52 protein-coding genes and 3 riboswitches (1 of these 55 running past the window's edge) are annotated in these 57,671 nt (G+C 36.9%); of the genes, 38 read left to right on the forward strand and 14 right to left on the reverse strand.

Annotation, left to right across the window (positions count from 1 at the left end; genetic code table 11):
* Window positions 1–532: 532 nt before the first annotated feature.
* Window positions 533–634: riboswitch (purine riboswitch) on the forward strand.
* Between the two features lie 110 nt (window positions 635–744).
* The 12 genes from purE to purD all read left to right on the forward strand — a co-directional run bounded on the left by purE (window position 745) and on the right by purD (window position 13,798).
* Complete coding sequence (purE, locus tag MKX31_RS00010) at window positions 745–1,230, forward strand: 5-(carboxyamino)imidazole ribonucleotide mutase (protein WP_000839368.1); 486 nt, start codon at window positions 745–747, stop codon at window positions 1,228–1,230.
* Entirely contained in the window at window positions 1,227–2,378 is a 1,152-nt protein-coding gene (gene purK, locus MKX31_RS00015) for a 5-(carboxyamino)imidazole ribonucleotide synthase (protein ID WP_064473487.1), read from the forward strand. Before purE ends, purK begins: the two co-directional genes overlap by 4 nt.
* Window positions 2,375–3,682, forward strand: coding sequence for an adenylosuccinate lyase (gene purB / locus MKX31_RS00020; protein WP_064477167.1), 1,308 nt, complete (start codon window positions 2,375–2,377; stop codon window positions 3,680–3,682). Before purK ends, purB begins: the two co-directional genes overlap by 4 nt.
* An 88-nt stretch (window positions 3,683–3,770) precedes the next feature.
* Window positions 3,771–4,490 (forward strand): phosphoribosylaminoimidazolesuccinocarboxamide synthase, encoded by a 720-nt coding sequence (purC, locus tag MKX31_RS00025; protein ID WP_064477168.1) that lies wholly within the window; start codon window positions 3,771–3,773, stop codon window positions 4,488–4,490.
* Entirely contained in the window at window positions 4,483–4,737 is a 255-nt protein-coding gene (gene purS / locus MKX31_RS00030) for a phosphoribosylformylglycinamidine synthase subunit PurS (protein WP_000278821.1), read from the forward strand. Before purC ends, purS begins: the two co-directional genes overlap by 8 nt.
* Window positions 4,734–5,417 (forward strand): phosphoribosylformylglycinamidine synthase subunit PurQ, encoded by a 684-nt coding sequence (gene purQ / locus MKX31_RS00035; RefSeq protein WP_000666772.1) that lies wholly within the window; start codon window positions 4,734–4,736, stop codon window positions 5,415–5,417. Before purS ends, purQ begins: the two co-directional genes overlap by 4 nt.
* A complete protein-coding gene (gene purL, locus MKX31_RS00040) occupies window positions 5,401–7,620 on the forward strand; it encodes a phosphoribosylformylglycinamidine synthase II (protein ID WP_064477169.1) in 2,220 nt (739 codons plus the stop codon). The genes purQ and purL overlap by 17 nt, the downstream gene beginning before the upstream one ends.
* Window positions 7,605–9,020, forward strand: a complete 1,416-nt coding sequence (gene purF, locus MKX31_RS00045; protein WP_000879030.1) for an amidophosphoribosyltransferase — start codon at window positions 7,605–7,607, stop codon at window positions 9,018–9,020. The genes purL and purF overlap by 16 nt, the downstream gene beginning before the upstream one ends.
* Before the next feature lie 101 nt (window positions 9,021–9,121).
* A complete protein-coding gene (gene purM, locus MKX31_RS00050; RefSeq protein WP_064477170.1) occupies window positions 9,122–10,162 on the forward strand; it encodes a phosphoribosylformylglycinamidine cyclo-ligase in 1,041 nt (346 codons plus the stop codon).
* A complete protein-coding gene (purN, locus tag MKX31_RS00055) occupies window positions 10,159–10,746 on the forward strand; it encodes a phosphoribosylglycinamide formyltransferase (protein ID WP_064477171.1) in 588 nt (195 codons plus the stop codon). The genes purM and purN overlap by 4 nt, the downstream gene beginning before the upstream one ends.
* A 24-nt stretch (window positions 10,747–10,770) precedes the next feature.
* Complete coding sequence (purH, locus tag MKX31_RS00060; RefSeq protein ID WP_064477172.1) at window positions 10,771–12,306, forward strand: bifunctional phosphoribosylaminoimidazolecarboxamide formyltransferase/IMP cyclohydrolase; 1,536 nt, start codon at window positions 10,771–10,773, stop codon at window positions 12,304–12,306.
* A 220-nt stretch (window positions 12,307–12,526) separates the two neighbouring features.
* Window positions 12,527–13,798, forward strand: coding sequence for a phosphoribosylamine--glycine ligase (gene purD, locus MKX31_RS00065; protein ID WP_340979667.1), 1,272 nt, complete (start codon window positions 12,527–12,529; stop codon window positions 13,796–13,798).
* A gap of 36 nt (window positions 13,799–13,834) precedes the next feature.
* On the opposite strand, the gene MKX31_RS00070 is transcribed toward purD, so the two are convergent.
* The 3 genes from MKX31_RS00070 to MKX31_RS00080 form a co-directional block, all read right to left on the reverse strand.
* Entirely contained in the window at window positions 13,835–13,999 is a 165-nt protein-coding gene (locus tag MKX31_RS00070; protein WP_001085171.1) for a toxin-antitoxin system HicB family antitoxin, read from the reverse strand.
* A 16-nt stretch (window positions 14,000–14,015) separates the two neighbouring features.
* Window positions 14,016–14,861 carry an SPFH domain-containing protein gene (locus MKX31_RS00075; RefSeq protein WP_000660682.1) on the reverse strand — a complete coding sequence of 282 codons (846 nt, stop codon included), beginning with the start codon at window positions 14,859–14,861 and terminating at the stop codon, window positions 14,016–14,018.
* Window positions 14,862–15,080: 219 nt separating this feature from the next.
* Window positions 15,081–15,458 (reverse strand): YgaP family membrane protein, encoded by a 378-nt coding sequence (locus tag MKX31_RS00080; protein WP_088046897.1) that lies wholly within the window; start codon window positions 15,456–15,458, stop codon window positions 15,081–15,083.
* Between the two features lie 336 nt (window positions 15,459–15,794).
* On the opposite strand from MKX31_RS00080, the gene MKX31_RS00085 reads away from it, so the two are divergent.
* From MKX31_RS00085 to MKX31_RS00115, 7 genes are all read left to right on the forward strand, one after another.
* Window positions 15,795–16,484, forward strand: a complete 690-nt coding sequence (locus MKX31_RS00085) for a heptaprenylglyceryl phosphate synthase (protein WP_000272087.1) — start codon at window positions 15,795–15,797, stop codon at window positions 16,482–16,484.
* Between the two features lie 12 nt (window positions 16,485–16,496).
* The gene (gene pcrA / locus MKX31_RS00090) at window positions 16,497–18,746 is read left to right on the forward strand and encodes a DNA helicase PcrA (RefSeq protein WP_142289308.1); all 2,250 of its coding nucleotides are present in this window, start codon (window positions 16,497–16,499) and stop codon (window positions 18,744–18,746) included.
* Window positions 18,747–18,761: 15 nt separating this feature from the next.
* Window positions 18,762–20,771 carry an NAD-dependent DNA ligase LigA gene (gene ligA, locus MKX31_RS00095; protein ID WP_064477174.1) on the forward strand — a complete coding sequence of 670 codons (2,010 nt, stop codon included), beginning with the start codon at window positions 18,762–18,764 and terminating at the stop codon, window positions 20,769–20,771.
* Window positions 20,772–20,787: 16 nt separating this feature from the next.
* Entirely contained in the window at window positions 20,788–21,990 is a 1,203-nt protein-coding gene (locus tag MKX31_RS00100) for a CamS family sex pheromone protein (RefSeq protein WP_064477175.1), read from the forward strand.
* A gap of 96 nt (window positions 21,991–22,086) precedes the next feature.
* The gene (locus MKX31_RS00105; RefSeq protein ID WP_064477176.1) at window positions 22,087–22,857 is read left to right on the forward strand and encodes a TSUP family transporter; all 771 of its coding nucleotides are present in this window, start codon (window positions 22,087–22,089) and stop codon (window positions 22,855–22,857) included.
* A gap of 152 nt (window positions 22,858–23,009) precedes the next feature.
* The gene (gene pruA, locus MKX31_RS00110) at window positions 23,010–24,557 is read left to right on the forward strand and encodes an L-glutamate gamma-semialdehyde dehydrogenase (RefSeq protein WP_000259557.1); all 1,548 of its coding nucleotides are present in this window, start codon (window positions 23,010–23,012) and stop codon (window positions 24,555–24,557) included.
* A 176-nt stretch (window positions 24,558–24,733) separates the two neighbouring features.
* Window positions 24,734–24,883 (forward strand): hypothetical protein, encoded by a 150-nt coding sequence (locus MKX31_RS00115; protein WP_000521652.1) that lies wholly within the window; start codon window positions 24,734–24,736, stop codon window positions 24,881–24,883.
* A 232-nt stretch (window positions 24,884–25,115) separates the two neighbouring features.
* Here MKX31_RS00115 and MKX31_RS00120 read toward each other — a convergent pair whose 3' ends face one another.
* Complete coding sequence (locus MKX31_RS00120; RefSeq protein ID WP_064477275.1) at window positions 25,116–25,679, reverse strand: cysteine hydrolase family protein; 564 nt, start codon at window positions 25,677–25,679, stop codon at window positions 25,116–25,118.
* 239 nt (window positions 25,680–25,918) lie between these two features.
* A riboswitch (SAM riboswitch) is annotated at window positions 25,919–26,023 on the forward strand.
* 123 nt (window positions 26,024–26,146) lie between these two features.
* Here MKX31_RS00120 and MKX31_RS00125 point away from each other — a divergent pair.
* From MKX31_RS00125 to MKX31_RS00135, 3 genes are read left to right on the forward strand one after another with little or no spacing between them, the layout of a single operon-like run.
* On the forward strand, window positions 26,147–27,166 hold the full coding sequence (locus MKX31_RS00125) for a methionine ABC transporter ATP-binding protein (RefSeq protein ID WP_064477177.1): 1,020 nt from the start codon (window positions 26,147–26,149) through the stop codon (window positions 27,164–27,166).
* On the forward strand, window positions 27,156–27,821 hold the full coding sequence (locus MKX31_RS00130) for a methionine ABC transporter permease (protein WP_001261880.1): 666 nt from the start codon (window positions 27,156–27,158) through the stop codon (window positions 27,819–27,821). The genes MKX31_RS00125 and MKX31_RS00130 overlap by 11 nt, the downstream gene beginning before the upstream one ends.
* Window positions 27,822–27,851: 30 nt before the next feature.
* A complete protein-coding gene (locus MKX31_RS00135; RefSeq protein WP_098102438.1) occupies window positions 27,852–28,706 on the forward strand; it encodes a MetQ/NlpA family ABC transporter substrate-binding protein in 855 nt (284 codons plus the stop codon).
* Window positions 28,707–28,873: 167 nt separating this feature from the next.
* Here the strand turns inward: MKX31_RS00135 and MKX31_RS00140 are convergent, their stop codons facing one another.
* The 4 genes from MKX31_RS00140 to MKX31_RS00155 form a co-directional block, all read right to left on the reverse strand.
* Window positions 28,874–29,344 carry an HXXEE domain-containing protein gene (locus MKX31_RS00140; RefSeq protein WP_081257440.1) on the reverse strand — a complete coding sequence of 157 codons (471 nt, stop codon included), beginning with the start codon at window positions 29,342–29,344 and terminating at the stop codon, window positions 28,874–28,876.
* A 58-nt stretch (window positions 29,345–29,402) separates the two neighbouring features.
* Window positions 29,403–29,594, reverse strand: coding sequence for a DUF3926 domain-containing protein (locus MKX31_RS00145; protein WP_088046900.1), 192 nt, complete (start codon window positions 29,592–29,594; stop codon window positions 29,403–29,405).
* Window positions 29,587–30,768 carry an ArsA family ATPase gene (locus MKX31_RS00150; protein ID WP_081257452.1) on the reverse strand — a complete coding sequence of 394 codons (1,182 nt, stop codon included), beginning with the start codon at window positions 30,766–30,768 and terminating at the stop codon, window positions 29,587–29,589. Before MKX31_RS00150 ends, MKX31_RS00145 begins: the two co-directional genes overlap by 8 nt.
* Before the next feature lie 75 nt (window positions 30,769–30,843).
* The gene (locus MKX31_RS00155) at window positions 30,844–31,326 is read right to left on the reverse strand and encodes a MarR family winged helix-turn-helix transcriptional regulator (protein ID WP_000942477.1); all 483 of its coding nucleotides are present in this window, start codon (window positions 31,324–31,326) and stop codon (window positions 30,844–30,846) included.
* Between the two features lie 231 nt (window positions 31,327–31,557).
* On the opposite strand from MKX31_RS00155, the gene MKX31_RS00160 reads away from it, so the two are divergent.
* The 10 genes from MKX31_RS00160 to MKX31_RS00205 all read left to right on the forward strand — a co-directional run bounded on the left by MKX31_RS00160 (window position 31,558) and on the right by MKX31_RS00205 (window position 42,214).
* Window positions 31,558–31,794: a YiaA/YiaB family inner membrane protein gene (locus MKX31_RS00160; protein WP_001254393.1), complete on the forward strand. Its 237-nt coding sequence runs from the start codon at window positions 31,558–31,560 to the stop codon at window positions 31,792–31,794.
* A gap of 141 nt (window positions 31,795–31,935) precedes the next feature.
* Window positions 31,936–32,226 (forward strand): Asp-tRNA(Asn)/Glu-tRNA(Gln) amidotransferase subunit GatC, encoded by a 291-nt coding sequence (gatC, locus tag MKX31_RS00165; RefSeq protein ID WP_000086999.1) that lies wholly within the window; start codon window positions 31,936–31,938, stop codon window positions 32,224–32,226.
* A gap of 15 nt (window positions 32,227–32,241) precedes the next feature.
* Entirely contained in the window at window positions 32,242–33,699 is a 1,458-nt protein-coding gene (gene gatA, locus MKX31_RS00170) for an Asp-tRNA(Asn)/Glu-tRNA(Gln) amidotransferase subunit GatA (RefSeq protein ID WP_000051449.1), read from the forward strand.
* Between the two features lie 14 nt (window positions 33,700–33,713).
* Window positions 33,714–35,141: an Asp-tRNA(Asn)/Glu-tRNA(Gln) amidotransferase subunit GatB gene (gatB, locus tag MKX31_RS00175; protein WP_046958896.1), complete on the forward strand. Its 1,428-nt coding sequence runs from the start codon at window positions 33,714–33,716 to the stop codon at window positions 35,139–35,141.
* Between the two features lie 469 nt (window positions 35,142–35,610).
* Entirely contained in the window at window positions 35,611–36,516 is a 906-nt protein-coding gene (locus MKX31_RS00180) for a diacylglycerol kinase (RefSeq protein WP_088046902.1), read from the forward strand.
* Window positions 36,517–36,653: 137 nt separating this feature from the next.
* Window positions 36,654–37,397 carry an HAD family hydrolase gene (locus MKX31_RS00185; RefSeq protein ID WP_088046903.1) on the forward strand — a complete coding sequence of 248 codons (744 nt, stop codon included), beginning with the start codon at window positions 36,654–36,656 and terminating at the stop codon, window positions 37,395–37,397.
* 154 nt (window positions 37,398–37,551) lie between these two features.
* Complete coding sequence (gabT, locus tag MKX31_RS00190; RefSeq protein ID WP_088046904.1) at window positions 37,552–38,916, forward strand: 4-aminobutyrate--2-oxoglutarate transaminase; 1,365 nt, start codon at window positions 37,552–37,554, stop codon at window positions 38,914–38,916.
* Window positions 38,917–39,031: 115 nt separating this feature from the next.
* The gene (locus MKX31_RS00195) at window positions 39,032–40,399 is read left to right on the forward strand and encodes a sigma-54 interaction domain-containing protein (RefSeq protein ID WP_088046905.1); all 1,368 of its coding nucleotides are present in this window, start codon (window positions 39,032–39,034) and stop codon (window positions 40,397–40,399) included.
* The gene (gene gabD / locus MKX31_RS00200; protein WP_088046906.1) at window positions 40,392–41,843 is read left to right on the forward strand and encodes an NADP-dependent succinate-semialdehyde dehydrogenase; all 1,452 of its coding nucleotides are present in this window, start codon (window positions 40,392–40,394) and stop codon (window positions 41,841–41,843) included. Before MKX31_RS00195 ends, gabD begins: the two co-directional genes overlap by 8 nt.
* A gap of 47 nt (window positions 41,844–41,890) precedes the next feature.
* Entirely contained in the window at window positions 41,891–42,214 is a 324-nt protein-coding gene (locus tag MKX31_RS00205; protein WP_000263262.1) for a DMT family transporter, read from the forward strand.
* A 40-nt stretch (window positions 42,215–42,254) separates the two neighbouring features.
* Here MKX31_RS00205 and MKX31_RS00210 read toward each other — a convergent pair whose 3' ends face one another.
* The 4 genes from MKX31_RS00210 to MKX31_RS00225 all read right to left on the reverse strand — a co-directional run bounded on the left by MKX31_RS00210 (window position 42,255) and on the right by MKX31_RS00225 (window position 47,568).
* The gene (locus MKX31_RS00210; RefSeq protein WP_064477184.1) at window positions 42,255–43,484 is read right to left on the reverse strand and encodes an aminopeptidase; all 1,230 of its coding nucleotides are present in this window, start codon (window positions 43,482–43,484) and stop codon (window positions 42,255–42,257) included.
* Between the two features lie 116 nt (window positions 43,485–43,600).
* Window positions 43,601–44,683, reverse strand: coding sequence for a polysaccharide deacetylase family protein (locus MKX31_RS00215; protein ID WP_064477185.1), 1,083 nt, complete (start codon window positions 44,681–44,683; stop codon window positions 43,601–43,603).
* 306 nt (window positions 44,684–44,989) lie between these two features.
* Window positions 44,990–46,093, reverse strand: a complete 1,104-nt coding sequence (locus MKX31_RS00220) for a polysaccharide deacetylase family protein (RefSeq protein ID WP_340979672.1) — start codon at window positions 46,091–46,093, stop codon at window positions 44,990–44,992.
* Between the two features lie 278 nt (window positions 46,094–46,371).
* Window positions 46,372–47,568, reverse strand: coding sequence for a NupC/NupG family nucleoside CNT transporter (locus MKX31_RS00225; protein ID WP_001200511.1), 1,197 nt, complete (start codon window positions 47,566–47,568; stop codon window positions 46,372–46,374).
* A gap of 202 nt (window positions 47,569–47,770) precedes the next feature.
* Window positions 47,771–47,872, reverse strand: a riboswitch (purine riboswitch).
* 121 nt (window positions 47,873–47,993) lie between these two features.
* Here MKX31_RS00225 and rlmD point away from each other — a divergent pair.
* The 5 genes from rlmD to MKX31_RS00250 all read left to right on the forward strand — a co-directional run bounded on the left by rlmD (window position 47,994) and on the right by MKX31_RS00250 (window position 54,471).
* Window positions 47,994–49,370, forward strand: a complete 1,377-nt coding sequence (rlmD, locus tag MKX31_RS00230) for a 23S rRNA (uracil(1939)-C(5))-methyltransferase RlmD (RefSeq protein ID WP_088046907.1) — start codon at window positions 47,994–47,996, stop codon at window positions 49,368–49,370.
* Window positions 49,371–49,466: 96 nt separating this feature from the next.
* Window positions 49,467–50,456, forward strand: a complete 990-nt coding sequence (locus MKX31_RS00235; RefSeq protein ID WP_088046908.1) for a tRNA dihydrouridine synthase — start codon at window positions 49,467–49,469, stop codon at window positions 50,454–50,456.
* A 182-nt stretch (window positions 50,457–50,638) separates the two neighbouring features.
* Window positions 50,639–52,654 carry a GAF domain-containing sensor histidine kinase gene (locus MKX31_RS00240; protein ID WP_340979675.1) on the forward strand — a complete coding sequence of 672 codons (2,016 nt, stop codon included), beginning with the start codon at window positions 50,639–50,641 and terminating at the stop codon, window positions 52,652–52,654.
* 496 nt (window positions 52,655–53,150) lie between these two features.
* The gene (locus MKX31_RS00245; protein WP_064477190.1) at window positions 53,151–53,669 is read left to right on the forward strand and encodes a YehS family protein; all 519 of its coding nucleotides are present in this window, start codon (window positions 53,151–53,153) and stop codon (window positions 53,667–53,669) included.
* Between the two features lie 94 nt (window positions 53,670–53,763).
* Window positions 53,764–54,471, forward strand: a complete 708-nt coding sequence (locus tag MKX31_RS00250; protein ID WP_048560153.1) for a M48 family metallopeptidase — start codon at window positions 53,764–53,766, stop codon at window positions 54,469–54,471.
* A 202-nt stretch (window positions 54,472–54,673) separates the two neighbouring features.
* On the opposite strand, the gene MKX31_RS00255 is transcribed toward MKX31_RS00250, so the two are convergent.
* Both MKX31_RS00255 and MKX31_RS00260 read right to left on the reverse strand, forming a co-directional pair.
* Complete coding sequence (locus MKX31_RS00255) at window positions 54,674–55,369, reverse strand: N-acetyltransferase (RefSeq protein WP_088046910.1); 696 nt, start codon at window positions 55,367–55,369, stop codon at window positions 54,674–54,676.
* Between the two features lie 14 nt (window positions 55,370–55,383).
* Window positions 55,384–56,493, reverse strand: a complete 1,110-nt coding sequence (locus MKX31_RS00260; protein ID WP_064477193.1) for a mandelate racemase/muconate lactonizing enzyme family protein — start codon at window positions 56,491–56,493, stop codon at window positions 55,384–55,386.
* Between the two features lie 92 nt (window positions 56,494–56,585).
* Here MKX31_RS00260 and MKX31_RS00265 point away from each other — a divergent pair, with 92 nt between their 5' ends.
* Window positions 56,586–57,671 carry the 5' portion of a hypothetical protein gene (locus tag MKX31_RS00265; RefSeq protein ID WP_064477194.1) on the forward strand. 186 nt of this gene lie beyond the right edge of the window, so only the first 1,086 of its 1,272 coding nucleotides appear in the window; it begins with the start codon at window positions 56,586–56,588; its stop codon lies off the right edge, out of view.

Here is a 57,671-nt window from a genome sequence, read left to right on the forward strand (position 1 = left end):
AAACCTAAGTCGATTCGACTTAGGTTTTTTTGTGTTTATTTTTATTTATCAAATATCATAATCCATAAATTGAATAACCCTAAAGAAGAAAAAAGAATGAAAATGAAGCTATTTAAAGTAATAGTAATGATTTTTTGTTTTTCAGGTTTTCCAAGTGCTCCTAAAATAATCTCTATGATAGGAAACGTTATTTCTACCACAAGTATATATTTTAAATAATTACAGCAATGACTGCGATAAAAAGGAAGACAATAATGAAAAAAGTGTAGTTCGTCTTTTCATTATTGTCTTCCTTATAAATAAAATGAATATAAATGATATGCTTTATATTAAAGCATACGGAATAAGTATACAAACCGTTATGTGTACAATAGATCTCTAGAAATATATATTCTAATTTCTTATCCTTTTTGCATATAGTTACAATTCTTCTTTTGAATATAACTAAAACACGAACGTTATTGGTGAGTAATAAAAAAACATTCGATTATTTATTGACATTGTTTATGAAATATTGTTAATATAGCCATAGAAACAATAATATATAAGACCTCATATAATCGCGGGGATATGGCCTGCAAGTCTCTACCTAACGACCGTTATTCGTTAGACTATGAGGGAAAGTCACTCGGTATTTTTCTATTCACAAGGGATACGTATGCCTGAGTAGAGCGCTTTCTCTCATAGTAAAAGAGAAACTGTTCTATTTCAGGCTTTTTTTATTTGAATCGGGGGGATTCTAATATGAAATCACTAGTTGGAGTCATAATGGGAAGCACGTCAGACTGGGAAACAATGAAATATGCTTGTGACATTTTAGATGAATTAAATATACCGTATGAGAAAAAAGTTGTATCTGCTCATCGGACTCCGGATTATATGTTTGAATATGCAGAGACGGCTCGTGAACGTGGGTTGAAAGTTATTATTGCTGGAGCTGGTGGAGCAGCGCATTTACCAGGAATGGTTGCAGCGAAGACGAATCTTCCTGTAATCGGAGTTCCAGTTCAATCAAAAGCGTTAAACGGCTTAGATTCATTATTATCCATCGTCCAAATGCCAGGAGGGGTTCCAGTTGCAACTGTTGCAATTGGTAAGGCTGGTTCAACAAATGCTGGTTTACTTGCTGCACAAATACTTGGATCATTCCATGATGATATACATGATGCATTAGAATTGAGAAGAGAAGCAATTAAAAAAGATGTGCGCGAAGGTAGTGAGCTAGTATGACGAGAATCATTTTACCTGGAAAAACAATCGGCATTATTGGAGGCGGCCAGCTAGGAAGAATGATGGCATTGGCAGCTAAGGAGATGGGATATAAAATTGCTGTTTTAGATCCTACAAAAAATTCACCATGTGCACAAGTTGCTGATATTGAAATTGTTGCACCATATGACGATTTAAAAGCAATTCAGCATTTAGCGGAGATCAGTGATGTTGTGACATATGAATTTGAGAATATTGATTATAGATGTTTACAATGGCTTGAAAAACATGCTTACTTACCGCAAGGCAGTCAGTTGTTAAGTAAAACACAAAATCGTTTTACAGAAAAGAATGCGATTGAGAAAGCTGGGCTACCAGTAGCAACGTATAGATTAGTTCAAAATCAAGATCAGCTTACTGAAGCAATCACTGAGTTATCATATCCTTCCGTCTTGAAAACGACGACAGGCGGATATGATGGGAAAGGTCAAGTTGTTTTAAGAAGTGAGGCTGACGTTGATAAAGCACGAGAGCTTGCGAATGCAGCAGAGTGTATTTTAGAGAAATGGGTGCCTTTTGAAAAAGAAGTATCAGTTATTGTGATTCGTAGTGTAAGTGGTGAAACGAAAGTATTTCCGGTAGCGGAAAATATTCATGTAAATAACATTTTGCATGAATCTATCGTTCCAGCTCGCATTACAGAAGAACTTTCTCAAAAAGCAATTGCTTATGCAAAAGTGCTCGCGGATGAACTAGAACTTGTGGGAACACTAGCGGTAGAGATGTTTGCTACAGCTGATGGTGAGATTTACATTAATGAATTAGCACCAAGACCTCACAATTCAGGACACTATACACAGGATGCATGTGAAACGAGTCAATTCGGTCAACATATTCGAGCAATCTGTAATTTACCTCTTGGAGAAACAAATTTGTTAAAACCAGTTGTCATGGTAAACATTTTAGGCGAACATATAGAAGGGGTCCTAAGACAAGTGAATAGATTAACCGGGTGCTATTTACACTTGTATGGAAAAGAAGAAGCAAAAGCGCAGCGAAAAATGGGGCATGTTAATATTTTAAATGATAATATTGAAGTCGCTCTAGAAAAAGCGAAGAGTTTGCATATTTGGGACCATCAAGAACAACTGTTGGAGGGAAAAAAATGATTAGTCGTTATACACGCCCAGAAATGGGTGCAATTTGGACGGAAGAGAACAAATTTAAAGCGTGGTTAGAAGTTGAGATTTTAGCTTGTGAAGCATGGGCTGAGCTTGGCGATATTCCAAAAGAAGATGTTAAAAAAATTCGTGAGCATGCATCATTTGATATTGATCGTATTTATGAAATTGAAAAAGAGACACGTCATGACGTAGTTGCATTTACTCGTGCTGTATCAGAAACACCAACATTAGGTGAGGAACGTAAATGGGTTCATTACGGTTTAACATCTACAGACGTAGTAGATACAGCGTTATCTTACATCTTAAAACAAGCGAATGAAATCATATTAAAAGACTTAGAAAACTTTGTAAGCATTTTAGCTAACAAAGCGAAAGAGCATAAATACACGATCATGATGGGAAGAACACACGGTGTTCATGCAGAACCAACAACATTTGGTTTAAAAATGGGTCTTTGGTATGAAGAAATGAAACGTAACGTAGAGCGTTTCAAACAAGCTGCTGATACAGTTCGCGTTGGTAAATTATCTGGTGCGGTTGGTACATACGCAAATATCGATCCATTTGTAGAAAAGTATGTTTGTGAAAACTTAGGATTAGAAGCAGCACCAATTTCAACACAAACATTGCAACGTGATCGCCATGCTCATTACATGTCAACACTTGCACTAATCGCAACATCTATCGAAAAGATGGCAGTTGAGATTCGTGGTTTACAAAAGAGTGAAACACGTGAAGTTGAAGAGGCTTTTGCAAAAGGCCAAAAAGGTTCTTCTGCAATGCCACATAAACGTAATCCAATCGGATCAGAAAATATGACTGGTTTAGCTCGTGTTATCCGCGGTTATATGATGACAGCGTATGAGAATGTTCCATTATGGCATGAGCGTGATATTTCTCACTCTTCGGCAGAACGCGTAATTTTACCAGATGCTACAATCGCATTAAATTACATGTTAAATCGCTTTGGTAATATCGTTAAAAACTTAACTGTATACCCAGAGAATATGAAACGCAATATGACAAGAACATACGGCTTAATTTATTCTCAGCGTGTAATGCTTACATTAATCGACAAAGGTATGGTACGTGAAGAAGCTTATGATATCGTACAGCCTAAAGCGATGGAAGCGTGGGAAACACAAGTACAATTTAAAGAGCTTGTAGAAGCTGATGAGCGTATTACGAGCAAGTTATCACAAGAAGAAATTAATGAATGTTTCAACTATGAGCATCATATGCAACACGTTGATACAATCTTTGAACGCCTTGGGTTAAACGAAGCGTAAAATTTCATATGGCACAGAATAGAGTCATTCTGTGCCATTCTTTATTAAAAAATTATTCACATTTTTCAAACTACAGGGGGCTTGCGAAATGCAAAAGCTAGAAATGCTGTATGAAGGTAAGGCAAAAAGAATTTATCGTACAGAATCAGCAGATATGGTTTGGGTAGAGTACAAAGATAGTGCGACTGCTTTCAATGGGGAGAAAAAAGAGACGATTACAGGAAAAGGTCGTTTGAACAATGAGATTACAACTTTATTGTTCAGAAAGTTACAAGAAGTAGGAATAAAAACACATTTTGTAGAGAAGTTATCTGAAACAGAGCAACTTGTTAAAAAAGTGAGTATTATTCCTCTAGAAGTTGTCACAAGAAATGTAATTGCAGGAAGTCTTTCAAAACGATTAGGAATGGAAGAGGGAACTGTACTTGCAGAACCAATCGTAGAATTTTACTTCAAAGATGATGATTTAGGAGATCCGCTTGTAACGGAAGATCATATTCGTGTATTAAACGTTGCATCACCAGAGCAAGTAAGCGTATTACGAGATATGGCTCTACAAATCAATCAAGTGTTGATTGATCATTTCGCAAGCTGTCGTGTAAGATTAGTAGATTTTAAATTAGAGTTTGGTGTAACAGATGAAGGGGAAATCATTTTAGCAGATGAAATTTCACCAGATACTTGCCGTTTATGGGATGAAACGAGCAATGAAAAATTTGATAAAGACGTATTCCGTCGTGACCTTGGAAATTTAACAGAAGCTTATGAAGAGATTTTAAAACGTTTAGGGGGAATTTCACATGTATAAAGTTAAGGTATATGTAACGTTAAGAGAAAGCGTATTAGATCCACAAGGAACAGCAGTAAAAGGGGCACTTCATAGTCTTTCGTTCACAGAAGTACAAGACGTTCGAATCGGAAAATATATGGAATTAACAATTGATAAATCAGTATCTGACCTTGACGCAAAGGTAAAAGAAATGTGTGAAAAACTATTAACAAACGTTGTAATGGAAGACTTCCGTTATGAAGTTGAGGAGGTTGTCGCACAGTGAAATTTGCAGTCATAGTATTCCCAGGTTCGAACTGTGATGTCGATATGTTCCATGCAATTAAAGATGAGCTTGGTGAAGAAGTAGATTACGTTTGGCACGATAGAGAGAATTTAGATGAATATGATGCAATTTTACTACCTGGTGGATTCTCTTACGGTGACTATTTACGTTGTGGTGCTATTTCTCGCTTCGCGAATGCAATGAAAGCAGTGCAAAAAGCTGCTGAGCAAGGAAAGCCGATTTTAGGTGTATGTAATGGATTCCAGATTCTTGTTGAATCAGGATTACTACCAGGAGCGTTAATGAGAAACGAAAACTTAAAATTTATGTGCCGAACAGTTCAGCTGCGTGTTGAAAATAATGAAACGATGTTTACATCACAATATGAAAAAGATGAAGTAATCAATATTCCAATCGCGCATGGTGAGGGGAATTACTACTGTGATGAAGAGACTCTTAAACAATTAGAAGAGAATAATCAAATCGCATTCCGTTACGTAGAAAACCCGAATGGAAGCGTTTCAGATATTGCTGGTATTGTAAACGAAAAAGGAAATGTACTTGGTATGATGCCACACCCAGAGCGTGCTGTAGATGAATTACTTGGCGGTGCTGAAGGGTTAAAAGTCTTTCAATCTATCTTAAAACAGTGGAGGGAAACATATGTCGTTAATGCTTGAACCAAATCCAACACAAATTAAAGAAGAGCGCATATATGCGGAAATGGGGCTAACAGACGAAGAGTTTGCCATGGTTGAAAAGATTTTAGGCCGTCTGCCAAATTATACAGAAACAGGATTATTCTCTGTTATGTGGTCTGAACATTGCAGTTATAAAAATTCAAAACCAGTACTTCGAAAATTCCCAACAACAGGTGAGCGCGTTCTGCAAGGACCTGGGGAAGGTGCTGGAATTGTAGATATCGGTGATAATCAAGCGGTTGTATTTAAAATGGAAAGTCATAACCATCCTTCTGCTATTGAACCATATCAAGGAGCAGCAACAGGCGTTGGTGGTATTATCCGTGACGTATTCTCTATGGGAGCACGCCCGGTAGCTCTATTAAACTCACTTCGCTTCGGTGAATTACAGTCACCACGTGTGAAATATTTATTCGAAGAAGTAGTAGCAGGGATTGCAGGATACGGTAACTGTATCGGCATTCCGACTGTTGGCGGCGAAGTACAGTTTGATCCATGTTATGAAGGAAATCCACTTGTAAATGCAATGTGCGTAGGCTTAATTAATCATGAAGATATTAAAAAGGGGCAAGCGCACGGTGCTGGAAATACAGTAATGTACGTAGGAGCATCAACTGGTCGTGACGGTATTCACGGTGCAACATTCGCATCTGAAGAGTTATCTGAAAGCTCAGAAGCGAAGCGTCCAGCAGTTCAAGTAGGAGATCCATTTATGGAGAAACTTCTTATTGAAGCTTGCTTAGAACTTATTCAGTCGGATGCACTTGTTGGAATTCAAGATATGGGTGCAGCTGGTTTAACATCATCTTCTGCAGAAATGGCAAGTAAAGCAGGTATGGGTATTGAAATGTACTTAGATGATGTACCACAACGTGAAACAGGAATGACACCATATGAAATGATGCTATCTGAATCACAAGAACGTATGCTAATCGTTGTGAAAAAGGGTAGAGAGCAAGAAATAGTAGATTTATTTGAGAAGTATGGTCTTGCAGCCGTTACGATGGGGAAAGTAACGGAAGACAAAATGCTTCGCTTATTCCATAAAGGTGAAAAGGTAGCTGAAGTTCCAGCAGATGCTCTTGCAGAAGAAGCACCAATTTATCATAAGCCATCAAAAGAAGCAGCATACTTTGCTGAATTCCAGGCAATGAAAATGGAAACACCAAAAGTAGAAAATTATAAAGAAACGTTATTCGCTCTATTACAACAACCGACCATTGCAAGTAAAGAGTGGGTTTATGATCAATATGATTATCAAGTTCGCACAAGCACAGTTGTTACACCAGGTTCAGATGCAGCAGTTGTACGTGTACGCGGTACAGAAAAAGGATTAGCAATGACGACAGATTGTAACTCTCGCTATATTTATTTAGATCCAGAAGTGGGCGGTAAAATTGCAGTAGCAGAGGCAGCACGTAATATCGTATGTTCTGGGGGAGAGCCACTTGCAATTACAGATTGCTTAAACTTCGGTAATCCAGAAAAACCAGAAATCTTCTGGCAAATTGAGAAATCAGTAGATGGTATGAGTGAAGCTTGTCGTACATTACAAACGCCAGTTATCGGCGGAAACGTATCAATGTATAACGAACGTAGTGGTGAAGCTGTATATCCAACACCGACAGTTGGGATGGTTGGACTTGTAAACGATTTAAAACATGTAACAACACAAGAGTTTAAGCAAGCTGGCGATTTAGTTTATGTAATTGGAGAGACGAAAGCTGAGTTTGGTGGAAGTGAATTACAGAAAATGATTCACGGCAAAATTTTCGGTCAGTCACCAAGCATCGATCTAGATGTAGAATTAAAGCGCCAAAAACAAGTATTAGCAGCAATTCAAGCTGGCCTTGTTCAATCTGCTCATGATGTTGCAGAAGGTGGCTTAGCAGTTGCAATTACTGAAAGTGCAATTGGTGCAAAAGGTTTAGGTGCTACTGTGAAATTAGATGGAGAAGCAACAGCAGCATTATTCGCTGAATCACAATCGCGCTTCGTTATAACTGTAAAACGTGAAAATAAAGAAGCGTTCGAGAAAGCGGTAGAAGCAATTCAAGTTGGAGAAGTGACAAATACAAATGAAGTAACAATTCATAATGAAGAAAATGAAGTATTACTTACAGCAAATGTAGATGAAATGAGAAAGGCTTGGAAAGGGGCAATCCCATGCTTGCTGAAATAAAGGGGTTAAATGAAGAATGTGGCGTTTTCGGAATTTGGGGGCATGAAAATGCAGCACAAGTTTCGTACTACGGATTGCATAGTTTACAGCACCGTGGACAAGAAGGCGCAGGCATCGTTGTAAATAATGGTGAGAAAATCGTCGGTCACAAGGGGTTAGGTTTAATATCGGAAGTATTTTCAAGAGGTGAGCTAGAAGGCTTAAACGGAAAATCAGCAATTGGACACGTACGATATGCGACAGCTGGCGGAAGTGAAGTTGCTAACGTTCAACCATTATTATTCCGCTTTTCCGATCATAGTATGGCATTAGCTCATAACGGAAATTTAATTAATGCAAAGATGCTTCGTCGTGAATTAGAGGCAGAGGGAAGTATTTTCCAAACAAGTTCAGATACAGAGGTACTTTTACATCTCATTAAACGTAGTACGAAAGATTCTTTAATTGAAAGTGTAAAAGAGGCCCTAAATAAAGTGAAAGGTGCGTTTGCATATCTTTTACTAACTGGAAATGAAATGATCGTTGCGCTAGACCCGAATGGATTCCGTCCTCTTTCAATTGGAAAGATGGGAGATGCTTACGTTGTAGCATCAGAAACATGCGCTTTCGATGTAGTAGGTGCAACATACATTCGTGATGTAGAACCAGGTGAATTACTTATCATCAATGATGAAGGAATTCACGTAGATCGTTTTACAAATGAAGTAGATCATGCAATTTGTAGTATGGAGTACATTTACTTTGCACGTCCGGATTCTAATATCGCAGGTATTAACGTCCATGCAGCGCGTAAAAACATGGGAAAACGTTTGGCGGCAGAAGCCCCTATTGAAGCTGATGTTGTTACTGGTGTACCAGACTCTAGTATTTCAGCGGCAATTGGTTATGCGGAGGCGACAGGAATTCCGTATGAGTTAGGATTAATTAAAAATCGTTATGTTGGACGTACGTTTATTCAACCTTCTCAAGAACTGCGTGAGCAAGGGGTTAAGATGAAGCTTTCAGCAGTAAGAGGCGTAGTTGAAGGAAAACGAGTTGTGATGATTGACGATTCTATCGTAAGAGGAACGACGAGTAAACGAATTGTTCGTATGCTTCGCGAGGCTGGAGCGACAGAAGTCCATGTAAGAATTGCTTCACCACCTCTTAAGTATCCATGTTTCTATGGCATTGATATTCAAACGAGAAAAGAATTAATCGCAGCAAATAATTCAATAGAAGAAATCCGTCAAATCATCGGAGCAGATTCTTTAACGTTTTTAAGTGAAGATGGATTAGTAGATGCAATTGGACGTCCATATGAAGGGAAATATGGCGGTCTATGTATGGCGTACTTCAATGGAGATTATCCAACAGCTCTTTATGATTATGAGCAAGAGCTTTTAGAAAGTATGAAATAAGAAGAAAAAAGCTTCTACTTCTTTTGATGTAGAAGCTAGCTTCTTTCTTAAAACGGCCGGCCCTGTATAGGGAGAAATTAAAAGACGAGGTGTAGATAACGATGGCGAATGCATATAAGCAAGCAGGAGTAGATATTGAAGCTGGATATGAAGCGGTATCTCGCATGAAAAAACACGTACAAACAACAATGAGAAAAGAAGTACTAGGCGGTCTAGGCGGTTTTGGAGGTATGTTTGATCTATCAAAATTTGCATTAGAAGAACCTGTATTAGTATCTGGAACAGATGGCGTGGGAACGAAATTGATGCTCGCTTTTATGGCAGATAAACATGACACAATAGGTATTGATGCAGTAGCAATGTGTGTAAATGATATTGTTGTCCAAGGAGCAGAACCGCTTTTCTTCCTTGATTATATTGCTTGTGGTAAAGCTGAACCTAGTAAAATTGAAAACATCGTCAAAGGTATATCAGAGGGCTGTCGCCAAGCTGGTTGTGCATTAATTGGTGGAGAAACAGCTGAAATGCCAGGAATGTATTCTACGGAAGAATACGATTTAGCTGGTTTTACAGTTGGAATTGTTGATAAAAAGAAAATTGTAACAGGTGAAAAAATTGAAGCTGGTCAAGTATTAATTGGCTTAGCATCTAGCGGTATTCATAGTAACGGTTATTCTTTAGTACGAAAAGTATTACTAGAAGATGGAGAACTATCTTTAGATCGCATTTACGGACGCTTAGAACTACCTCTTGGTGAAGAATTATTAAAACCAACGAAAATTTATGTCAAACCTATTTTAGAACTATTGAAGAAATATGAAGTATACGGTATGGCGCATATTACAGGTGGCGGATTCATTGAAAATATTCCACGTATGTTACCAGAAGGAATCGGTGCAGAAATTGAATTAGGATCTTGGAAAATTCAACCGATCTTCAGTTTACTTCAAGAAGTGGGAAAACTAGAAGAGAAAGAAATGTTCAATATTTTTAACATGGGTATTGGTATGGTAGTAGCAGTGAAGGAAGAAGAGGCAAAAGATATTGTTCGTCTTCTTGAAGAGCAAGGAGAAACAGCTCGCATTATTGGACGTACTGTACAAGGGAATGGCGTTACCTTCAATGGGGGCACAGCACTATGAGTAGATTAGCAGTTTTTGCTTCTGGAAGCGGCTCTAACTTTCAATCTCTCATCAATGCGGTGGAAGAAAATAGATTAGACGCAGATATTAGTTTATTAGTATGTGATAAACCAGAAGCACGTGCTGTTGGACGGGCACATTATCATCATATTCCATGTTTCGCTTTTTCAGCGAAAGCATATGAGTCAAAAGAAGCATTTGAAAAAGAAATATTAAAGAAGCTAGAAGAGTATGAAATTGATTATGTTATTTTAGCTGGATATATGCGTTTAGTTGGGCCGACATTACTAGAAGCTTACAGCGGGAAGATTATTAATATTCATCCATCACTATTACCAAGCTTTCCAGGGAAAGATGCTGTTGGTCAAGCGTTAGAAGCAGGTGTGAAAGTAACTGGAGTAACGATTCATTATGTAGATGCAGGTATGGATACGGGACCAATTATTGCGCAAGAAGCAGTAGTTGTTTCTGAAGGGGATACGAGAGAAAGCTTACAAAAGAAAATTCAACAAGTTGAACATAAATTATACGTAAATACAGTGAATCAAATTGTTCAATCTGTGAAAGAACCAACTGTTAACTAACATACAACCAGGGGTGAAGGATAAATGAAAAAGCGTGCATTAGTAAGTGTTTCAGATAAAACAGGAGTAGTGGAATTTGTTAAAGGTTTACTAGAACAAGGGATCGAAGTTATCTCAACAGGTGGTACGAAAAAATTACTAGAAGAAAATGGCTTACAAGTAATTGGTATTTCTGAAGTAACTGGGTTCCCAGAAATTATGGATGGCCGCGTAAAAACATTACATCCAAACATTCATGGTGGTCTATTAGCAGTTCGCGATAATGAAACGCATGTAGCGCAAATGAATGAGTTAGGTATGCAGCCAATTGATTTTGTTGTTGTTAACTTATACCCATTCAAAGAAACAATCGCTAAGCCTGATGTAACATTTGCTGATGCAATTGAAAATATTGATATCGGTGGTCCAACAATGATTCGCTCTGCTGCGAAAAATCATAAATTTGTATCAGTAATTGTAGATCCAGTAGATTACGATGTTGTATTAGCGGAACTGAAAGAGAACGGTGAAGTAAAAGAAGAAACGAAACGTAAATTAGCAGCGAAAGTATTCCGTCATACAGCGGCATATGATGCGTTAATCTCTAACTACTTAACAGAGCAAATGGGTGAAGAAAGTCCAGAAACATTAACAGTGACATTTGAGAAAAAACAAGATTTACGCTATGGAGAAAATCCACATCAAAAAGCAACATTCTATAAAGCGCCATTCGCTGTAACTTCTTCTGTTGCATACGCAGAACAATTACACGGTAAAGAATTATCTTACAACAATATTAACGATGCAGATGCAGCACTTAGTATTGTAAAAGAATTTACAGAGCCAGCAGTAGTAGCGGTAAAACATATGAATCCATGTGGTGTTGGAGTGGGTACTGATATTCATGAAGCATACACACGCGCTTATGAAGCAGATCCAGTATCAATCTTTGGTGGTATTATTGCAGCAAATCGTGAAATTGATAAAGCTACAGCAGAAAAGTTACACGAAATTTTCTTAGAAATCATTATTGCACCTTCTTTCTCAAAAGAAGCTTTAGAAGTATTGCAAAGTAAGAAAAACTTACGTCTACTAACTGTAAATATTGAAAAAGCGACAAGTGCAAGCAAAAAACTAACTTCTGTACAAGGTGGTCTTCTCGTTCAAGAGGAAGATACGTTATCATTAGATGAAAGTACAATTTCAATTCCGACAAAACGTGAACCATCAGAGCAAGAGTGGAAAGATTTAAAACTAGCTTGGAAAGTTGTAAAACATGTGAAATCAAACGCAATTGTTTTAGCGAATGATAACATGACAGTTGGTGTAGGTGCAGGACAGATGAATCGTGTAGGTTCTGCAAAAATCGCAATTATACAAGCTAGTGAAAAAGCACAAGGTAGCGCACTTGCATCTGATGCTTTCTTCCCAATGCCAGATACAGTAGAAGAAGCAGCAAAAGCAGGGATTACAGCAATCATTCAACCAGGCGGATCAATCCGTGACGAAGATTCTATCAAAGTGGCAGATAAGTATGGGATTACGATGGTGTTCACTGGCGTACGTCATTTCAAACACTAGTAGAGGATGTTTAAAAGGTCCGGTCAAGATAACTGTCGCATGTCGTCGTTGCATTGCCAGTGCGGTACTCATGTAGGAAAGCTACATTCCGTGTCCTCCTGTCAAATGCGCCTCGACCTGCTCGGTTCTCTGATCCTCCTTTTTAAACCTTTATTGATATGAAAACAAACTAGGAGCAGAGCTTCTAGTTTGTACTTATTTAAGTATTGGGGGATGAAATATGAATGTTTTAGTAATTGGCCGCGGTGGGCGTGAGCATGCTTTAGCTTGGAAGTTTGCGCAATCTGAAAAGGTGGAAAAGGTATATGTAGCACCGGGTAATGAAGGTATGCGCGATGTTGCAACACCAGTTGATATTGATGAAAATGATTTTGACGCATTAGTTTTATTTGCTAAAGAGAATAAGGTTGAATTAACTTTCGTTGGACCAGAAATTCCGCTTATGAATGGAATTGTTGATCGCTTTAAAGAAGAGGGACTTCGTGTGTTTGGCCCAAATAAAGCGGCTGCTGTTATTGAAGGTAGTAAGGCTTTCACGAAAGAATTGATGAAAAAATATGATATTCCAACTGCAGCATATGAAACTTTTACAGACTATGAAGAAGCAGTACAGTATATTCAAAAAGTTGGTGCGCCAATCGTTATTAAAGCTGACGGCCTAGCTGCTGGTAAAGGTGTAACGGTAGCAATGACGCTTGAAGAGGCATTACAAGCTGTGAAAGAGATGCTACAAGATGTGAAGTTTGGCGAAGCGAGCAAGAAGGTCGTTATTGAAGAGTTTTTAGATGGACAAGAATTTTCATTAATGGCATTTGTAAATGGAACAACTGTGCATCCGATGGTAATTGCTCAAGATCATAAACGAGCTTTTGATGGTGATAAAGGTCCAAATACAGGCGGAATGGGTGCGTATTCTCCAGTACCACAAATTCCGGAATCAGCAGTTCAAGAGGCGATAAAAACAGTATTACATCCAACTGCTAAAGCGATGATTGCAGAAAACCGTTCGTTTACAGGAATTTTATATGCGGGACTTATTTTAACAAATGATGGCCCGAAGGTAATTGAATTTAATGCACGCTTTGGTGATCCTGAAACGGAAGTAGTATTACCTCGCTTAGAAAATGATTTAGTTGATGTATGTAACGCTGTATTAGATGAAAGTGAATTAACGTTACAGTGGTCAGAGGAAGCGGTAATTGGTGTTGTACTTGCTTCAAAAGGATATCCGGAAGCATATAAAAAAGGTGATATTATTAAAGAATTAGATGCACTGAAAGATGTAATTATTTTCCATTCAGGTACAGCGATGAAGCATGGTGACTTTGTAACAAATGGAGGCCGTGTACTATTTGTCGCTTGTAAGGCGGACAGTTTACAAGCAGCGAAAGATAAGGTGTATAAAGAAATCGGCAAAATTGAGAGTGATGGTCTATTTTACCGAAGTGATATAGGATATCGTGCAATTGGTCATGAGATGACGAGAAGCTAATATGTAAAAATCCCGCTGATTTCTCAGCGGGATTTTTTATGCATCTTTATCTTTTTTCAATTTTCCTTTTTGCTTTGCCATTTCTCGAAGTAAATACTCGATGTGTGCATTGACGCTACGAAACTCATCATTCGCCCATTTTTCGATGACTGCGTGTAATTCAGGATCAATACGTAATGGAAAGCTTTTCTTTTTAGCCATAATGATTTACAACCCTTTAGTATAGGCTTCCTGTATTAATAACTGGTTGCGCACCTTTATCTGAAACGATGGCAACTAATAAGTTGTTCACCATATTTGCTTTACGCTCGTCATCTAATTCAAGTACGCCTTCCTCATCTAACATATGGATTGAATCTTTCGCCATCTTCACAGCACCTTCAACAATCTCTTTTCTAGCAGCTAATACTGCTTTTGCTTGTTGACGTTGTAGCATTGCATGGGCAATTTCTGTTGCGTAAGCTAAATGTGTTAAACGAGTTTCTAATACTTCTACGCCAGCGATTTCAAGGCGCGCTTCTAACTCACGTTTTAATTCTTCAGAGATTTCTTCAGTATTTCCGCGTAACGTGATGCAAGTTTCATCTTGGAAATTGTCATAAGGATATTTTGTTGCGACGTGGCGGATTGCTGTTTCACTTTGAATTTCTACAAATCGATCGTAATGTTCAACACCGAACATTGCTTTTGCAGAATCAACTACTTTATATACGATAACGGCTGCAATTTCAATTGGATTTCCCTCAATATCGTTTACTTTTAACTTCTTACTATTAAAGTTTTCAACACGTAACGATACAGTTTGACGGAATGCGAATGGAATTGTTAAAAATAAACCGTTTTGACGAATTGTTCCTAAATAATTACCGAAAAACGTAATAACTTTTGCTTGGTTTGGTTGAACAATACCAATACCTGTAGCAAGAACGGCGGCTAAAATAATAGTTAATGCCGCTCCTATGAAAATTTCTTGTACAAGGAAAAATACACCGATAGCGGCTAAAATTAAAATCCCGATAATACCGAGAAAACCATTTACATAAAAAACTTGTTTTTCTTTCATATGATCGCCTCCTGATATAAAAATGATATCACTTTTATATCATTTTATGCAAGGGCTTTACACTTAATTTTCTGAAATTATTGATTAGGTATCTCTTATGTATATTTTGAGGTTCGAAACAAGAATGTACGTTCTGTTTTATGGTAAAATAAAGAAGACTTAACCGCCCACTGCAGCAGCTAAGTCCCTTTGAGAGCATCTTGCATCGTGACAAATGATTCAAAGCGGTTTTGCCAGGATTATATCTTCAATCGCTGACTCAATCTCTTTGTCAGAAGCGTCAAAACTTCCATTTGACTGTGGTTTGTCGTGCTTGGAAGTTTGATTCACTTCTTCTTTAGCATGTCCCTTTTCAGTAAAATTCATGCTAGGCATTTTAAATGCCCCCATATTCATGTATTTTCCGAATTTCCACATTTCAACAACGGGGCAGAAACGAACAATTCCCTCTGCGATTTTCATTGCACCAATCCATAGCAAGACGTTAGACCAAGTGCACCACGGCTTGCGTACAAGTTTAGCACTACTACAGCCGAAGAGGATAAGTCCGAGTGTAATTCGAATTAGGGCATTTATTGTACCGATGTTTTGCTTCATTAGAAAAACACTCCTTTTTATGAAAGTTGAAATAGATAATACTATTTCTCTTATTAGTATCCCGTGTGATTTTTGGGATATGTAATCCAACATTTGACGTTGAAAAAGATGTTGGAATGTGCGTGTGTGTAAGTAGCTTTTTTTGTTATAATGAAAGAATGCACAAAAGGAAATTCAAAATTAAATCCTCTCGTTTGAAAAACTATGGAAGAGGGAATTCCAAACTTAATTCTCCGTTTTAAACAAATATTTAAGATGAAGTTAAAAAAATCCTGATGAAAATAAACTGTTATTTTGACCAGAAATATATAACTAGAGAAAAGAAAGGGTGTTTTCATGTACGATATTTCCGGGTGGAAACATGTATTTAAGCTTGATCCGAATAAGGAGTTAAGTGACGAACATTTAGAAATGATTTGTGAGTCTGGAACAGATGCTGTTATTGTAGGCGGAAGTGATGGAGTGACAATTGATAATGTACTACACATGCTAGTTAGCATTCGTAGATATGCGGTTCCTTGTGTGTTAGAGGTTTCTGATGTGGAAGCAATTACACCAGGATTTGATTTTTATTATATCCCAAGCGTTTTAAATAGCCGAAAAGTAGAATGGGTAACAGGCGTTCATCATGAGGCTTTGAAAGAATTTGGGGATATTATGGATTGGGACGAAATTTTCATGGAAGGGTATTGTGTTTTAAATCCTGAAGCGAAAGTAGCCCAACTTACAGATGCGAAATGTGATGTAACAGAAGATGATGTGATTGCATACGCGCGTTTAGCAGACAAGTTATTGCGCTTACCAATATTTTACTTAGAATATAGCGGTACGTATGGAGACAGTGAACTTGTTAAAAATGTAAAAGCAGAATTAAAACAAGCGAAGTTATATTATGGCGGCGGTATTTCTAATGCTGAACAAGCGAAGGAAATGGCACAATACGCTGATACAGTAGTTGTTGGAAATATTATTTATGATGATATAAAAGCAGCGTTAAAAACAGTTAAAGCAGTAAAAGGAGAGTAGGTGCAGGCGTATATGAGTAAGACAGATAGGTTATTAAATGGTTTAAATCCGCAGCAACAAAAAGCAGTACAAACAACGAACGGACCACTTCTATTAATGGCAGGTGCAGGTAGTGGTAAAACACGTGTGTTAACACATCGTATTGCGTTTTTACTTGGTGAAAAAGGTGTAGCGCCATGGAATGTACTAGCTATTACCTTTACAAATAAAGCGGCTCGTGAAATGCGCGATCGTATTGATACACTTGTCGGACCAGAAGCAGAAGATATTTGGATTTCTACGTTCCACTCTATGTGTGTACGTATTTTACGACGTGATATCGATCGTATTGGTATTAATCGTAACTTTACAATCTTAGATTCAGGCGATCAGTTAACTGTAGTCAAAAAAATTATGAAAGAGCGCAATATTGATCCGAAGAAATTTGAGCCGCGCTCTATTTTAGCTGGTATTAGTAATGCGAAAAATGAATTGTTATCTGCAGATAAATATGCGAAAAAAATTACAATCGCTGATCCATATGAAAAATTAACGAGCGATGTATATACAGAATATCAAAAACGTCTTCTGAAAAATAACTCATTAGATTTTGATGATTTAATTATGACAACGATTCAGCTATTTGAACGTGTTCCAGAAGTACTAGAGTTTTATCAGCGTAAGTTCCAATATATTCACGTGGATGAGTATCAAGATACGAACAAAGCGCAGTACCTTCTTGTAAAACATTTAGCAGCACGTTTTAAAAATTTATGTGTTGTAGGTGACTCAGATCAGTCTATTTACCGCTGGCGCGGGGCTGACATTTCTAACATTTTGTCATTCGAAAAAGACTATGAGAATGCGCAAGTTATTCTGTTAGAACAAAACTATCGTTCGTCACAAAATATTTTAAATGCAGCGAATGCTGTTATTGAAAAAAATTCAAACCGTAAACCGAAAAAATTATGGACAGACAATCAAGTTGGAAGCAAAATCTCATATTACCGTGCTGCGACGGAAAAAGACGAAGCATATTTTGTTGCGAAAAAAATTCGTGACGATATTCAAATGGGAAAACGAAAATATACTGATTTTGCAGTGTTATATCGTACAAATGCGCAGTCTCGTATGGTCGAGGAGATTTTCCTGAAATCTAATATTCCTTACAAAATTGTCGGCGGTACGAAGTTCTACGATCGTAAAGAGATTAAAGACATTTTGGCGTATTTACGTTTAATTGGGAATCCAGATGATGAGATTAGTTTCGCACGTATTATTAACATGCCAAAGCGCGGAATTGGTGCGACTTCTATCGATAAAATTATTAATTACGGTGTACAAAATGGAATTTCATTAACTGCTGTATTCGATGAGATTGAGCATGTTGGAGTAAGTGCAAAAATTACAAAGGCAGTAAAAGAATTCGCTGGTTTATTACACAACTGGGTAAATATGCAAGAGTATTTATCTGTTACAGAATTGGTAGAAGAAGTTATTGAAAAAACAGGCTATCGCGATATGTTGAAAAACGAGCGTACCTTAGAAGCAGAAGGTCGTTTAGAGAACTTAGATGAGTTTTTATCTGTTACGCAAACATTTGAATCTCAAAGCGAAGATAAGAGCCTTGTTGCATTCTTAACAGACTTAGCGCTTGTTGCTGATATTGATCGTGTCGATGAAGATCCAACTGCTGGTGAGGAAGTTATTTTAATGACGATGCACTCAGCGAAAGGATTAGAGTTCCCAGTTGTCTTTATTGTTGGGTTAGAGGAAGGAATATTCCCGCATACTCGTTCTCTAATGGAAGAAGATGAAATGCAAGAAGAGCGTCGCCTTGCTTATGTAGGTATTACTCGTGCAGAAGAAGAGTTATATTTATCTAATGCACAAATGCGTACTTTATTTGGTAGAACAAGTATGAACGCTGCTTCTCGATTTATTACAGAAATCCCGGCAGAGCTAGTAGAATCGTTAAATGAAACAGCGCCAAAGCGTGAAACTTCGTTTGGTGCAAAAGGCAGAACGACAACTACAAGTAAAATGACAACTACAACCACAACACGCTCTCGTTCAGCTTTCGCGCGTCCTGCAGCTAAGACGACAGGCGGCGAGCAAATTGGCTGGGCAGTAGGTGATAAAGCTTCCCACCAAAAATGGGGAGTCGGTACAGTTGTCAGTGTAAAAGGTGAAGGTGATGCAAAAGAATTAGATATTGCGTTCCCAAGCCCAATTGGTGTTAAACGTTTGTTAGCTAAATTTGCACCTGTGACGAAACAATAGGAAAGGAATGAGGATATGTCAAAAGAGATAGCAAAACAACGTATAGAAGAACTGCGTGATTTGTTAAATACATTTAACTATCAGTATCACGTATTAGACAATCCTTCTGTTTCTGATGCGGAGTATGACCGTAATATGCAGGAGCTTATAAAATTAGAAGCAGAGAATCCAGAGTTTATGAGTGAAGACTCTCCCTCCATTCGCGTTGGGGGAACTGTTCTTGATATATTTGAAAAAGTAACACATAAGTCACCGATGTTAAGTTTAGGAAATGCATTTAACGAAGGAGATTTACGTGATTTCGACCGACGAGTACGCCAAGGAATTGATGATGCGAATGTAAGATATATATGCGAATTAAAAATTGACGGACTTGCTGTTTCACTTCATTATGAAAAAGGACGCTTCATTCAAGGGGCAACACGTGGTGATGGTGTAACAGGTGAAGATATTACCCAAAATTTAAAAACGATTAAAGCGATCCCGCTCCGTTTAAATGAAGAAGTAACGTTAGAAGCACGAGGCGAAGCTTATATGCCGAAGCGTTCATTCGTTAAGTTAAATGAAGAAAAAGAACAAAATGGTGAAGATGTATTTGCGAATCCGCGTAATGCGGCAGCAGGTTCAATACGCCAACTTGATCCGAAAATTGCAGCGAAGCGTAACTTATCTATGTTTGTGTACGGTCTTGCGAATGTAGAAGAAAAAACAATTCCATCACATAGTGAATCGCTTGATTTCTTAGGTGAACTTGGATTCAAAACAAATCCAAATCGTCGTACATGTGAAACAATTGAAGAAGTTATAGCTTATGTAGAAGAATGGCAAGAAAAACGTCCGCATCTTGATTATGAGATCGATGGAATCGTTATAAAAGTAGATGATGTTGCTCTACAAGAAAGTTTAGGAACTACAGCAAAGAGTCCAAGATGGGCGATTGCTTATAAATTCCCGGCTGAAGAAGTTATAACAAGATTAACAGGTATTGAATTAAGTGTTGGTCGCACAGGGGTTGTAACACCGACTGCAGAGCTAGAGGCAGTGCGAGTGGCTGGTACTATCGTTCGTCGTGCCTCTTTACATAACGAAGATTTAATTCGTGAAAAAGACATTCGAATTGGTGACTATGTTGTTGTGAAGAAGGCAGGAGATATTATTCCTGAAGTTGTGAACGTTATTTTTGATAAGCGTACTGGTGAGGAAGAAGAATATCATATGCCGACGCATTGCCCAGCATGTGAGAGTGAACTAGTTCGTTTAGAAGAAGAGGTAGCACTTCGCTGTATAAATCCAACTTGTCCGGCTCAAATTCGAGAAGGATTAATCCATTTCGTTTCAAGAAATGCAATGAATATTGATGGACTTGGAGAGCGTGTCATTACACAACTCTTTGATGCTGATTACATTCGTACATTCGCTGATTTATATTCGTTGACGAAAGAGCAATTATTACAGCTAGAAAGATTCGGTGAAAAATCAGCAACGAATTTAGTACAAGCAATTGAGAATTCTAAAGACAACTCATTAGAGCGATTATTATTTGGTCTTGGTATTCGCCATGTCGGAGCAAAAGCAGCACGTACATTTGCAGAGCATTTTGAAACGATGGATGCGCTTGTGAAAGCAACGGAAGAAGAACTAAAAGCAATTAATGAGATTGGTGAAAAAATGGCTCAATCCGTCGTGACGTATTTTGATAATGAAGACGTATTAGAGTTATTACAACAATTTAAAGAGTATGGCGTGAATATGGCGTACAAAGGTATAAAAATTGCTGATTTACAAAATGTTGAGTCGTACTTCGCAGGAAAAACTGTCGTTTTAACAGGGAAATTAGAAGTTATGGGACGTAGTGAAGCAAAGAAAAAGATTGAGGCATTAGGTGGAAAAGTAACAGGAAGTGTTAGTAAAAGTACGGATTTAGTTGTTGCAGGTGAAGCGGCAGGTTCGAAATTAGCACAAGCAGAGAAGCATAATGTTGAGGTTTGGAATGAAGAGAGGTTCTTACAAGAGCTAAATAAGTAAGAGGTGCAAACTTACCATGAAAAAAATAGCATTAGCGGTATTAAGCCTTGGCCTACTCGTAAGTGGATGTAGTACAGGTGCCGATAAAGATGAAAAAGTGGTTGAGAAATCGGGGAAAGCAAAAGAACAAGCAATCGTTCCGAAGTACTCTATTTCGGATGAATATTATAAGACGACTATTCCATTTGACGCAGGAGCTGCACGTGGTTTAGTTGTACAAGGAGTAAGTAATCGTCTTGATATAGATGAATTTGAAACAGGATTAATGCGTATTGCAAAAGAATCCTTTAGTACGAAAGATCATTTCTTTAAAGGTGGAAGTGCTCTAGATACTCAAAATTTGCAGATGCTTGTTAAAAGAAAGCGTACAGATGCTGAACAAAAGGAACTAGAGGACAAGTTAAAAAAAGATGCAGTTAAATTTCCAAACATTGGGTTAAACCCAGCGTTAGGTGGAGGATCTGAATCATTAGAGGAAAAAAATAAAAAAAATCCAATATATATTTCAAATATTTTAGAGCATGATTATTATGTGAAAAAAGACGAGAAAGATGAGAAAGGTGAGCGCCAAGGCATTGTAGTTGGCTTAGCGATGAACTCGGTTCATTATTATGAGGAAGAGCATGGTTATCCGCGTGAAGCTAAAATTGAACAAGAAAAAATGTTAGCTGAAGGGAAAAAAATGGCGCAAGAAATCATAAAAGTTATGCATAAAGAAGATCCTGAAACAAAAACTCTTCCGATAACATTTGCGATTTATCGTCAGGCTCCAAAGGCTTCACTCGTGCCAGGTAACTTTGTTTCTTATGCGAATGTTGAAAAAGGCAGTGAAACGGTTGAGGATTGGAAACAAATTAATGAGAAATATTATTTGTTCCCATCTGAACAAGCGAAAACAGATAATAAACGTGAAGATCTGGCGAGAGTATCGAACTTTAAAGCAAAACTAAGTGATTATTTCCAAGGCGACTATACAGCTGTTATCGGTACTGGTATGTATAGAGACGATGAATTAAGAGAAATAAAGCTTGATATTCCTGTCCAGTTTAATGGGAAAGCAGAAATAATAGGCTTTACACAATATGTAGCCGGGCTTGTTATGGAATACTTCCCGAATTATATGAAAGTACAAGTAACGATTAAATCTGTAGAACGCCCAGAAGCGATTATTATACGTGAAGCGAAGCAAGATGAACCGTTTGTGAAAATTTTAGATTAAATAGGAGGGCCGTTCCTTTATGGAACGGCTTTTTTTCTTGAATAATTTTGTTATAATTTAAAATGTTATAAATAATGGGGGTAAGGGGTAAGGCACATGGACGAATTAAGTTTCCAAGTCATTATTTTATTAATTGGATTCGGCTTTTTAGCAGCTTTTATTGATTCAGTTGTTGGTGGTGGAGGATTAATTTCGCTTCCGGCACTTATGTTTGTTGGTTTACCACCAGCTTCGGCAATTGCAACAAATAAATTAGCGGCAACGATGGGGACGTTTACGAGTGCAATTTATTTTATTCGATCAGGAAAGGTCGATTTTAAAATTGTAGGAAAGTTAATCCCGTTAACTGTTATAGGAGCGGTCGCAGGTGCTTTAGTAGTAAAGTTTATTCCGCCGGATATTTTACGTCCGTTAGTGCTTGTGATGTTGGTGTTTATTGCCATTTATATTATTGCGAAAAAGGATTGGGGAAGTGTATCCACCTATAAGAAGATGACGAAAAGAAAAACATTAATATTTTTCTTTGTTATTTTAATGATAGGGTTTTACGATGGATTTTTTGGCCCAGGGACAGGATCTTTTTTAATTTTTGCATTTTTATTAATTGGTTTGGATTTTATTCAAGCGGCAGCATCTGGAAAACTTTTGAACTTTGTTAGTAATATCGTATCTTTAATTACTTTTTTATTTTTAGACGTAATTCATTTTGAATACGGTATTATTATGGGATTATCAATGATCTTAGGTGCTTATTTTGGATCAAAGTTTGCAGTTCAAAAAGGTGTTGGATATGTTAGGACTTTATTTTTATTAGTAACTATTTTATTAATTGGAAAAAATGTTTTGGAATATACTCATATTTTGTAGAGTTATACTTTTGTATAACTCTATTTTTTTATTATATTTTAAAAATTTATTAATTTTTAAAATATAAGTCTAGGAATATTTGAATAAATCTAAATTATCGTGTAGAATAATGTTGTAAAATGTAAACGTTTTTCTAAGGGGAGGCTAAAAAAATGGTAGTAGCATACAAACATGAGCCATTTACAGATTTTTCAGTGGAGGCTAACAAATTAGCGTTTGAAGAAGGTTTAAAGAAAGTAGAATCTTATCTTGGACAAGACTATCCATTAATTATTGGGGGAGAAAAAATCACTACAGAAGACAAAATTGTTTCTGTAAACCCTGCAAATAAAGAGGAACTTGTTGGTCGCGTTTCAAAAGCAAGCCGTGAGTTAGCTGAAAAAGCAATGCAAGTAGCGGATGAAACATTCCAAACTTGGAGAAAATCAAAGCCAGAAATGCGTGCAGACATTTTATTCCGTGCTGCAGCAATCGTTCGTCGCAGAAAACATGAATTCTCTGCTATTCTTGTAAAAGAAGCAGGTAAACCATGGAATGAGGCAGATGCTGATACAGCAGAAGCAATCGACTTTATGGAATATTATGGTCGTCAAATGTTAAAATTAAAAGACGGTATTCCAGTAGAAAGCCGTCCAATTGAATATAATCGTTTCTCTTACATTCCATTAGGAGTAGGTGTTATCATTTCTCCTTGGAACTTCCCATTCGCAATTATGGCAGGTATGACAACAGCTGCTTTAGTTTCTGGTAACACAGTATTACTAAAACCAGCTAGTACAACTCCTGTAGTAGCAGCGAAATTCATGGAAGTATTAGAAGAAGCTGGCTTACCAGCTGGCGTAGTAAACTTCGTTCCAGGTAATGGTTCTGAAGTTGGTGACTACTTAGTAGATCACCCTCGTACACGTTTCGTGAGCTTCACTGGATCTCGTGATGTAGGTATCCGTATTTATGAGCGTGCAGCGAAAGTAAACCCAGGCCAAATTTGGTTAAAACGCGTTATCGCTGAAATGGGTGGTAAAGATACAATCGTTGTTGATAAAGAAGCAGATCTTGAATTAGCAGCTAAATCTATCGTTGCATCAGCATTCGGATTCTCAGGACAAAAATGTTCTGCATGTTCTCGTGCAGTAATCCATGAAGATGTATACGATCACGTATTAAATCGTGCTGTTGAATTAACGAAAGAATTAACAGTTGCTAACCCAGCTGTATTAGGTACAAACATGGGTCCTGTTAATGACCAAGCTGCATTCGATAAAGTAATGAGCTATGTTGCAATTGGTAAAGAGGAAGGTAGAATCTTAACAGGTGGCGAAGGAGACGATTCTAAAGGCTGGTTCATCCAACCAACAATCGTTGCTGACGTTGCAGAAGATGCTCGCTTAATGAAAGAAGAAATCTTCGGACCAGTAGTAGCATTCTGTAAAGCAAAAGACTTTGATCATGCACTAGCAATTGCAAACAATACAGAATACGGTTTAACAGGTGCTGTTGTTACTAATAACCGTGATCATATTGAAAAAGCACGTGAAGAATTCCATGTGGGTAACTTATACTTTAACCGTGGATGTACTGGTGCAATCGTAGGTTACCAACCATTCGGTGGCTTTAACATGTCTGGTACAGACTCTAAAGCTGGTGGCCCTGACTACTTAGCACTTCACATGCAAGCAAAAACTACTTCTGAAACTTTATAAGAAATAGTAGAAGAGATCTTCGCAGCCTGCGAAGATCTCTTTTTTTTGAAAAACTTGCTATATGTGAATTAAGATAGATATACGTAGAAAAACTAATAAGGTTTACTTCAGTAAATAAGATATATTATATTTGTTGAATAGATTCTCTTTACGGACAAGAAAAGTAGGTGAACAAAGTGGGAAAATATCAATTGGATTACAAGAGTCAGGTAGCTGTGGCAAAGTTTCATGAAAAACAGACGCCTGCCAAATTTGATAAAAAGCAGCAAATTGAAAATTTGCGTGCGGAGTATTTGAAAAAGAAGCAAAAACAAACAGATAAATAATATGTTACGTTTTTGATAGGAGAAACTAGCTCTAATTACCATATATTACTATTCGGTAATTAGAACTAGCTAAACCCTATTAATATCTGGATAAACATGTAAATAGAAACAAAACAACGAGAAAAGTTGACTTATTAGTCATATTTTTTAGTATTCATTTTAAGGATTTCCTGTATAATACAATTTGAAAGAAAATCTATGGTTTGACAAGAAACACTCTTTTCGGTTTTGCTCACTGAAGGGAGTGTTTTTTTGTAGCCAAAAACTCCTCTGTACTCATTACATTTGCATATACTCCATTTAAACTAGCCAAAATTGTGTTATGAATATAAACGGCTGGTATCGTAGCATTCTTAAAAGAAAGATCTTTTGTAGCACAAGCATCATGTATAACGGTACATGGAAAGCCGAAATCAAAAGCAGCTCTTACGGTAGCATCAATACACATATGAGTCATCATCCCGCATATGACGACGTGCTTAATGTCTAAACGTTGTAATTGTTCTAGAAGATCAGTTTCGCGAAAACTATTAGGATAATGTTTGAGTATAACGGTTTCTTCTCTAAGTGGACGTACGCTTTCATGAATATGTACACCTTCTGTATTGGGTAGGAAAAAAGTAGCGCCATCTTTTATTGCTACATGTTGGATATGAAAAATAGGTTCGTTTTTCGTTCTAAAGAGTTGTAGCAGCTGACTAGCATATTCGCTTGCTTCTACTGGATTACGCAATTCCATCTTTCCATGTGGAAAATAATCATTTTGAATATCAACGAGTAAAAGAGCTGTTTTCATATATTTATCTTCCTCCGATTTCATATTCAAATAATGGTATTCAATTTATAGAGAGGATTCTCCTTTTAAAAAATATGAAGGAGGAGAATTTAACATAACTTTAAAAATCATTATTGTATGTGATTTTTTATTTGAAAATTTCAATAGATAAATAATTAATATTTTCTAAAAAATGTATTGACTCTTATTATTCTGAGTTCTATAATGAGAATTAATTAAACGACAATTAAATCGATACATTCTTATCCAGAGAGGTGGAGGGACTGGCCCTACGATACCTCAGCAACGGGTTTTTTAATACCGTGCTAACTCCAGCAAGCCTATAAAGGCTTGGAAGATGAGAAGATGTGAACGAGTACATATAAGTGCTCTCCTTCTTATCTTTATGGTTGATAAGAAGGAGAGCACTTTTTATTTTACCTCGAAAGCTCTACTTCAAGTTTTTACAGCATATAGGAGGGAAGAAAATGATTTCTTTTAACAACGTAAGTAAAGTATATGAATCAGGTGGGCAATCTGTTCATGCGGTGGAGGATGTAACATTATCAGTTGAGAAGGGCGAAATTTTCGGTATCATCGGTTTTAGTGGCGCTGGAAAGAGTACGTTATTACGCCTAGTAAATATGTTAGAGAGACCAACGGCAGGAACGATTTCAATAGATGATAAAGATATTACATCTTTATCGATGAAAGAATTACGGAAGCTAAGACAAAGAATCGGAATGATTTTTCAAAGTTTTAATTTATTTAATTCAAGAACAGTGTTTGGGAATATTGCTTATCCATTAAGGTTAGCGAAAGTACCAAAGAATGAGATAAAAGAAAGAGTAAACGAACTGCTGAAATTTGTAGGATTAGAAGATAAAGCAAACTATTATCCAGAGCAACTATCAGGCGGTCAAAAACAACGTGTTGGCATTGCTAGAGCACTTGCAACATCGCCAGACATTCTTATATGTGATGAGGCAACATCAGCTTTAGATCCAGAAACAACGACAGAGATTCTGAACTTATTAAAGAAAGTAAATCGAGAATACAATGTAACGATTCTACTCATTACACATGAAATGCATGTTGTGAAAGAAATTTGTCACCGTGTAGCTGTAATGGAGAAGGGAAAGGTTATTGAAGAAGGAAAACTGTTTGACGTTTTCACACAACCAAAAACAAAGACAACTCAAAACTTTGTACGCTCCATTATTAATGATCATTTACCGGAAAGTGTTCTAGGGAAAATTCAAAATGGTGGACAAATTTATCGCTTAACATTTACTGGTGAAGAGACAGGGCAGCCGGTACTATCATATATCGCGAAAAACTATAACGTCGATGTAAACGTACTATACGGAAATATTATTGAACTTCAAAATGTGCTATTTGGAAATCTACTTGTAGAACTGCAAGGTGAGCAGAAAGAAATTCAAAAAGCATTACAACATCTACGACTACAAGTGCAGCTGAAGGAGGTAGAAGCTCATGCGAGTTGATTGGAGTATATTTTGGCCCCGCATAGTAGATGCGACGGGGGATACCCTCTTAATGGTAATTGTAACCCTTATATTTGCTACAATCCTTGGTATACCTCTAGGTTTACTTTTATATGTAACGAGAAAAGGAAACTTTTTAGAAAATAAATGGGTCTTTTCTATTCTTAATATCATTATCAATACAATTCGTCCGGTTCCATTCATCATTTTCTTAGTGGCTTTAAGCCCACTAACAAGAAGTGTTATCGGAACGACGATTGGAACAGCAGCAGCAATCTTTCCAATGACGTTAGTTGCATCAATTGGTATTGCTAGAATGGTTGAAACAAATCTTGTTTCAGTTCCAAAGGGAGTCATTGAAGCAGCTCAAGCGATGGGTGCTTCACCATTTAGAATTGTTTTTGAAATTCTTGTGCCAGAAGCGTTAGCTCCATTGATTTTAGGTGTTACGTTTATGACAGTTGGTTTAATTGAATTTTCTGCAGTTGCTGGGCTTGTCGGTGGTGGCGGTCTTGGTGACTTAGCGATGACATATGGTTATCAACGTTTTGATACATCAGTTATGTTCGTAACGGTCGTTTTACTTATTATTCTTGTACAGGTAGCTCAAAATTTAGGAAACTACTTTGCGAAAGTCTTTTTACGCAGATCATAAAAAGGAAGAGGGAAAAAGAAAATGAAGAAAATGAAGAAAATTTTAGCATTTGCATTATCAGCGATTGTAGGAATTTCAGCGTTAAGCGGCTGCTCAAGTGGAGACACGGGGGCAGGAGCAAAAGAGAAAGTAGTTCGCATTGGTGTAACTGGAACGGATGGGAACGCTTGGGAAATTGTAAAGGAAAAAGCTGAAAAAGAAGGGATTAAAGTTAAACTAATTGAGTTCTCTGATTACACAACGCCAAATAAAGCGTTAGCTGATGGAGATATTGAACTAAACTCATTCCAGCACGTTGCTTTCTTAGAGCAATTTAAAAAAGAGCATAAGTTAGATATTACAGCTGTTGGTACAACGCAAATTGCACCAATGGGCTTATACTCTGAAAAATATAAGAAGGCAAATGAAATTCCAGATGGTTCAGAAATTGCGATTCCAAATGATCCAACGAACCAAGCTCGTGCATTAAAACTTCTTGATGCAGCAGGTTTATTAAAGCTTAAGAAAGACTTTGGTTTATTTGGAGATCCAAGCGGCATTGCTGAAAATCCGAAGAAGTTAAAAATTACACCGGTTATCGCACAGCAAACACCTCGTGTATTAAAAGATGTAGCAGCTTCAGTCATTAATAACGGTGTTGCTGGTCAAGCTGGATTAGATCCAGCGAAGGATCCAATTTTCTTAGAAGATCCAAAGAATGAAAATGCGAAGCCATATATTAATATTTTCGCAGCTCGTACAAAAGATAAAGATGATCCAACACTGAAAAAAGTAATTGAACTATATCATTCAAAAGAAGTAACAGATGCAATTAAGAAAGAAACAAATGATGGTTCCATTTCAGTAGATCTTTCACTTGATGAGCTTGAAAAAATCGTAAAATAATTATCGGGTTTAACGATTAACAGTAGGAACCCCTCCGCTGTTAGCTCGTTCAACATATAATCTACTTAACAAACAAAACCCTAATTCTGTACCTTCCAATTCTGTATAACGTAGAATCCAATGTTTGTTAAGTAGAGTGATGGACCAGGAGTTTTCCTGGTCTTTTTTTATGAATGAAAGTAGCTAGCGAATAGTAAAGTAATCCAAATTATAACAGGGTAAGAAAATAAGCTGAAAATGAGTGTAAGTATGAATTGTTTTTTTAAAATGAGGTGTTTTTCGAATGAAAAAAAGAAAATAGAAAAGATAACAATGAAAACTGCTGATATTACGCCAGGATTATAAGAACGATATATGGAAAACAAAATAATATGTTGAACGGAGTTGAAGAAGATAGCCCCTTGTATAAAAATAATCCAGTATATAGAAGACAAGAAGTTTAGTTGATATAGAAAGGTGATAAGTAAGACAAAGATTGTTAGTGCGGAAATGGCAATGAAAAATTGTTGGCTTGTTATAAAATGAATTGAAAATTGATTAGCAAGATATTGAGGCATTTGGAAAGATTCTTCTAGATTATGAATGAAAAATAACAAGGGAATAACCCAAAGCATAATAGTGGAATGTTTTTTTAACAACTTACATCACTCCAATATGGAGATAGAAAGCCTAGAGAGGCTCTCTATCCAGAGATGTTCATTCAATTATGATACTTTTTAAATTATTTTCTTGGTGCTCTTGTTCTTTCGGATAAGCAGCTAGCTCCTCTTGCAAAATATTTAGTATTTGCTTAGCTGATTGTTGGATTGGGGTAGGGAACTCTTCTAATATATTCATACCGATTTTTATTTTTGTACGAATTACCTTTCTTAGTAGTTCCTCATGCATGTACTACACCTCCAAATCGAATATTTAGTACATCTTCTTCGAACTTAGCTCCTTGAATAGAAAGGTGTGTTAACGTTTTTGGTAATGTGATGTTCCGTTTCACAGAACCTGAACGAATGATAAGTTCATCACCTTTTTGATTTAATGAAAGTTCACTTTTGTTTGAGAAGGGAATGGAGAGAACGAAAATATACTCATCGCCATCTTTTTTTACATATTGAGTGCGCCCGTTAAATTTCACTTTCGTAGGAGAAGAATCTGATTTAAATAAAGCGTCTCCTACACGCTCTAACATGGACAAACCGACAACTTCTTGTTCAAACATAGGAGCTTCGTAAATAGGAAGCGGCTGAAAACTATCTTGAATTAATGTTTTATATTTTTTTTGAGTATCTTTCCATGCTTGAAAATAAGGATCGGTGACAGTGTTAGGGATGACGCGGTTAATCATAATGGCATCTACGTTATAATCGTATAAATTTAAATAAGTAAAGCTACGCTGAGCTTCTTTAATGACCATTTTTTCGGGATTTACAACGATGCGGATACTTGTTATTTCTCGGTTTGATAAAATATCTCTCATTTCTCCGAGCTGTTCAAGTGTATTCGTTAATTCGTCCATAATATCATCGGTTGGAAGAGGAACACCAAGAAGTGGTTGAGCTACAGGGCGAACAACTTTTAAAACTTTTCTTTTAATAGGAAAGAGTTTTTCCATCCACCAGCTGAGCATGTCTGGAAAGCTGAGCATTGCTAATGTTTCTCCTGTTGGAGCACAATCAATGATAATAACATCATATGTGTTTTGTTTATAATAATCGAGTACGCGAAGTAAGCTAATTAAATCTTCCATACCAGGAAACATCGTTAACTCTTCTGTTGTAATATCATCAGCTGCTTTGGAAGTGAAGAGTAGCGTAATATATTTCTGTAATTTCCCCCAGCCTTTTTCCATCTCATAAATCGTATTAATTTCTTGTGCCCACAAATTTTCACGAATTTCTAATGGCTCAGAAGATAGCTTTATACCAAATGAATCTCCTAAACTATGAGCAGGATCTGTACTCATTACTAATGTTTTTAATCCTTGTTTTGCGCTTTGAAGCGCTGTTGCTGCTGAAATGCTAGTTTTTCCTACGCCGCCTTTACCTGTATACAAAATAATTCTCATTATTCTATCCCCTTTGTTTCGAGTGTCGAATATTACGAGCATCGAAATAAAATATTGAATAAAAACCCAACTAGGGTTTTATTCAATCGGAATGTTTTTCATTTTAGGTGTAGAAACCTTTTCTTCTGTTTTTTGCTGTGACGTAGCGATGTGATTCATGATCTTTTGGAAGATTTGTAGTAAGAATGCTTTTTCTTCTTCTGATAATGCTTCTGTCACTAGGTTAAAGTAATGGGCTGCATTTTGTTTTACTTCTTGGACGAGCATTACGCCGTTTTCTGTTAAACGAATTAATACAATGCGTCGGTCGTTTTCATCACGGTACCTTTCAATATATCCCTTTTTTACGAGGCGATTTACAACACCTGTCGTTGTACTCATCGGTATATCAAGAAGGTCAGCAATTTTTGTCATTGTAATATCTGTATTTCGCTCCATCCAAAGTAAACAAAATACTTCTGTTTTAGAAAGTGTTAAATCTAGGCTTACCCATTCTTCAGGATAAAAAAGCTTCTTGGCGTTATCTAGCAGCAAGTCTAAAAAATGTTCATATTGCAACAATTATTTCCACTCCCGTATATTTCGAGGTTCGTAATATTTGTTTTTATTTTATGTAGAATTGAAATAAATGTCAATGATTTTAAATGTTTTTTCAGATTAGACAGAAAACTAACTTTAAAATAGTATTCTTTTATGATAGATTTATAAATATAAAACTAGAATTTACATAAAAATCCATCGTGGTAAATATACTTATCTATAATGGATGTACAGCTAACGAGGGGGAGAACGATGAGAAGACGTAATACGCAAGCGTTCACGTTTTTAGCATGGACTTCATTTGTTTGTGCACTTTCAGGTATGCTAATTGGAATTTATACGTTAGATGAAACGCTTAGTGTAAAAGGATATTATTTAATTGGAACATTATTTTTAACGATGTCTTGTTTTGTATTACAAAAAACAATTCGTGATAATGAAGAAGATAACGAGAGATTTCCGAAAAATAAACCGTTAGATAAGGAGTAAATTGTAAAGAAAGGCATTTGCCTTTCTTTTTTTATGTAAAAATGCCGTAAGTGCCGTGTGTTGACTTGCTTGAAGTACTGAAAATTTGGTATCATCAATAGTATTGTAGATTGAACGATATATTATGGAGGTGGCCTAGCCGTGTCAAGAATTTCCGTTGAGAATGTAAAGCACGTAGCACATTTAGCACGTCTTGCAATTACTGATCAAGAAGCAGAAAAATTTCAAAAACAACTGGATGCAATCGTTACATTTGCAGAACAGTTAAATGAATTAGATACAACAGATGTAAAACCAACAACTCATGTATTAACTATGAAAAATGTTATGCGTGAAGATGTACCAGAAAAAGGTTTACCAGTTGAAGAAGTATTAAAAAATGCACCGGATCACAAAGATAATCAAATCCGTGTTCCAGCAGTATTAGAATAGAGGAGGGGAATTTCGATGTCATTATTTGATCATTCCGTATCAGAGTTACATAAGAAATTAAACAACAAAGAAATTTCCGTTACGGATTTAGTAGAAGAATCTTACAAACGTATTGCGGATGTTGAAGATAACGTAAAAGCTTTTCTTACATTAGATGAAGAAAACGCACGCGCGAAAGCGAAAGAATTAGACGCGAAAATTGGTGCTGAAGATAATGGTTTATTATTCGGTATGCCAATTGGTGTAAAAGATAACATTGTAACTAACGGTCTTCGTACAACTTGTGCGAGCAAAATGTTAGCAAACTTTGATCCAATTTATGATGCAACAGTTGTGCAAAAGCTAAAAGCTGCTGACACAGTTACAATCGGTAAATTAAATATGGACGAGTTCGCAATGGGTTCTTCAAATGAAAACTCAGGTTTCTACGCTACGAAAAATCCATGGAACTTAGATTACGTTCCAGGTGGATCTAGTGGTGGTTCTGCAGCAGCTGTAGCGGCAGGAGAAGTATTATTTTCTCTAGGTTCTGATACGGGTGGTTCTATCCGTCAGCCAGCTGCATATTGCGGCGTTGTAGGTTTAAAACCAACTTACGGACGCGTATCTCGTTACGGATTAGTAGCATTCGCATCTTCACTTGACCAAATCGGACCGATTACACGTACAGTAGAAGATAATGCGTACTTATTACAAGCTATTTCAGGTATTGACCGTATGGATGCAACTTCTGCTAACGTTGAAGTCGGAAACTACTTAGCTGGTTTAACAGGCGACGTTAAAGGTTTACGCATTGCTGTACCGAAAGAATACTTAGGAGAAGGTGTTGGCGAAGAAGCTCGTGAGTCAGTACTAGCTGCTTTAAAAGTATTAGAAGGTATGGGCGCAACTTGGGAGGAAGTATCTCTTCCGCACTCTAAATACGCTCTAGCAACGTATTACTTATTATCTTCTTCTGAAGCATCAGCTAACCTTTCACGCTTTGATGGCGTACGTTACGGTGTTCGTTCTGATAATGTAAATAATTTATTAGACCTTTACAAAAACACACGTAGCGAAGGTTTCGGTGATGAAGTAAAACGCCGTATTATGCTTGGTACATTTGCACTTAGCTCTGGTTACTATGATGCATATTACAAGAAAGCACAACAAGTACGTACATTAATTAAAAACGACTTTGAAAATGTATTTGCTAACTATGATGTTATTATTGGACCAACAACGCCAACTCCGGCATTTAAAGTGGGCGAGAAAGTTGATGATCCAATGACAATGTATGCAAATGACATTTTAACAATCCCAGTAAACTTAGCGGGTGTTCCAGCGATTTCTGTTCCATGTGGATTCGGTGCTAACAACATGCCACTTGGTTTACAAATCATTGGTAAACACTTCGATGAAGCGACAATTTACCGCGTTGCACATGCGTTTGAGCAAGCAACAGACTATCATACAAAAAAAGCAAGTCTGTAAGGAGGCGAGCATAGATGAATTTAGAAACAATTATTGGTTTAGAGGTTCACGTTGAGTTAAAAACAAATTCGAAAATTTTCTCTGCGAGTCCAACAGAATTCGGAGCGGAGCCAAATACACAAACAAGTGTAATTGACTTAGGATACCCAGGGGTACTTCCTACTTTAAATAAAGAAGCAGTTAACTTTGCAATGAAAGCTGCAATGGCATTAAACTGTGAAATCGCAACGGAAACGAAGTTTGACCGTAAAAACTATTTCTACCCAGATAATCCGAAAGCTTATCAAATTTCTCAATTCGATAAGCCAATTGGTGAAAATGGTTGGATTGAAATTGAAGTAGACGGTAAAAAGAAACGTATCGGTATTACACGTCTTCATTTAGAAGAAGATGCTGGTAAATCAACGCATACAGCTGATGGTTCATTAGTAGACTACAACCGTCAAGGTATGCCTTTAATCGAGATCGTATCTGAGCCAGATATGCGTACGCCAGAAGAAGCATATGCATACTTAGAGAAGTTAAAATCAATCATTCAATATACTGGCGTATCTGATTGTAAGATGGAAGAAGGTTCTCTACGCTGTGATGCGAACATTTCCCTTCGTCCAGTTGGACAAGAGAAGTTCGGTACAAAAGCGGAACTGAAAAACTTAAACTCATTCACTTACGTACAAAAAGGTCTTGAGCACGAGCAAGTGCGCCAAGAGAAAGAATTGTTATCTGGTGGTATCATCCAACAAGAAACACGTCGTTATGATGAAGCAACGAAGAAAACAATCTTAATGCGTGTGAAAGAGGGATCTGACGATTACCGTTACTTCCCAGAGCCAGACTTAGTTGAACTTTACATCGATGATGAGTGGAAAGAAGAAATTCGTGCTTCGATTCCAGAACTTCCAGATGCACGTAAAGCTCGCTACGTTGCAGAAATTGGCTTACCAGCTTATGATGCACACGTATTAACATTAACGAAAGAAATGTCTGATTTCTTTGAAGCAACTGTTGCAGACGGTGCTGACGCGAAATTAACATCAAACTGGTTGATGGGTGAAGTGCTTGCATACTTAAACAAACAACAAAAAGAATTAAAAGACGTTGCATTAACGCCTGCTGGTTTATCTAAAATGGTTCAATTAATTGAAAAAGGCACAATTTCTTCTAAAATCGCGAAGAAAGTATTTAACGAATTAATTGAAAAAGGTGGAGACCCAGAGGAAATCGTTAAAGCAAAAGGTCTTGTTCAAATTTCTGACGAAGGTACACTTCGTAAGGTTGTAACAGAAATTCTTGATAATAATGAGCAATCTATTGAAGACTTTAAAAACGGTAAAGACCGTGCAATTGGCTTCTTAGTTGGTCAAATTATGAAAGCTACAAAAGGACAAGCAAATCCGCCGCTTGTTAACAAAATCTTACTTGAAGAGATTAATAAGCGATAATAGTAGTAACTTTTAAAGATTAAGCAGAAAAACACCCGTACATGGGTGTTTTTCTAGGTTAATCAAACGTTTGTTTAAATGAGAGAAGATCGTTTAAACAAACGTTTGATTAACTGTCAAAAGTGGAAAAATGTTTGTATAGCAACTATGGTATGATAGTTGCAAAAAGGTGGGAATAATGATAAATCTAGACATAGAGGTTTTTTTCATCTCATGAAATAATAGATAATTATTATTCGTTATATGTAAATTGTTGTGAGGAAATAGATAGACATAAATTTTTTGTCAAATAAAACAAAACCATTGAAATGAATATTTACTTTTGATGGACTACACGAATCGGGTTCTTACTGCCTGTTTGAGCGGGATAAAAGAAGGATAGGAAGATGAGAGGAGGTAGGCATAGGAATACTGAATAGAAGTTCGGTATGTTCTTTTTGATATATAAAGAAATTTCCTGTGCTAATAAATGATGAAGCGAGCAAGAATTATTTATAATCCTACTTCTGGGCGCGAGCTATTTAAGAAGAGCTTACCGGAAGTATTACAAAAATTAGAACAAGCTGGATATGAAGCGTCTTGTCATGCGACAACTGGTCCTGGAGATGCGACTGTGGCAGCGAGGCAAGCTGCGGATCGTAAGTTTGATGTTGTTATCGCAGCTGGTGGTGATGGTACATTAAATGAAGTGGTGAACGGTTTAGTAGGACATGAACAGCGTCCAAAGTTTGGAATTATTCCAGTTGGAACGACAAATGATTTTGCGCGTGCGATCGGTGTACCTCGTGCTATTGAAGAGGCTGCGGATATTATTTGTGAAGGGAAAACAGTTCCGTTAGATCTTGGTAGAGCGAATGATACATATTTCATTAATATCGCTGGTGGCGGCCGTATTACAGAATTAACATATGAAGTGCCAAGCAAGCTAAAAACGGTATTAGGCCAACTTGCTTATTATTTAAAAGGAATCGAAATGCTACCATCATTACATCCAACATATGTTGAAATTGAGTATGATGGAAAGTTGCTACAAGAAGAAATTACGATGTTTTTAATTACGAATACTCGTTCAGTTGGTGGATTCGAAAAAGTAGCACCATATGCATCGATTAATGATGGCTTATTTGATTTATTAGTACTGAAAAAAGGTTCTATCGCTGACTTAATTAAAGCAGCAACACAAGCGCAGCGTGGTGAACATATTAACAATCCAAAAGTGCTATACACACAAGCGAATCGAATTAAAGTGCATTCACCAGATAAACTAATGATTAACTTAGATGGTGAATACGGTGGAGATGCACCGATGGAATTCGAAAATATATATCATTGTCTTGAACTATTTGTTCCTGAACATCAAGAGGATGCCCTGTAAAGGCATCCTTTTTATTATATAGAGGAATTGTAAATTGGAAGTTAGTTTGATTTTTATGGTATTTTTACAATTCGTTTATTTTATATCCATACTTTATTGATACACTGGAGGAGATAAGAAAAGAGAGGTAGTGTGCTATGGAGAAGGTAAAAGCAATATTATTTGATAAAGACGGGACATTAATGGATTTTCATTCAATTTGGATAAAAGTAGCTGAAGAACTTGTGGCGGAATGTATAAAATTATATCAACTCCCACAGTCAATGCAGCCTGCTTTATTAAAAGAGATCGGCGTGGAGGGGGTGTTTGTGAACCCTCGTAGCGCAATAGCGGCAGGAACAAGCCTTGATGTTGCAAAGGGGCTTTGTAAGTATATTACGTCATCTAAGGAAGAGGAGATGCATCAGTGGGTAAGTGAAAAGTTATTTTCTCTTATGTATGAGCATCGTTCCTATATGAAAATGACGGCGGATTTACCGAGAATTTTACAAGGTTTAAAGGATAGAGGATTTATTTTAGGTGTTGTTACAGCTGATGATTTTGCACCGACAGAATTGTTTTTAAAACAGTATCAATTAGAGTCTTTTTTTGATTATGTTGTAGCTTCAGATACGTTTCCGGCACAAAAACCAGATAAAAGAATTGTAGAATCTTTTTGTGAGAAGTTTCATTTAGAAGCATGTGAAGTAGCCGTCGTTGGAGATACACCAACTGATTTACATTTAGCGAAAAACGGTGATTGCTATGCAATTGGGGTGCTATCTGGTACGGGAGACCGTCAAACATTAGAACCACTTGCGGATATGCTCGTACAATCTGTTGGGGATTTTATTTCTCATTCGGGTGAGTTGACTTGGGAACAAGGAAAGTCTAATGTGTAAGGAAAATAAGTCTATAAGGACTCTTAATGAGTCTTTATAGATTTATTTTTTATGTCGACATAGAAGGTATGTAGGATGAATGCTGGAAAAGAATGTTGGCATACATTTTGCAACGAAAAGAGAAAACAATGTAAAGAAAAGGATGGGATACGTAATGAACACAAAAAAATTTGCTAAAGTAAATGAACAAATTCCTGGGTCGAAAGCAGCGTCTTTATTAGAACGCCGCCAAAATATAGTACCAAAAGGAGTAAGTAACGGCATCCCAACGTTTGTACAATCTGCAAATGGTGCTCTTTTAACAGATGTTGATGGTAATCAGTACATTGATTTCGCAGGAGCAATCGGAACAATTAACGTAGGGCATTGTCATCCAGCTGTTAAAGAGGCGCTCCATAAACAAGTAGATCAATACATTCATACTGGATTTAATGTCATGATGTATGAGCCATATATTGAATTAGCAGAAAAACTTGCGGCATTAGCACCAGGAAGTTTTGATAAGCAAGTACTATTTTTAAATAGTGGTGCAGAAGCGGTTGAAAACGCAGTGAAAATCGCTCGTAAATATACAAAAAGGCCTGGTATTATTGCATTTTCTAAAGGATTCCATGGGCGTACATTAATGACAATGACGATGACAAGTAAAGTAAAACCATATAAATTTGGATTTGGCCCATTTGCGCCTGAAGTCTATAAAGCACCATTTCCATATGAATATCGCCGCCCAGAAGGATTAACGGAAGAGCAGTACGATGACTTTATGATTGAAGAGTTTAAGAATTTCTTCATATCAGAAGTAGCGCCAGAAACAATTGCAGCCGTTGTAATGGAACCTGTTCAAGGGGAAGGCGGATTTATCGTTCCAAGTAAGAAATTTGTGCAAGAAGTACGCAATATTTGTTCAGAACACGGCATCTTATTTGTAGCGGATGAAATTCAAACAGGATTTAGTCGTACAGGAAAATATTTTGCCATTGATCATTATGATGTCGTTCCAGATTTAATTACGGTATCTAAATCATTAGGCGCTGGTGTACCGATTAGTGGTGTTATTGGGCGCAAGGAAATTATGAATGAGTCTGCGCCGGGAGAGCTTGGTGGAACGTATGCAGGAAGCCCACTAGGATGTGCGGCAGCATTAGCAGTGCTTGATGTAATAGAAAAAGAGAATTTAAATGATAGAGCGATAGAATTAGGGAAAGTTGTAATGAACCGATTCGAAGAGATGAAAAATAAATATAATTGCATCGGTGATGTGCGCGGCTTAGGAGCAATGTGTGCATTCGAGCTCGTTCAAGACCGTAAGACGAAAGCACCTGATAAAATGTTAACAGCTAACTTGTGCGCAGAAGCAAACAAACGCGGATTACTTCTACTATCAGCAGGGACATACGGTAATGTTATTCGTGTGTTAATGCCATTAGTTATTACAGATGAGCAACTTGAAGAAGGATTAACAATAATTGAAGAATCATTGCAAGTCTGTTATGAGAAAGCAAATACTGCTCGTGTTTAAAAGCTAAATAATAAATCGCAAACATTCTAGCTGACTCTATATAAAATGCAGAAAATTCACTTTATAATAAAGGTAGTGAAGTGAATCGATGGATTGGAAGTTAGGGGTGGCTAGGATGGTTGGAGAAAAGGAACGAGTGTTAATGGATTTACAAGATGTATTTGAATATGCGTTTGACGAAATTTTTGTGACTGACGAAAAGGGAATCGTTGTGCGTGTAAATAGTACATGTGAAAGGCACTATCAACTAGCTGCTAAAGAGTTAGTAGGTAAGCATGTGAAAGAATTGCAGAAGGATGGTATCTTTTATCCATCGGCAACGTTAGAAGTAATTGAAAAAAAGAGACCGATTGAACTCGTTCAAACGACAAAATCAGGAGAGTATTTACACGTTCGTACAAGGCCTGTTTTTGATAATGAGGGAAATTTAAGAAGAGTAATTAGTTATTCTCGTGATCTTACAGAACTCTACCAATTACGTCAAAAGGTAGAGGAAATGGATAATCAGTTAAAAACATATAAAAAAGAATTAAGAGAAACATATGAACATGAAGGACTTATTTTTAAAAGTATCGCTATGCAAAAAATAGTCGAGACAATCAAGAAAGTATCCGTGGTAGATAGTACAGTTCTCATTTTAGGTGAGACAGGAGTAGGGAAGAGTCGATTAGTACGTCATTTACATGAAGTGAGTAACAGGAAGAATGAAAGTTTCTATGAAATTAATTGTGCGGCATTGCCAATGAATTTAATTGAATCAGAGCTTTTTGGATACTCAGGTGGATCTTTTACAGGTGCGAATCGTGAAGGGAAAAAGGGACTATTAGAATCAGCGCATAGAGGAACTCTTTTCTTAGATGAAATTGGCGAAATGCCGCTTGAAATTCAAGCGAAACTTTTGCAAGTATTGCAAGAAAAAACGTTTCGCCCTATAGGCGGAAGAGAATTAAAAAAAGTTGATGTTAGAATTGTAGCGGCAACAAACCGAGATTTAAGTATGATGGTGAAACAAGGAACATTCCGGAAAGATTTATATTATCGTCTGAATGTCATTCCAATTTTAATTCCGCCACTTCGGGAAAGAACCGAAGACATTTTGCCACTCATTTATCATTATTTACAGCACTTTAACGAGAAATATGGCCGAAATGTAAAATTAGCACCTAGCACATTGCAAATGTTTGTTGGTTACCCATGGGAAGGAAATAATAGAGAAATTGAAAATGTGATTGAGCGAATTGTTATAACTGCTGATGATATCGTTACGATAGAAGATTTGCCAATAGCGATGCAAGAATCAACGGTTGAACAGTCCGGTCAAAGTCTCTATAAAATGTTAGAAGAAGTAGAACGTAATATTATTTTGAAAGCATATAAAACATATGGATCGAGTTATAAAGTAGCGGAGTTTTTAAAAATAAGTCAATCTGCTGCCACTAGGAAGATAAAGAAACTTTTAGAGGAGGAAGAAAACATTGGATAAAAAAGCGGCGTTTGTAAATGTAGAGAAAAAGGCGATGTATATAAATGGTGAGTGGATTACATTGCAAGAACAAATCGAAGTAAATAATCCAGCAACGAAGGAAATATTTGCGACGGTACCAAAGGGCGGGGTAACAGAGGCAAAGCAAGCTGTTGATGCTGCTCATGAAGCTTTTAAATTATGGTCTAATTTAACAGCAGCAGACCGTGCAGTGAAGTTGAAAAAATGGTTCACACTTATCGATGAAAATAAAGAAGAGATTGCAGCGATCATGACGAGAGAACAAGGAAAGCCATTTGCAGAAGCACTTGGTGAAGTGAATTATGCAAATAGCTTTGTTGAATGGTATGCGGAAGAAGGAAAACGCGTATACGGTGAAATGATTCCTGCTTCTCATCCGAATAAACGTATTTTAGTTATGAAGCAACCAGTTGGAGTTATGGCAGCTATTACACCTTGGAACTTCCCGGCTGCTATGATTACGAGAAAGGTAGCACCGGCACTTGCGGCAGGATGTACGGCAGTTGTAAAACCTGCAAGTCAAACGCCGTTAACTGCGTTGAAATTAGCTGAATTAGCTCATAAAGCGGACATTCCAAAAGGCGTAATAAATATTGTAACAGGTAGTGCGAAAGCAATTGCTGATACGTGGATGGAAGATGGACGTGTTCGAAAAGTTTCCTTTACAGGATCAACGGAAATTGGGAAGGAATTAATGGCCAGTGCTGCACAAACGATGAAAAAGGTTTCACTTGAGTTAGGTGGTCACGCGCCGTTTATTGTTATGAATGATGCGGACTTAGATAAAGCGGTAGAGGCGGTAATCGGTTCGAAATTCCGTAACGCAGGACAAACGTGTATATGTACAAACCGCGTCTTTGTTCAAGAAGAAGTGTACGAAGAATTTGCAGGAAAGTTCACAAAAGCTGTAGAGCAGCTTAAAGTTGGAGACGGATTTGGCGAAGGAACAACTGTAGGTCCACTTATTGATGCGAATGCAATTTCGAAAGTACAAGAACATATTGAAGATGCAATTCAAAAGGGTGGAGAAGTTTTATACGGTGGCCATAAATTTGCAGAGTTAGATGGATATTTCATTCAGCCAACCGTAATTGGATTGGCAAATGACACGATGCTTTGTATGAATGAAGAAACATTCGGTCCGGTTGCACCAGTTGCTAAATTTAAAACGGTTGAAGAAGTAATCGAACGTGCAAATAATACACCATATGGCTTGGCTGCTTATATTTTCACAAAAGATATTAGTCAAGCATTCCAAATTAGCGAAGCGTTAGAGTACGGAATTATTGGCTTAAATGATGGACTTCCATCAGTTGCACAAGCACCGTTCGGTGGCTTTAAAGAAAGTGGTATCGGCCGTGAAGGAGGCCATTTCGGTATCGAGGAATATTTAGAAATTAAATATATTTCGTTAGGGCTATAAGTAGTATACTAGAATCTCTATAAGGTAACAGAGAAGGAGATTCTAGTATGGTATATTGGCTATTATTACTCGTAACAATTATTTTTGAAGTAGCAGGAACAATTGCGATGAAATTATCAAACGGTTTAACAAAGCTCGTTCCAAGTGTACTTATTTTCGTATTTTATGGAATTTGTTTCAGCGTATTTGCTATCGTTGTCAAAAAAATTCATTTAAGTATCGCTTATGCCATTTGGTCTGGCGTAGGAACATTACTTATTACAATCATTAGCGTATATTTCTTTAAAGAACACATTAGCTTATTCCAAGCGTTTTGTATTCTATTTATCGTTTTAGGAGTAATTGGACTTAAGGTTTCATCAGCATCATAAAAGGCTATCTTCCAGTGTGGAAGATAGCCTTTTGTTTTTATTAAAATGCCCAGTTACCTTTACGGAAAATCGGTTCATGTCTTCCGTCAGCTGTAATACCATCGATATCAAGCTCAGCTGATCCGATCATGAAGTCGTTATGTGTAATACTAGTGTTTGCTCCGTTTTCAGCAAGTTCTTCTTTAGACATTGTTTTTCCGCCTACTAAGTTGAATGCATAAGCACTTCCGATTGCAAGGTGGCAAGATGCGTTTTCGTCAAATAGTGTATTGTAGAATAAAATATTTGTATTTGAAATTGGTGAATCATGAGGTACTAAAGCAACCTCGCCTAAGAAGTGAGAGCCTTCATCTGTTTCTACTAAATGTTTTAAAGCTTCTTCTCCGGCTTCCGCTTTGTAGTCTACGATACGCCCGTTTTCAAATGTTAACGTGAAGTTATCGATAATGTTACCTGCAAATGCTAACGGTTTTGTGCTAGATACTTGGCCGTTTACACCTGTTTTAAGTGGCATTGTAAATACTTCTTCAGTTGGGATGTTCGCCATAAATGGTACGTTCTTTTCATTTAAGCTACCAGCACCAGCCCATACATGCTTTTCTGGAAGTTCGATCGTTAAATCTGTTCCAGGAGCTGTATAGTGAAGGGCTTTATAATGCTTTTCGTTTAAGTAATCAACTTTTGTATGTAACGTTTCATCGTGTTCTTTCCATGCTTCCACAGGATTTTCTAAATCCGCACGAGTAGCTTTGAAAATAGCATCCCATAGTTTTGCTTCTTGTTCTTCTGGTGCAACGTCAGGGAATACTTTCGCAGCCCATTCTTTCGTAGGAACAGAAATGACACACCAGCTTACTTTATCAGCTTGTACGTAATCACGGTATACTTTCATTGCTTCACCAGCTACTTTATGAGCTGTTGCGATACGCGTTGATTCTACACCTTTTAATAAATCAGGGTTTTCTGCATAAATAGACATAAATGCAGCACCTTCTTTTGCTAATTCTTCACGAGCGTGTGCTTTCCAAGATGGGAACTCAGCGAATGCTTCTTCAGGAGCTAGATCGAACTTTAAGCGTGTTAACGTCTCATCATTCCAGTCCACATATACGTGTTTTGCACCAGATTTATATGCTTTTTCTGTAACGAGGCGTACAAATTGTACAGCCTCAAGAGGTGCACTAATTGATAATGTTTGTCCTGGTTGAATATTAACACCAACATTGACTGCAAGGGCAGCATATTTCTCTAACGTTTGTTCAAATGACATATGTATAATCTCCTTTAATTTGAAAGATTTCTTACTATATATAATACAAGAAAATTCAAAAAATATATATAAATATAGCGTGAAAAGAGAGCTCAAAATATATTGAGCTCTCATCGTTATTTAATCGAAGAAGCAAATTGTTCTACAGTCGTCGAATTGTGTATGCGAACACGCTTCATTTTTAGTAATTCATCGGGTTCACCTTTCGTAATGAACTTTCCGGGTTTTGTTGTCGTCGCAAATTGATAATATTTCTTCGTTTCTGCAACAACTTTATCATCCACATGACCGAATGGATAAGCAACTGCAATAACAGGCTTACCTGTTATTTTCTCTAGCTTTTCCTTTGATTCTTTTAATTCTTCTTCATAGTTTGTAATTTTCGGCAAGTCTGCATGTGTTGCAGTATGAGATTGCATAGAGAAAATGCTGGAATCAACCATTTCTTTTATATCAGATGTAGAAAGTGATCCTTCTACATCAACGTTATCAACAATCATATATTCTGTTGCTGTAGGTTTAAACGTATCGTCTTTTAGTTTTTGTAAAACATGAAATGCATTCATATTATTTTTCATACCGTCATCAAATGTAACAAAGATAGGTTTATTTACTTTATTAATATCGCCCCAACGTTCAAAAGTTAGTAATGTATAGCCGTTGTCCTTTAAATATTTCATTTGGGCTTCAAAATTAGCAGGTGATACGAATAAGTCTTTAATGCCTTGTCCATGATAATCATCGATTGCATGGTACATAAGAACGGGAACCTTTTGCTCGAAAGTAATAGTAGATTTTGTGAGTGGAATGTTTTTCCCATCTTCTTTCATTCCTATTGCTTCAATTTGAAACTCACCGCGTTTTCCTTCAAATTCTTTTATGTCAAAAGGAAGTGTAAATTGTTTCTCCTTTTCTTTAGAAGAAAAAGATTTAGCACTTTCCTTCCCATCAGCTGTGCGCCAAATTTTATATTGTACCTCACTTAAAGTATCCTTTATATCTGTCATATGAATAGTAGTGTTTGTAGATTCGTGTGTAATCGGATGATAAGAAATTTTACCTTGTTCTTGCACAGTCTCTTCTTGTTTCTTAACTTCTTGAACCTTTTTCTCTTTTTTAGGCTCTTGACTTACATCGCTAGTATTACAACCTGCTAGAATGGCAGACGTACATAAAGCGATTGCTGCGTATTTTCTCATAAGATCACCTTCTATTGTGTATTATGTTGCATACGTATTTAAAATCCCCACCGCTGTAAGAGAGGTGGGGACATACCCTTGTTCATCATATCATTTTAGTAATGAGATAGGTTAGTGACTTTTAATAGAGCTATTTCTATCATCTTTTAGTAAAGTTTACTGTATCCCGCTATTTGTGGGCAGTAAGACCCCACCTCAGAATTCAGCAAAAGCAAAGAGGTTAGGTGGGATCAGCTGCCCGTAAAAGCCCGATTGGTGAGGGCTAATAATCAGTGGGGGTGAACAAAACCCCCACTGATTAAAGTTTTACTTTATAAGAGATATGAATTTTTCCATTGATGTATTAGGCCCTACAAAGTGGCGTTTAATTAAGTACTGTTCGTTTGGCATCCCTTTTGTAATGTGATTACCGTGATCAGTAGTTACTGCGAACTCATAATGTTTTTTTGTTTCTTCAACAGCTGGGTCATTATAAGAACCTACTGGATAGGCGAGAGCGATGACCTTTTTACCAGTAAGGGCTTCGATTTTTTCTTTCGAACTACGTAATTCCTCATCATAATTGCTTGAATGAGCCATCATCGTATGATTAGCAGTATGTGATTGAATAGAAAAAATGCCTGAATCCATCATTTGTTTTATCTCATCTGTTGATAGACGATTTGGTTTGTCTATCTCATTTGCAGTAAGAAATTCAGTAGCCGTAGGTTGGAATCTATCATCCTTTAATTTTTGTAAAATATGAAGAGCATTCATATTATTTTTTCGACCATCATCCATCGTTACAAAAACAGGTTTATTTACACGATTTATATCATTCCAACGTTCAAACGTAAGCATCGTATAACCGTTATCTTTCAAATACTGCATATGATTTTCGAATTGCTCAGGTGGTACATATAAGCCGTAATCCCCATCACTTGGCCCAGGGTATTTTTCAATCGCATGGTACATTAAAACGGGTACATGTTGCTGGAATGTAATTTTAGATGTTACTAGATTTGTTTCAGTATGATCTTCTTTGATTCCTACTGTTTCAATTTGAAATTCGCCACGTTTTAAATGAAATGATTTTAAATGTAGTGGGAGGGCAAAGTCACGCTCTTTTTCTTGTGAAGTAAAAGCTTGTTTGCTTTCAGGACCGTCAGCAGTACGCCAAATAGTGTAACGTACTTGTTTGAAGGAATCTCTTAAATCCTTTGTATAAAGCGTGGTGTTTTGTGCGTTATATTCATACGGATCCCATGTAATAATCCCTTGCGTTAAAGGCAGTTCAACCGCTTTCGCTTTTTTTTGTTCAACTGTTTGTTTCGCCGTTGCTTCTTTTATTTGTTTATCACTAGTGCTACTAGTGTTACAACCTACGAGAATAGCAGAAGAAAGTAAAGCGATATATGTATATTTTTTCATTCTATCATCCTTCTATTGTGTTTTAATTATCATCACTTATGTCTTGAAATTATCATTCGTATAAGTGAAACTAACTCAAATTTTCGATTTTAAAAATTTGAATTATACCCTTGTACATCATATCACTATAGAATATAGAGGGGAATACATTTTTGGAATAATTCGGAAAAAACCTTATATTTTTCTGGTGGAGTTTACATAAAAATACATATAGAAGAAAGTAAAAAACTCCACCTAAATTTCCTTTTGAAAAAGGAGAAGTAAGGTGGAGTTTTTTATTATATAAACAATCCAGCGATTGTTGCAGATAAGATAGAAGCAAGTGTTGATGCAAATAACATTTTCCAACCGAATCTAGATACGACACTTCCCTGTTTTTCAGAAAGAGCACGGATTGTCCCAACGATCGCACCAATTTGGCTAATACTTGCGAAGCTAATTAAGAATACTGTAACGATTCCAACTGTACGTGGAGATAATGTTGATGCAACACCTTTTAAATCAAGGATTGCTACAAACTCGTTTAATACGATCTTCGTACCCATAATTCCACCAGCTGGGATAATATCTTGAGTTGGAATACCCATTAAGAATGCGAATGGAGCAAGTATATAACCGAAGATTTGTTGTAAGGTAACAGCATATCCCATTGCACCTGAAGCTGCGCTAATTACGTAGTTTACAACTTCCATCACACCGATGAAGGCAATCATTAATGCAGCAACGATACCAGCTACTTTTAAACCATCAAGCGCACCGTTAATCATTGCGCCGATAAAGCTGTCTCCGAATAAAGTTCTATCAAATTTTTGAATCACTTCATCTTCTTTCTTCGTATCAACTGGTGTTAATAGCGAACAAACGATTAAGCTTGAGAATAAGTTTAGTGGAAGAGCTGCTAGTACATATTTCGCATCTAACATCATTACGTATGATGCTGTAACAGAAGCAGAAACGGAACTCATTGCAGAACAACAAATGATGAACATACGGTTTTTGTTAAAATGCTGTAAATCGTTTTTAATAACGATTAACGCTTCACTTGAACCGAAGAATACAGAGTTTACTGCGTGGAATGACTCGACGCGTGGTAAACCAGTAATTTTTGAAATTGCACCGCCGACAACGCGAACGATGAATGGTAAAACACCTAAATAACTAAAGATAGAAAGTAGTGCTGAGAAAAATACGATAATTAATAATACATTTAAGAAAAAGACAAAATCTCTTTGAATTCCATTAAAGAGAAAATCGACACCTGTCGTACCAAGTTTAATTAGTTTGTTGAAAACTTTACTAATGAAGATGATAATTTGTTGACCAATTTTTGTGCCAAACATAAACCAACCGATTAAAATTTGGAAACCAATCATAATAGCAATTGCACGGAAGTTGATTTTACTTCTATTGTTTGACAAAGCAAAGCATAAACCTAAAACGACAAGAATACCGATAATGCTCATTACATATTGCATGTAGTTGCCCCTTTCAGAAGTTCGTATAAAGTTTGTACATAAAACGCTCGTTATATTACTAAAAATAAAACAAAGAGGTTTTATGTCATACGTAAGATGTCTGACCTTTTAGAAAAATAAAAATAAAAAAAGACCCATATGGATTCACTTTCATCTATGAGAGAAAGCTAATCAATATGAGTCCTTTTTTGCACATAGGCTAATATTCATTAGTTTTCCCCATAGTCCAGCAATTTAAGGTTGCCGGGTAGAAACTCTCGATCCATATTATCGAATATATATGAGGTAACATCGTCCGTATTAAATTAGTAGTAGCGTAACATTAACAGAGAACTATCGTCAATAGCTTTTTTTCTTCCGATAGAAATAGACCATATAAGTATGATAAAATGTAACGCAGTGTTATGAAAAAGAGAGGTCGGAAAATGAGTACAAAAATGACGCCACCAGTTGAAAAAAATGATTTTATAGATGTAGTATTTGAAGATTTAACCCATGATGGTGCCGGTGTTGCGAAAGTAAAGGGCTATCCTATTTTCGTTAAAAACGGATTACCAGGTGAAGAAGCACAAATTAAAATTATTAAAGTGAAGAAAAACTTCGCATTTGGTCGTTTAATGAAGCTTCATACAGAGAGCCCATATCGTAAAGATGCAGAATGCCCAGTGTACAATCAGTGCGGCGGTTGTCAGCTTCAGCACTTAACATATGAAGGACAATTACAAGCGAAAGAAAAACAAGTACGTGACGTTATGCAGCGCATTGGCGGATTAAGCGATGTTCCTGTGCACCCTGTACTTGGTATGAAGAACCCATGGGTATACCGTAACAAAGCACAAGTACCAATTGGAGAACGTGAAGGTGGACTTGTAGCTGGTTTCTATCGCCAAGGAACACATGACATTATTAATATGGAATCATGTTTAATTCAGGCAGAAGAAAACGATACATTAATCCAGGAAGTAAAACGTATTTGTGAAAAACATGGTATTTCGGCATACAACGAAGAGCGTAATAAAGGAACACTTCGCCACGTAATGGCTCGTTACGGACAAGTAACAGGGGAAATCATGCTTGTCTTCATTACTCGTACAGCAGAATTACCAAACAAAAAAGCAATCATTGAAGAAATTGCAGCGAAATTCCCAGAAGTAAAATCGATTGTTCAAAACGTAAACACGAAACGTACAAATGTAATCTTCGGAGACACAACGACAGTACTGTACGGATCCGAATACATTTATGACTTTATCGGTGACATTAAATTTGCAATTTCAGCACGTTCATTCTATCAAGTAAATCCAGAACAAACGAAAGTACTATACGATAAAACGTTAGAATATGCAAAATTAGATGGCAACGAAACAGTAATTGATGCCTATTGCGGAATTGGATCAATTTCCTTATTCCTAGCGCAAAAAGCGAAAAAAGTGTACGGCGTTGAAATCGTCCCAGAAGCAATCGAAGACGCAAACCGAAACGCAGCACTAAACAACATGACAAACGCTGAGTTTGGCGTAGGAGAAGCAGAAGTAGTTATTCCAAAATGGTACAAAGAAGGCATAGTCGCCGACACAATGGTCGTAGATCCACCGCGTAAAGGTTGTGATGATGCACTACTAAACACAATCATCGACATGAAACCAAAACGCGTCGTATACGTATCATGTAACCCAGCAACGTTAGCACGTGACTTAAAAGTACTAGAAGAAGGCGGATATAAAACGCAGGAAGTACAACCTGTTGATATGTTCCCGCATACGACTCATGTGGAGTGTGTGGCTTGGCTTAAGTTGGTATAATAGGAAAGCAGTTGATATAGGAGAATCTATACCATCTGCTTTTTGGTTTATTGAGAGTTTGAAATTGTATTCATAGTGAGAGGATTTGAATTTGAAATGATAGATAATTTTTGGCGTGATTTACCACGACCATTTTTCGTACTTGCACCAATGGAAGATGTGACAGACGTTGTTTTTCGTCACGTAGTAAGTGAAGCTGGTAGCCCAGACGTATTCTTCACAGAGTTCACAAACTCGGATAGCTATTGTCATCCAGAAGGTATGAAAAGTGTACGTGGCCGTTTAATTTTTACAGAAGATGAACAACCAATCGTGGCGCATATTTGGGGAGATAATCCTGAATATTTCCGTCAAATGAGTATTGGTATGGCAGAGTTAGGATTTAAAGGTATTGATATTAACATGGGTTGCCCTGTACCGAACGTAGCATCAAGAGGAAAAGGTAGTGGTCTTATTCTACGTCCAGACGTTGCGGCAGAACTTATTCAAGCAGCAAAAGCGGGCGGACTACCTGTCAGTGTAAAAACACGACTGGGCTTTAAAGAATTAAGCGAATGGGAAGATTGGTTAACACATATTTTCAAACAAGATATTGCAAACCTTTCTATTCACTTACGTACAAGAGAAGAAATGAGCCAAGTCGATGCGCACTGGGAGCTAATTCCGGAAATTAAAAAATTACGTGATCGTATTGCACCAAATACGCTAATAACAATAAACGGAGACATCCCTGACCGTAAAACAGGGCTAGAACTTGCTGAAAAATATGGCATTGATGGCGTTATGATTGGAAGAGGAATCTTTAAAAATCCGTTTGCTTTCGAAAAAGAGCCAAGAGAGCATAGCAGTAAAGAACATTTAGATCTTTTAAGACTACAACTTGATCTTCAAGATAAATATGCAGAAGTACTGCCACGCTCCATCACAGGGCTTCATCGCTTCTTCAAAATTTATGTAAAGGGCTTCCCTGGAGCTGCTGAACTAAGAAATCAATTGATGAACACAAAATCAACTGATGAAGTACGCGCATTACTTGATAAGTTTGAGACGAGTGTTAATGTGGTAGAAGGTAGTGAAACAGTGTAACTTTTGAAAGTTACACTGTTTCATTTTAATTAAGGTAAACCGTATCATAAGTAAGTGAGGTATTCTATGTAAAAAAGGGTAAGAAAAGAATACAGGAGAAAAGTGAAAATGGTAGGTTGGTCTTGATTTTCAATGATAGTATCATGTTTATTTTATTATGCCTATAATTGGAGGCCATGTGAATGTTAAGTGATCAGGCGAGATATTCTAGGCTCGCGAATATAACAAAAATAATAAATACAAAATTAGAACTACGTGAAGTATTGCAGCGTGTAACAATGGCGATATCAGAGGAGATTGTTAAGTGCAACGCTGTTGGAATCTATTTACCCCAGGAAGATGGAACATTTAGAGGGGTTGCAGGAAAACCAGAGACAATAAATGGCGTAACGCTCGATACTCAGGTAATTGATCCTGAAATAGACTTACTGGCAAAAGAAGTTATTGAAACTAAAAAAACCATTTATATTCCTGATACATCAAAGGATCATCGGCCGGATCCGAGACCAGTTGCTGCGTTCAAAATTAAGTCCTTATTAGCTCTACCTATCTCATTTGGGCAAGAGTTATTTGGTCTGGTTTTTTTATTTGATTATGGAATTCCAATGAACTTAACAAATTCAGAAATTCAAAGTGTTGAAGCTTATGTAAATATGGCTGCGGTCGCAATTCAAAACGCAAATAATTTAACACAAAAGGAAAACCTTATTGCCGAGAAGCAGCTGTTACTAAATGTTACCCGTGATTTATCAATGTGTTCCTCGATACAGGAGAGTTTTGATAAATGTTTTCTTTACTTAGGACAGATTTTAGAGAGTAAAAACATGGCAGCCCACCTTTTAGCCCCCCTAGACAAAACAACGATTAAAACAACGAAGTTAAGCAAGAACTGTGATTGGACAGAAGCGGATTGGATGGAGAAAAGCTATGAAGCTAAGATCCAAGAGGTTATTCAAACAAAAAATATAGATAGTAAGGGTCTACTGATGATTCCATTGGTTTCAATGGGAGAAGTATTAGGGGTAATCGTCGTTGGCAAAGAGGGAAAAGCTCACAATTATGGTAATTCCCAAATGCAACTGGCAAAATCTATCGTTGATGCCACAGCGCCTACGTTTTCCAACTTGTTATATATGGATCGACTTGAAAGCATGGTGGAAGAGCGAACGAGAGAACTAGCTGTTGCTAATGAAAAAGTTACAAGTGTTATTGAAAGTATTACGGATGGATTTTTTACTTTGAATAATACATGGGAATTTACGTACGTAAATAAGCATCAATATTTTCCACAAAGAAAAACAGCAAAAGATGTATTAGGTAAGAATATATGGGAGATTTTCCCGAGTAGCGTGGACGAAGTTATGTATAAGGAACTTCATCGTGCAATGTCAGAGCGAACTACAGTGTATTTTGAATTTTTTTCTACCTCTGATGAATATTGGCACGAAGTTATTGCATACCCGTATGATGATGGTATTTGTTGTATTTTTAAAAACATAACGGAAAAAAAGCAATATGAGCAGGAATTGAAAAGGTTATCGAACATAGATTTAATAGGGCAAATGGCAGCAGGTATCAGCCATGAGATTAGAAATCCAATGACAACAGTACGAGGATTTTTGCAGTTATTAAAAGAAGAGCCCACCTATGAGAAACATAATAAGCACTTAAATTTAATGATTGAAGAACTTGACCGTGCCAATTCTATTATTACTGAATTTCTCTCAATGGGTAATACAAGGAAATCGGATTTGCAGATGTTAGATTTAAATTCAATTATCCGCGATATTATTCCTTTAATAAAGATTGATACGTATAATCAAAATAAAGATATTCAAGTCGATACAAATGACATTCCGGAATTACTGTTAAATCGTAATGAGATACGGCAATTATTAATAAACCTATATCGTAATGGCTTAGAAGCGATGGGCACAGAGAAAGTTCTAACCATTAGCACCTACAAAGAAGGTCGAAATTGTGTGGTGCTTGCAGTGAGGGATCAAGGAAAAGGTATCAGGCCTGAAGTATTAGAGAAACTGGGTACTCCATTTTACACGACAAAAGATAATGGAACTGGATTGGGGCTAGGCATATGTTATGCCATTGCTGCCCGTCATAATGCAAAAATAGAAATTCAAACAGGATCGGAAGGCACGACCTTTTTTGTTAAATTTAATCATGAAAATAATGAATAATAACCTCATTTAGATTAGTTACGGTGAACCGTACCACAAATAAAAAGTAAAACCTAAGTAAACATAATCAATCTATTTCACCTGGATTTTGCGTAACATTTACGTTTGAGTTGCCTACTAAATTAGAGTTGCATAAAAAGAAATGGACTAACCTATATCAGGTTAGTCCATTTTTTAGTGTGTTAATTAATAGTAAATCCCCATCTTTTTTTGCTTTATTACTATCATCCTTAAAGGAAGGAGTTATCCGACTACCAACTAAAATACTTTTTACAGTATTTGATTGAAGGCGTTTCTATCGATAGGACCTTTCTTAATTTCTAATACAATAAATTCGTTATTAGAAATATCTCTTAATAAATAAAATCACCCCCATAAGCATTAATCCACCTAAGACTACAAAACCTCCCATTAAAATGTTAAAGTAGTAACTTGACGACATTAATTTATACATGCTAAAAGCATTACTATAATCAACATTTCAGGAGGAAAAACAATGGCAATGAGCAACAACGATATATTAAAGAGAGTAAGGTACGCTTTAGATATAAGAGATATAGATATGGTAGAAATCTTTAAACTTGGTGGTATGGAAGTAACGAAAGAAGACGTAGTTGATATGCTTACAAAAATAAAGAGAGCACCTCAGCATGAATCTGAAAATGATGATGTAATAGAAGATGAGTACGTATTAACATGCGACATGATGATGTTAGAGGCATTTTTAAATGGATTTATTACTTTAAAAAGAGGGAAGCAAGATCCGAAACCAGGACAACCGGCACCTGTACAAAGCAAAGAGAGTGCGAATAACCTTCTGCTAAAGAAAATGAAAATCGCACTATCTTTAACGAGTGAGGATGTACTTGATATATTAGATAGCGTAGGCGTTATAGTAACAAAGGGAGAACTAGGCGCACTATTAAGAAAAAAAGGCCATAAAAATTACAAAGAGTGCGGCGATAGATATGCAAGGAATTTCATTAAGGGATTAGGTGTAAAGTATAGAGGGTAATGAGTCCGATGAATTGGTAAATGATATAATAGGTAGAGTAGGGCTTTTGTGTCCTATTCTTTTTTATTTGTAAAATAATACACTAGGTGATGAAATGGTACATACATATTTAGGTGAGACAATTAATTTTCATATAACTTATAAAAAGAAAAAGTCGGTGCGTCTTTTTGTAGATTCGTACGGAAATGTGGAAGTGCAGGCTCCAAAGGGAACACCTGTTGAATACTTAGTCCAGTTGCTAGAGGAGAAATGGGATTGGATTCAGAAAACACGTAAGGAAATGCAAGAGCGAGCGCTTGGACCACAGGAAAAGGATTATGATCAAGGAGAGGGATTTCTGTATTTAGGAAGTACGTATCCGATACAGATTTCTCAAGATGCAAGTATTACGCAAGACAATGCAGTATTTGAAGGGAATAAGCTACATATTTATGTGAAAGAGCTTAAGGATGAGAAAATACAACAAGCGTTAAAACGATTTTACTATAAGCAGTGTAAGTCATTAGTAGAGAAGAGTATTAAAGTGCATCAAAGTAACTTCAAAACAAAACCGCGTTCTATTCGTATTACAGATAGTAGTCGTACGTGGGGAACTTGTGATTCAAATTTACAACTAACATTCAATTGGAAGCTAGCGATGGCACCACAGCAAGTAATTGATTACGTAGTTGTTCATGAAATGTGCCATATGGTTCATTTAAATCATGATCGATCTTTTTGGCGTCTTGTCGGGAAAATAATGCCCGATTATAAGGAAATGGAGAATTGGTTAGCGTTATCTAGTTGGAAGATGACGGTTTAATGGTGAACTTTATATAGGTTGCGATTATTATCAATACTTGTCGGTAAGTCGATATATTTCAAAAATCGCTGATATATTTGGAGTTACAATCGATATGTTCAAAAAAACGCTTATATAATTTCATTTACCAATGCATTTTTCAATGAAGAGAAAGTAAAAGGAGATGTCACAGCAGACATCTCCTTTTTTTCAGGTATATAAATCATCGTCTAAACTTCACAACAAAATCTCCGTCTACTTTCTCCATTCCATACCCACGATAACCGTTCGAAAGTAAAGCCTGCTGTCCAACAGCGTCACTCATCGGAACACTCTTAACATCCGTCCAATTTCTTTCCTTGCCTCCACGCAATTCCTTCACAAAAACATACCGCATACTCCCGCCATATTTCGCCTTCAATGCAGCAATCTCCATTCCTTGCGCAAACTTATCTTTTAAACTTGGAATGTTAAAAGGAGCAACGGTGCAGCAAACGTAATCGTATTTGCTATCTTTGTTTTGTAATTCGTCCATGATGACTGTCGCTAATATTTTTTGCATCCCATTTCCTCGGCTGTTCGGGTGAACATTTGAAATTTCTTGATAGATGACGCGATGTAGTTCGCTTTCTGCTATGCCAATATCAAGTCCTAAATGTTCGTCGTCGATAGGAGGGACGAGTAGGGCACGAAATGCGATGAGTTTGTTCTCGATAAAAGCACCGATCATCATACCGTTTCCTTCTAGAATGTATTGAAACTCTTCTAGCGAGAGTGGTTGTAAGCGACTTTTATCTTCTAGCGCCTTAACTACAACGTTTTGTAGTGATAAGATGTGTTCGATATGCTCAAGTGATAGTAATGTAACGTGAAATGACTCGTTATTTTGTTTTAATGCTCCTTTGTATAGAACTGTCATGCGTTAGTCCTCCTTTAGCGTACAACGTCTTGAAAGACGGTTAGTTCTTGTAATGTATCTTCATTTATTTCAATGCCGAGTCCTGGCTTTTCGTTTAAGCGAATAAATGGTACGTCGTAATGTAAGTTTCCGATGTCTTTCGTGAACTTTAATGGACCTGTAAGTTCAACGCTCGTAATGATTTTTTTCGAGAAAGCGACATGGAATCCTGCGGAAGAGGCAACGGATGATTCGACCATGGATCCAACTTGGCATTCAATGCCGACCATTTCTGCTTGATGAGCGAGTTTTACAGCGGGATATATGCCGCCGCATTTCATTAGTTTTATATTTACTTTATCAGCCGCATCTAATTTAATGATTTGGCGCATTTCACGAGAACCTTTTAATCCTTCATCAATCATAAGCGGAAGGTCTGTTTTAGAACGAATGTGAGCCATTGCGTCAATATCGTCTGCGACAACAGGCTGTTCAATCCAGTCGATGTTTAAATGACCTAATGAACGAAGTGCCGTTAATGTGTTGGCGCTATTTTTCCATCCTTGGTTTACATCAACACGAATCGCGATATCATTTCCTACACGTTCACGTACCGCTTCAATTCTTTTTACATCTTCTATTACATTCGTACCGACTTTCATTTTGAAAGATTGGTAACCTTTTTGAATCATAGAGGCAGCCTCTTCAGCCATGTCTTCAGGTTCGGCAATACTTAAGACGTGAGTGACAGGAAACTCTTCATGGTAGCGCCCGCCAATTAATTGATATACAGGTTGATTTAGTTTTTTGCCCATTATATCAAAACAAGCAATATCTATTGCGGCTTTTGCAGTAGGAACACCGTAAATTGTATTGTCCATTATATCGTGTATTTTCTCGATATTCATTGGATTTTGCCCAATGAGCGCAGGAGCAAGTGTATGTTTTAAAGTATGGAAAGTACTTTCCCATGATTCGCCTGTAACGTGATCATCAGCGACGCCCTCACCGTATCCGATAATGCCTTCATCTGTTTCCATTTTGACGATAATGGAAGGCATATCAGAATAAGAACCATAACTAATAACAAACGGATCGCGAAGTGGTAAACGAATTGCGTAAAGATGAATAGCTGTAATTTTCATTAGGTAGAGACCCCTTCCTGTTTACAATAGTTTTGTACATTTGATATAGTTGACGTTAAATAGTCGTTAATTAATGATAAGGAGTTAGAGAAATGATGATAAAAATTGCAGTTGTCGGTTCAAAAGAGTTTATGGAGACACTTTTACCTGTCGCTCATAAACTAGAAGAAATAGAGATTGATCCATATATTTACCTTCATCCGGCGGAATCTTCTGAACTTTTAAAGCGTTTAAAGCCTTGTGATTTCATCTTTTTCTCAGGTGCTTTACCTTATTATATGGCAAAAGAAATAAGAGAACAATTACGAATTCCAAGTACGTACTTACAGCAAGACGAGACAACGGTCGTATCTTCCATTCTTTCTGTCATGTATCACCAAGGTATTCAACCACATAACATTTCAATTGATTTAGTAGACCGCTCATTCATTACAAATGTGTTCCATGATATCGGTATAAAAGAAAGTCCGCAAGTGTTTGATTATGAAAATATGCTGTGGAGTAAAGATGAAATAAAGAGAGTTATTGATTTTCATGTAACTAAACATCGATCTGGGGAAGCTCATTTAGCTTTAACTAGTATTCATGCTGTCTATGATGAACTTCAAAAAATAGGTATTCCTTCAGAGCGTATGATAGATCTGAAGCAATCGATTATAAATGGGTTAAAAGATGCGAAAATAAAAGCTGAGCTAGCGAAAAGCCATTCAGCTACTGTTGGTGCTTGTATGATTTCTTCTTTAGAATTACGAGAAGGTTTGCTTGAGCAATTAGATGTCATTTCAAAAGAACTGCGTGGTTCATTTAAAAAAGTTGATGAAATGACGTTCATTTTGTATACGACTCGTGGTGATATTGAATCGATTATAAAAACAAATATGATAAATAATTTATTTGCTAGTATAAAAGGAACGATAGCTATTGGGTTTGGTTACGGAAAAACTGTGAAGGAAGCAGAGCAAAATGCTAAAATCGCTCAAAGTTTCGCGAAGAATAATCCAATAGACCACTGTTTTTATATACTAACAAGTGATAAAGAACTATTTGGTCCGTTCCCGAAAGAACAGAGAGTACAAAGTTTGAAGAATGAAAACCCGGAACTCATGAAAATAGCGAAGGAAACGAAACTGAGTCCAGCAAACTTATCAAAAATTATTCAATTTAGTCAATCACATCCG

It is taken from the genome of Bacillus sp. FSL M8-0063 (assembly GCF_038005545.1).
GTDB classification, from domain to species: Bacteria; Bacillota; Bacilli; order Bacillales; family Bacillaceae_G; genus Bacillus_A; species Bacillus_A wiedmannii.

Excerpts from the sequence above, each read along its gene's own strand:
- purE (WP_000839368.1), top strand. The coding sequence starts at position 745 with ATGAAATCACTAGTTGGAGTCATAATGGGAAGCACGTCAGACTGGGAA.
- purK (WP_064473487.1), top strand. The coding sequence starts at position 1,227 with ATGACGAGAATCATTTTACCTGGAAAAACAATCGGCATTATTGGAGGC.
- purB (WP_064477167.1), top strand. The coding sequence starts at position 2,375 with ATGATTAGTCGTTATACACGCCCAGAAATGGGTGCAATTTGGACGGAA.
- purC (WP_064477168.1), top strand. The coding sequence starts at position 3,771 with ATGCAAAAGCTAGAAATGCTGTATGAAGGTAAGGCAAAAAGAATTTAT.
- purS (WP_000278821.1), top strand. The coding sequence starts at position 4,483 with ATGTATAAAGTTAAGGTATATGTAACGTTAAGAGAAAGCGTATTAGAT.
- purL (WP_064477169.1), top strand. The coding sequence starts at position 5,401 with ATGTCGTTAATGCTTGAACCAAATCCAACACAAATTAAAGAAGAGCGC.
- purF (WP_000879030.1), top strand. The coding sequence starts at position 7,605 with ATGCTTGCTGAAATAAAGGGGTTAAATGAAGAATGTGGCGTTTTCGGA.
- purM (WP_064477170.1), top strand. The coding sequence starts at position 9,122 with ATGGCGAATGCATATAAGCAAGCAGGAGTAGATATTGAAGCTGGATAT.
- purN (WP_064477171.1), top strand. The coding sequence starts at position 10,159 with ATGAGTAGATTAGCAGTTTTTGCTTCTGGAAGCGGCTCTAACTTTCAA.
- purH (WP_064477172.1), top strand. The coding sequence starts at position 10,771 with ATGAAAAAGCGTGCATTAGTAAGTGTTTCAGATAAAACAGGAGTAGTG.
- purD (WP_340979667.1), top strand. The coding sequence starts at position 12,527 with ATGAATGTTTTAGTAATTGGCCGCGGTGGGCGTGAGCATGCTTTAGCT.
- MKX31_RS00070 (WP_001085171.1), bottom strand. The coding sequence starts at position 13,999 with ATGGCTAAAAAGAAAAGCTTTCCATTACGTATTGATCCTGAATTACAC.
- MKX31_RS00075 (WP_000660682.1), bottom strand. The coding sequence starts at position 14,861 with ATGAAAGAAAAACAAGTTTTTTATGTAAATGGTTTTCTCGGTATTATC.
- MKX31_RS00080 (WP_088046897.1), bottom strand. The coding sequence starts at position 15,458 with ATGAAGCAAAACATCGGTACAATAAATGCCCTAATTCGAATTACACTC.
- MKX31_RS00085 (WP_000272087.1), top strand. The coding sequence starts at position 15,795 with ATGTACGATATTTCCGGGTGGAAACATGTATTTAAGCTTGATCCGAAT.
- pcrA (WP_142289308.1), top strand. The coding sequence starts at position 16,497 with ATGAGTAAGACAGATAGGTTATTAAATGGTTTAAATCCGCAGCAACAA.
- ligA (WP_064477174.1), top strand. The coding sequence starts at position 18,762 with ATGTCAAAAGAGATAGCAAAACAACGTATAGAAGAACTGCGTGATTTG.
- MKX31_RS00100 (WP_064477175.1), top strand. The coding sequence starts at position 20,788 with ATGAAAAAAATAGCATTAGCGGTATTAAGCCTTGGCCTACTCGTAAGT.
- MKX31_RS00105 (WP_064477176.1), top strand. The coding sequence starts at position 22,087 with ATGGACGAATTAAGTTTCCAAGTCATTATTTTATTAATTGGATTCGGC.
- pruA (WP_000259557.1), top strand. The coding sequence starts at position 23,010 with ATGGTAGTAGCATACAAACATGAGCCATTTACAGATTTTTCAGTGGAG.
- MKX31_RS00120 (WP_064477275.1), bottom strand. The coding sequence starts at position 25,679 with ATGAAAACAGCTCTTTTACTCGTTGATATTCAAAATGATTATTTTCCA.
- MKX31_RS00125 (WP_064477177.1), top strand. The coding sequence starts at position 26,147 with ATGATTTCTTTTAACAACGTAAGTAAAGTATATGAATCAGGTGGGCAA.
- MKX31_RS00130 (WP_001261880.1), top strand. The coding sequence starts at position 27,156 with ATGCGAGTTGATTGGAGTATATTTTGGCCCCGCATAGTAGATGCGACG.
- MKX31_RS00135 (WP_098102438.1), top strand. The coding sequence starts at position 27,852 with ATGAAGAAAATTTTAGCATTTGCATTATCAGCGATTGTAGGAATTTCA.
- MKX31_RS00145 (WP_088046900.1), bottom strand. The coding sequence starts at position 29,594 with ATGCATGAGGAACTACTAAGAAAGGTAATTCGTACAAAAATAAAAATC.
- MKX31_RS00160 (WP_001254393.1), top strand. The coding sequence starts at position 31,558 with ATGAGAAGACGTAATACGCAAGCGTTCACGTTTTTAGCATGGACTTCA.
- gatA (WP_000051449.1), top strand. The coding sequence starts at position 32,242 with ATGTCATTATTTGATCATTCCGTATCAGAGTTACATAAGAAATTAAAC.
- gatB (WP_046958896.1), top strand. The coding sequence starts at position 33,714 with ATGAATTTAGAAACAATTATTGGTTTAGAGGTTCACGTTGAGTTAAAA.
- MKX31_RS00180 (WP_088046902.1), top strand. The coding sequence starts at position 35,611 with ATGATGAAGCGAGCAAGAATTATTTATAATCCTACTTCTGGGCGCGAG.
- MKX31_RS00185 (WP_088046903.1), top strand. The coding sequence starts at position 36,654 with ATGGAGAAGGTAAAAGCAATATTATTTGATAAAGACGGGACATTAATG.
- gabT (WP_088046904.1), top strand. The coding sequence starts at position 37,552 with ATGAACACAAAAAAATTTGCTAAAGTAAATGAACAAATTCCTGGGTCG.
- MKX31_RS00195 (WP_088046905.1), top strand. The coding sequence starts at position 39,032 with ATGGTTGGAGAAAAGGAACGAGTGTTAATGGATTTACAAGATGTATTT.
- MKX31_RS00205 (WP_000263262.1), top strand. The coding sequence starts at position 41,891 with ATGGTATATTGGCTATTATTACTCGTAACAATTATTTTTGAAGTAGCA.
- MKX31_RS00210 (WP_064477184.1), bottom strand. The coding sequence starts at position 43,484 with ATGTCATTTGAACAAACGTTAGAGAAATATGCTGCCCTTGCAGTCAAT.
- MKX31_RS00215 (WP_064477185.1), bottom strand. The coding sequence starts at position 44,683 with ATGAGAAAATACGCAGCAATCGCTTTATGTACGTCTGCCATTCTAGCA.
- MKX31_RS00220 (WP_340979672.1), bottom strand. The coding sequence starts at position 46,093 with ATGAAAAAATATACATATATCGCTTTACTTTCTTCTGCTATTCTCGTA.
- MKX31_RS00225 (WP_001200511.1), bottom strand. The coding sequence starts at position 47,568 with ATGCAATATGTAATGAGCATTATCGGTATTCTTGTCGTTTTAGGTTTA.
- rlmD (WP_088046907.1), top strand. The coding sequence starts at position 47,994 with ATGAGTACAAAAATGACGCCACCAGTTGAAAAAAATGATTTTATAGAT.
- MKX31_RS00235 (WP_088046908.1), top strand. The coding sequence starts at position 49,467 with ATGATAGATAATTTTTGGCGTGATTTACCACGACCATTTTTCGTACTT.
- MKX31_RS00240 (WP_340979675.1), top strand. The coding sequence starts at position 50,639 with ATGTTAAGTGATCAGGCGAGATATTCTAGGCTCGCGAATATAACAAAA.
- MKX31_RS00245 (WP_064477190.1), top strand. The coding sequence starts at position 53,151 with ATGGCAATGAGCAACAACGATATATTAAAGAGAGTAAGGTACGCTTTA.
- MKX31_RS00250 (WP_048560153.1), top strand. The coding sequence starts at position 53,764 with ATGGTACATACATATTTAGGTGAGACAATTAATTTTCATATAACTTAT.
- MKX31_RS00255 (WP_088046910.1), bottom strand. The coding sequence starts at position 55,369 with ATGACAGTTCTATACAAAGGAGCATTAAAACAAAATAACGAGTCATTT.
- MKX31_RS00260 (WP_064477193.1), bottom strand. The coding sequence starts at position 56,493 with ATGAAAATTACAGCTATTCATCTTTACGCAATTCGTTTACCACTTCGC.